Origin of the sequence: Streptomyces sp. SID8352 (genome assembly GCF_009862265.1) — a bacterium.
Lineage (GTDB): Bacteria > Actinomycetota > Actinomycetes > Streptomycetales > Streptomycetaceae > Streptomyces.
This window is the reverse complement of record NZ_WWGX01000111.1, coordinates 1-55087: the sequence shown is the minus strand read 5'-3', so window position 1 is coordinate 55087 and position 55087 is coordinate 1. Positions and strand designations below refer to the sequence as shown.

Here is a 55087-nt window from a genome sequence, read left to right as displayed (position 1 = left end):
GTCCCGGAGCGAGCCGTCGAGCACCGACAGTTCGGTCCCGGGACGGATCTCGCCCGCGATCTTGATGTCCAGGCCCCACTGCTCGGTCCAGAAGAACGGCCGGGGCCGGTGGACGGGTGCCTCGTCGCCGCGGACCAGCGCCGCGGCGGCGGAGCGGGCCTGGTCGAGCGCGTTGGCCCAGTGCGGCGTCCGGCGCGGTCCGGCCGGCCCGTGGGGGCGGGCGGCGAGGTCACCGGCGGCGACGATGTCCGGGCGCACCCGGCAGCGGCTGTCCACGGTGACCCCGGCCGGTGTGGCGAGCCCGGTGCCGTCGAGCCATTCGACGTTGGGCCGGCAGCCGACCGCCGTGATCACGACATCGGCCTCGTGCACGGCGCCGGAGCCGGTGCGCACACCGGTGATCTCCCGGTCGCCGAGCAGTTCCACGCCGTCCTCGTCACGGACGAGGCGGACGCCCTCGGCGGTGGCGGCGGCGGCCATACGGGCCGCCAGGTCCCGGCCGAACTGGCGGACGAGGTGCGGGTCGCGGTCGACGACGGTGACCTCGACGCCGAGCGAGCGCGCGGAGGAGGCGATCTCCATGCCGAGGAAGCCGCCGCCGACGATGACCGCGGAGCGGGCGGTGGCGAGGCGGTCGCGCAGGGCCAGGGCGTCGTCGAGATCGCGGACCACGCGTTCGCCCAGGGAGGTGCCCAGGCGCCGGGCCCGCGCCCCGGTGGCGAGGACGAGCCCGTCGTAGGGCACCTCCTCGCCGTCGGCGAGGAGCACCCGCCGCCGGGCGGTGTCGAGGCTGGCCGCCCGCGCGCCGGTGCGCAGCGTGACACCCGCGGGCAGGGCGGACATGAACACCGACTCCGCCCCTTCCGTGCCCTTCAGGACCGCCTTCGACAGCGGGGGCCGCACATAGGGCGCGTACGCCTCCTCGCTGAGGACGGTGATCGGTCCGTCGTGCCCCTCCTGGCGCAGCGCGTCGCAGGCGGTCGTGGCGGCCACCGAGCCGCCGACGACGACGATCTCCCGCCGACCGCTACGCATCGGCCATCCCCAGCGCGGCGACCGGGCAGACGCGCACGGCGGCCTCGGCGGCCTCGGTCAGGGCGGGCGGGACCTCCTCCAGGAGGATCTCCAGTTCGCCCTCGTCGTCCAGGCGCATCAGGGTCGGCGCCGCCTGCTCGCAGAACCCGTAGCCCTCGCAACGGGCCCGTTCCACTGAGATCTTCATGCGACTTCCTCTTTCGTACTCGGGTGTGGTGCCGGCGGGCGGGGTCAGACGGGGTAGGTGCCCGGAGTGGCGCGGGCCGTGACCCACTGCCACTGGGTGAACTCGTCGAGGTTCCAGTGGCCGCCGTACCGGCCGCCGTTGCCGGAGTCCCCGGTGCCGCCCATGGGCACGTGCGGGGCGTCGTTGATGGTCTGGCCGTTGATGTGCACCATGCCGGTGCGCAGCCGCTCGGCCAGGGCGAGGCCGCGCCCCAGGGAGCCGGTGTGGATCGCCGCCGACAGCCCGTAGCGGGTGGCGTTGGCGAGTTCGACCGCCTCGTCGTCGTCGGAGAAGCGGGTGACGGGCAGGACCGGGCCGAAGATCTCGTCGTGGAAGGCGCGGGCCTCGGGGGTGACGCGGTCCAGGACGGTCGGGGTGTAGAAGGGTCCGTCCTGGGTGCCCCCGGCGCGGAGCACCGATCCGGCGGCGACCGACGCGGTGACGATCTCGTGCACCCGGTCGGCCTGGCGCTCGCTGATCAGCGGTCCGACCCGCACCTCCGGACGGGTGGGGTCGCCGACGGTGAGCGAGCGGACGTGCGCGGTCAGCCGCTCGACGTAGGCGTCGGCGAGCGACTCGTGGACGAGGTGGCGGCCGGTCGCCATGCAGATCTGCCCCTGGTGCAGGAGCGAGCCCCAGGCCGCGTTGTTGACGGCGGCGTCCAGGTCGGCGTCGTCGAGGACGATGTACGCGTTGTTGCCGCCGAGTTCGAGGACGACGCGCTTGAGCATGCCCCCGGCGATCTCGCCGACCCGGCGCCCGGCCGCGGACGATCCGGTGAACGAGATCACCGCGGTGTGCGGGGAGCGGACGACGGCCTCACCGGTGTCGGCGCCCCCGGGCAGCACGTGGAGGAGGCCGTCGGGCAGTCCCGCCTCCTGGAAGATCCGGGCGAGCAGCACCCCGCCGCTGACCGGGGACTCCGGGGCGGGCTTGAGGAGCACCGCGTTGCCCAGGGCCAGCGCGGGGGCGACGGCGCGGATCGCCAGCATGAGCGGGGCGTTCCACGGCGAGATGACGCCGACGGTGCCGACCGGGACCCGGCGCGCCATCGACAGCACTCCGGGCGTCTCGTGCGGGAGCAGGTCCCCGCAGGGCACGTCGACCAGGGCGGCCGAGGCGGTCAGCTCGCCGACGGCCTTGACGATCTCCTGGGCGGCCTTGGGCCGTGTGCATCCCGTCTCGCGGATCATGAAGTCGGTGATGTCGTCCCGGTGGGCCTCCAGTGCCGCGACCGCGCGGTGCATCACCGCCGCCCGCTCCCTGAACGAGGTGGCGGCCCAGCCGGGCTGCGCCGCGGCGGCCGCGGCCCCCGCGTCCGCGACGTCGTCGGCGGTGGCGGTACCGATGGTTCCCAGCCGGGTGCCGGTCGCCGCCTCCGAGACGGCGGCCGGTGTGCCGGATCCCTTCCGCCAGCCGGACGAGTACAGTCGACCGGTCCAGATCTCAGGATCGAGGATGCTCACGTGGGGTCTCCCTTTCGACGGGCGTCGCACCGTCCTCGCCGGACGCCTTGGCCGAAAAGGTATGTGGGACAACCGTGATAAGGCTCACTCCGGTGTACTAATGTGCGCCCAGGATTTCCGACACCGTGTCGGATTGGCGGTAGACGGTTGAACCTTGATGATGTAGTCCAGAACCTGGCCGAACAGCTCGACCGTTCGCTCGTGCTGTACGACGCCGAGCTGAACCTCGTGGCGTTCAGCGCCCATGACGACGACGTCGACGACGTGCGCCGGACGGTGATTCTCAGCCGCCGCGGCAGCGCGCGGGCGCGCGAGATGATCCATCGCGCGGGCGCGCACCGCGCCCACGGCACCGTGGTGATCCCGCCCGACGAGAAGACCGGCGCGCCGGCCCGGGTGATCTTCCCGGTGCGGCGCGGCGACCGCCTCGTCGGGTACATCGCCTACATCCACACCGGCACGCCCGACGAGGCGGCGGCATGGTCCCGCGACGCGCTCGACGTGGCCGCCGACGACCTCAAGGAGCTGCTGTACGAGCGCGAGCTGGGCCGCAAGCGCGATCTGGTGCGCGTCAACGAGCAACTGACACGTGTCCTGTCCGGCGACGCCGACGCGCGTACCGAGGCGGCGAACGTGCTCCGCGGCACGCGCATGATCGGCGCGTCGAGGACCTTCACGGTCCTCGTCCTCACCGTCGGCCCACCGGACGGGGAGCCGTCCATCGAGGACCGGCTGGCCCTCGACGACTGCATGGCCGAGCTGCTGCGCAAGTCGCCGTCCAGGGTCGCGGGGACGGTTCTGGCCACGCACGCCGTCGCGATCACGCCGCGCCGGGTCAACCAGGAGCGCATCGCCGAGCACCTGGGCGGGGAGGAGTTCGCCCGGCTGCGCGCCGGTGTCGGCGACCCCCGGGAGGATCTCGTCGACGTGGTCGGGTCCTACCGGGAGGCCCTGGTGGCGGCCCGGGCGGCCTGGCTGGACAAGCCGACCTACGGCCCGGTCGCGAAATGGTCGGACCTCGGGCTCGACCGGCTGCTGGTCCAGCTCCCCCTCGACTCCCTGACGCGCCGGGACCTGCCGCCCCCGCTGCAGAAGCTGCTGGCCGTCGACGGGGGGCCCGATCTCGTCGCCACGCTGGAGAGCTACCTCGACAACGCCTGTGACGCGCAGGCGACCGCCCGGGACCTCGTGATCCACCGGAGCACGCTGTACTACCGGCTGGACCGCGTCCGCGAGATCGTCGACATCGACCTGGGAAGCGGCAGCGTACGCCGGGAGCTGCACACGGCGCTGCGCGTCGCGACCCTGGCGGGACTGCGGGGCGCCCGCTGACGCCACGCCCGCGGAGGGCGCCCGGCACCGTCACGGGGCCGGGCGTCCTCTTCGGCACGTGCGCGTCCCCGGCCGGGGCGGCGATCGCCGGTGGGCGCGGTCGGAGCCGGGCGGCGGCTCCGACCGGGTCACGGGGCCGGTGCCCGGCGGCGGCTCCGACCGGGCGGAGCGCCCGTTGCCCGTCCTGGTGTGGGCACCGCCGCGTTCCGGCGGCATCGGCACGCGCCCGGGCGGGAGGACGGAAGGCGTCGGAGGACGGGAGGGAACGGAGGACGCGGAGGAGGCCGAGGGGAGCAAGGACGCGGAGGGAGGGGGAAACAGGGGCGGGCCGGTCGGCGGATTTCTTTCCGCCGACCGGCCCGCCCGTGGGAGCCGTGTCGCCCGATCCTCCGAACGCCCGCTCCCCCCCTGTGGGTGCCCGGTCGGTACGGGGCGCGCCCCGCATCGCGGGGCCCTCCCCCCGCATCCCCGGTTCATGACGCCGCACCGCCCTGGGCGCGCCCCTGGGTGAGGCGTGCCCAGGGCGGTGCGGCACACTGCCGGGGAACCGTGCCGCAGGTCCCGGTCCGGCCGTCCGGACTCGGGGCAGTCGGCCGTCCGACAGCGCCGGCGCCGGGGCGCCGGGGCCGCCGGTGCCCGCCGGGTCACCGACGGCCGCCGGGTCACGTGCGACGGCGGCCGTCCTCGCGGGACCGCAGTCCGGCCCTCAGTGGTGGCAGAGGCGCGCGCCCACCGTGGTGAGGTGGTCCGTGACCAGGCCCCGCGCGCGCTCCTCCTCCCCCGCCTCGATGGCGCGGTAGATCTCCTCGTGCGCCTCGATGGTGCGGACCATGGTCTCCCTGGTGGTGCCGCTCGCGTAGTGGGCCCGCCGGGAGTGCCCGAGCGCCTGGACCGACGCGGCCAGCGCGGGGTTCTCCGACGCCGTCCCCAGCGCGTTGTGGAACCGCAGCGCCGAGTCGGTGAACGCCTCCGGGGAGTCCGTGAGGGTGCGCGACTCCGCCAGTGAGCCGCGCAGCGCGGACAGTCCGGCGTCCGAGCGGACCCGGGCGGCCAGCGCGCCCGCGGCGGGTTCGACGGCGAGCTGCGCGTCGAGGAGCCGGGTGCTGTCCAGGCCGACCAGATGGAGCTGGACCGCCATGGCGTCCGCGTACCGCTCGACGCGGTCGGCCGGCGCGGCCACGTCCAGCGTGCGGTAGTCCCCGGCCCAGTACAGCAGCGGTGCCCCGTCCCGGCCGCCCGCCGCGACGACCTCCCCGATCAGGATCTCGTGGTCGCCGCCGGGCAGCATCGCGTGCAGCTTCGCGTCGAACCAGCTCAGGCTGTCGCTCACGATCGGCGCGCCGGTGGTCATGGACTCGGTCGCCAGGCCGGGGAAGTCCCCCTCGGCCCGGCCCCGGCCGCGGGTCGAGAAGTACCGCGACACGTCCTGCTGGTGGTCGGCCAGCACGCTCACGGCGAGCCGGCCCGATTCCCGGACCTCCGCGAGGAAGGGGCTGCTGGAGTTGACCGAGACGGTCACCAGGAGCGGGTTGAGGGACAGCGAGACGAAGGACGAGCAGGTGATGCCGTAGACGTGGTCGCCGTTGCGGGTCGTGACGATCGTGACGCCCGAGGCGAAGTGGCCGGCGGCCTTCTTGAACCCGGTCCGCGGGTCGGTGGTGGTCATGGCGTCTCCCGGAACGCGTAGATGTCGAGCGTCAGTTCACCCGAACGCAGTCTGTCCATGTAGGCGTCCTCCTTCTCGACCCGCGCGCGGGCCGCCGTGACGACCTCGTCCACGCGCTCCGCCGGGAGCACGACGATGCCGTCCTGGTCGGCGACGACGAGGTCGCCGCGGCGCACGGTGCGTCCGCGCAGCGTGACCGGCGCGCCGACGGTGCCGCGCCACTCCTTGCCGGTGCCGCGGATCGCGATCGAGGACGAGAACGCCGGGAAGCCGAGCCGCTCCAGCTGGGCGGTGTCGCGCACTCCGCCGTCGATGACGAGTCCGCGCACCCCCCGGGCCAGGGCGGCGACGGACAGCACCTCGCCCCAGTAGCCGCAGCGCGATCCCCCGGCGTCGACGACCAGCACGTCCCCCGGCACGGCCGCCTCCAGCGCCCAGTGCAGCGGCAGGTTGTCGGCGGCGGCGGCGAGCACGGGCAGGGCGGTCCCGCACAGGCGGGCGCCGGGCCAGGCGGGCCGCAGCCCGGGGTCGAGGTCGCAGTCGGAGCGGGCGGCCTCGAACAGGGTGGCCGTCCCCAGTTCCAGCAGTTCCGCCTCGTCGTGGGTGAAGGGGGTGACGGTCATCGGGTTCCTCGTCGCTGCAGTTCGTGGTAGCCGTGGGCGGCCCGCGCCTCGGCGATGGTGGCGCCGGCGAGCGCGCCGGCGAGGGTGCTCTCCTCCCGCTCGTGGATCTCGACCGCGACACCGAGGACGCGGTCGAGGGCGGCCGCGGGGATCACGACGACGCCGTCCTGGTCGCCGACCAGCAGATCGCCGGGGCGGACCTGCACCCCGCCGACGGCCACCGGGTCACCGGTCCCGGCGACCTCGACCCGGTCCTTGCCGGTGCGCATGTACCGCCCGCGGCTGTAGACCGGGTAGCCGAGGCCGAGCGCGCGGTGCACGTCGCGGCAGACGCCGTCGACGACGGTGCCCGCCACGCCCTTCGCGTGGGCGACGGCCGTGAGGATGTCGCCCCACACCGTGCAGTCGGTGCGGCCCTGGTTGTCCAGGACGACGACGGAGCCGGGCGGCACGTCGTCGAGGTAGTCCCCGACGGTCCCGGGCGGGTCCCCCGCCGGCCGGTAGCGCACGGTGAAGGCGCGTCCGACCATGCGCTGCCCCGGTCCGAGCGGGGCGAGCCCGTGGAGGCCGCCGGGCAGTCCGAGCCGGTCCAGCGCGTCGGAGAGGGTCGCGGTCGACAGGTGGGCGAGCCGCGGTTCGACGGCGGTGTCGTTGTCGGGTGCCGCGTCGGTGCGGCTGCCGGTCCCGGTCACGGGATCTCCTCTGCGGTGACGGTGGGGAACTGGGAGTCGTGCATGACGTCCACGATCGAGCGGCCCGCGCGCACCGCCCCGGACATCGCGGCCTCCCGGGCGGCGATGCGTTCGGCGAGGGCGATCACGCGTCCGGCGTGCGCGGCGGGGACGAAGACCACACCGTTGCGGTCGGCGGCCACGAGGTCTCCGGCGGAGACCCGGACGCCGCGGATCCGGACGGGCACGTCCATGTCCTCCTGGACGATCCGGCCCCGGGCGCTGACCGGGACGGCCGCCCCGGCGAACAGCGGCAGTCCGAGGTCCGCGCATTCGGGCACGTCGCGGCAGGCGCCGTCGACGACGACCCCCGCGATCCCGGCGGCCACGGCGGCCTCGGCGAGCAGTCCGCCCCAGCAGGAGACGTCGGTGCGCCCGTGGTTGTCGATCACGATGACGTCGTCGGGGCGGGCCGCGGCGACGGCGGGGCTGGCGATGTGGGTGGCGGGTCCGTCCGACGTCCTGGGGGCGGCCCGGACGGTGCGGACCCGTCCGGCGACGGTGCCGGAGGACGGCCACATCGGGGCGAGGCCGGTGGTGGCGCCGGGCAGGCCCAGGGTGTCGAGGGCGTCGGAGACGGCGCACACGTCCAGGGCGCGCAGCCGCGCGACCGCGTCGGGCGGGAGGGGGGCGGTGTCGAGCGGATCAGTCATCGGCGCGGCTCCAGGTCACGAAGCCCATGGCGTTTCCGGTGCCGGCCTCGGTGCGGTAGCAGGGGCGGTAGTCGGTGGAGGTGACGCTCAGCCCGGTCTCGGCGGCGATGCCGGCCACCGTGATCCAGTTGCGCAGTTCGGAGGTGCCCGAGCGCATCAGGGCCGGGTCGAGCGAGGTGAGGTACCGCTCGTCGCCGGCCCGCAGGGCGGTGAGGAAGTCGCGGTCGAGTTCCTCGTCCACCACGAAGTGCGACAGCCCGCCCGAAGCGACGACTCCGACCCGCAGGTCCTCGGGGAAGTCCGCCACCGCTCGGCCGAGTGCCCGGCCGAACTCGTAACTGCGGGCGGCCGAGGGCGGATTGGGCTCGTAGAAGGTGTTGACGAAGACCGGGACGAACGGGATCGGACAGGTCTCGCCGAGGATCCGCTGGTAGATGAAGCCCCATCCGTGCGGGATGCCGTGGTTGGCGTACCGGCCCGGCGGCAGCGTCCGTGACGCGGCCACGTCGAAGCCCTGCTCACCGCCGCGTTCGATGAGGTGCCGGGCGAGGCCGGGGTGGCACGCCCGCACGACGGTCTCCGCGGGCACGTCGCCGAGCGCGGCCTCGGCCAGGCCCGGTGCCATGGCGGCGAGCTGCTCCTCGGTGAAGGGCACATGGGCGACGTCGTCGCCCCAGTAGACCGCGAAGGCGGGCAGCAGTTCGTCGCCGTAGACCTCCTTGTGGTCGCTGCTGACGATCAGCAGCACGTCGACGTCGGCGTCGGCCACGTGCCGGCCGAGCCGGTCCATCGCGGCCTGCGAGGCGTCCCAGTTGGCCTGCATCGCCTCGGGCGTGCAGTGCTCCGAGAAGTCCTCGCGCACCGCCCTCAGGGACGCGAAGTCATGGGCGCGGCCCCGGAATTCGAGGGCGGGGTTGCGCCGGTCGGCCAAGCCGCGCTCGGCCCATCCGGACGGCGGTGTCTTGAGCTGGGGGCCGTGCGAACAGCCGATCCCGGTGACCACGGTCGCCATGGCGCGGCCCTCACGCGGTCCGGGCCGGGGCGCCGGCGCCGGCGCCGATGGGGAACACCGCGCGGGCGTTGCCCTCGAACAGGGCGGTGCGGTCGGCGTCGGTGAGCCAGTCGATCTCGTCGACCAGCAGGTGGATGTCGTCGAACCAGCGGCCGTTGTCCGGGTTGATCTGGGAGCCGGTGCCGGGCTTCTCGGTGCCGAAGAGGCAGCGGTCGACACCGACGGTGCGGATCAGCAGTTCGATCGCGTCCCGGGTGTACAGGCAGGTGTCGAAGTACAGCCTGCGGAGCTTGTCCAGGTAGGGCGTCGCCCCGGAGCGCACACCGGACGGCAGGAAGCGGCCCACCTGGTAGGGGATCGCGCCGCCGCCGTGGGAGACCACGATCCGCAGCTCCGGGAAGTCCTGGAGCACCGAGGAGTTGAGCAGGCTCCAGATGGCGACCGTCTCCTCCTGGATGAAGTGGAGGCTGTACGGCTCGCGCGCCGGGGGCCGGCATCCGGCGGCGTGGATGAGCGCCGGGACGTCGAGTTCGCACAGCGCCTCGTAGAGGGGGTACCAGTAGCGGTCGCCGAGCGCGGGCGGGGTGGCCGTGCCCTCGAACGGGTCCGGATTGAGCAGGGCGCCGACGAAGCCGAGTTCGGTCACGGTGCGCCGGAGTTCGCCGACCCAGCGGGCCGGTTCGAGCTCCGGGCTCTGCGGCAGCCCGGCCACACCGAGGAACCGGCCGGGGAAGAGCTGGGTGGAACGGTGGATGAGGTCGTTGGTCTCCTCGGTGAACCACTGCACCAGCTTGCCCTGTTCGCTGTGCATCATCTGGTAGGGCCGCGGCGAGATGAGCTGGACGTCGACCCCGGCGCCGTCGATGTGGTCCAGGTGCGAGACGTTGCCGAAGCTGGGGTGGGGTTCGGTGTGCGCGGCACGGAGCTGGTCGTCGCTGATGCGCGGGGCGCCCCGGCCATGAGCCCCCCGGTGGGACAGGAGTCCCGACTTCCAGGCGTACAGTTCGGCGGGCGCGCTGAGGTGTCCGTGGACGTCGATGATCATGGGTGATGGTCCTCTTCTGGGTGGTCGGGGGGTCAGCCGAGCGGGGAGGCGATCACCCGGCGGATGCGGGCGTCGGTCTCGGAGCGGTCGTAGCCGCGCAGCAGCCGGGCGCGGCCCGCGCCGGGGTCGCCGCGGTGCAGGTACTCGTACAGCTCCTGGCGCGCCCCGAACCCGTCGCCGACCAGTTCCCAAGCGAGCCGGAACAGGCGCGCCTTCTGGTCGGCGGCCATGCCGCGGCCGTGCATGTACCGGTCGATGAAGGGACGCAGCTCGGGGCTGGCCAGGTCGGCCTCGGAGGGCTGCATGATGAGCCCGGACGCCCCGATGCGGCGGACGATGGCGACGACCCGCGCCGACACCTCCGCGGACCAGAAGCCGAGGCCGTAGGAGGGCGCGGGCGCGAGCAGACCGGTCGGGGTGCGCACCGCCGTCGCCTCGGCGCCCGCGATGCCGAGCCGCAGCGTCTCCGCGTAGGACACGAGTTCGCCCAGGTCCTCCTGGATGCCGCGGAAGCCGTCGACCCCGATGCTGTCGGCCAGCATGGCCGCCACCGAGACGAAGGTGCGCAGCCGCTCGTGGAAGCGGATGTGGGTGCTCTGCATCGACCAGGCGTTGATCCGCGACAGGCCCTTCAGCGCCAGCAGGCCGTCGCCGAGCAGGAACACCCGCTCCCAGGGGATCTCGACGTCGTCGAAGAAGAGCATGGCGTCCTGCTCGTCGTAGCCGCGCGCGAGCGGGTGCGCGTGTCCGGCTCCGGAGCTGCCGAGGGGTTCGCGGCACAGGGTCTTCAGCCCGGGGGTGTTCATCGGCAGCGCGAACCAGATGACGAAGTCCTCGGCGCCGCGCTGAGCGGAGACGCCGTTGAGGTAGACCAGCACCTCGTGGGCGAAGGGCGCCAGAGTGGCCAGTTGCTTCGCGCCGCGGATGACGACGCCCCGGTCGTTCTCCTCGATCACCCGCAGGGCGAGGTCGGGGTCGTCCAGGGGGCTGGCGCTGCGGTCGATCTGGGGGTCGCCGAGGGCGTGGGTGAGCACGAGGTCGTGCTCGGTGGCGTAGCGGTGGTAGGCGATCGCGTTGGCGCCGAAGCCGGGGCGGTTCGTCTCCAGTTCGGCGTGGTAGTCGCGCAGGCCGACGACGACGTTGGCCATGAAGTCGGGGGCGCGGCCGTGCTGGCCCAGGCTCTCGGCCATCCACCACCGGGAGGCGGCGAACTTGGCCCGCAGGTCCTCCGGGGTGGTCGGGAGGCTGTAGGAGCGGCTGACGAGGTTGCCGGTCTCCTCCGAGGTGGTCAGCGCCACCTCGCGGGCGGCCGGGTCCGACCGGCGCAGGTCCAGCAGATGGGCGATCCGGTCGACCGCGCCGCGCAGTTCGGGGTGGGCGGCGACGTCGCGGACCCGTTCCCCGCCCAGCCACACCTCGCGGCCGTCGTCGAGACTCGCCCGGAAGTCGTCGCCGGTCACGGCGCCCTTGGCGTCACTCACATCCATCATGTCCCTCGCGTATCCCTCATGTGCGGTCGGCTGGTTCCGCCGAGACGGCGCCTTCGTGGGGCTGATCGGCTGGTACGCATGGACGCTACGGAGGCACCGCGGCCCGCCGCATGGGCGTGGTGAGGGAACCGGGGGCCGCCGGATGCGACACGGTGTCGGGTCGGGCACCCGGCGGGGCCGGTGAGCGCAGGGGCCGTCGCCGACCGGGCACGGCCGCCGACGGCACGGTTCCACCGGTTCGACACCGGTCCGACAGGTTCGGTCACCGTGCCGTCCTGACGGCCACGGAGCCCCGCCCGGACCTCCGGCCCCCCGGCCTGAACGCGGACGAGAGGACCACCCTGCCGGTCTTCCTCGACTACCTGCGAGGTCCGTCCTCGCGAAGGCGGACGGCGTCCCGGAGCCCGCGGTGCGCAGCGCCGGTGTGCCGTCCGGGACCAGCCCGCTCCGGCTCCTCGGGCGTCTGGCGGTCGTCGAGCTGAACCGGTTCGTCCGGGCCTGCGCCGGGGAGGGCCCCGAGCGCTGGGACGACGACGGCGCGGTGTCCGCCGAGGACACCGCGCCGGACGTGGCGAACGCCTACCGCAGGGGGGATCGCCAGGGCGAACCAGATCGTCCGGGCCCGCACCGACCTGGACCGCCCCGGCGCCCGCTCACTGCGCGCGACCCCGCCGCCGTCGATGCGCTGGGCGCTGGTCCACATCGTCGAGGAGACCGCCCGGCACGCCGGCCACGCGGGCATCCTGCGTCAACGGTTCGACGGCTCGACCGGCCGGCAGCCGCGCGCGGGGCACGCGGAGCGGCACCGGGCAGCACCGGGCGACCGCCGCGCCGGGATACCGGTGGTCGGCGCGGGACCCGGGGAGGGAGGCCGGGGCCCGGGGGACAGAGCCCGAGGAGCGGGCCCGGCCGGGGTGGCGTCCCGGCCGGGCCCGCTCAACTACCCCTTCCCCACGGGGTTTTGCCGAGGGGGAGGTCTCCGCCCCTCACCCGATGCGCATGCACGGCGGGCGACACCGCACAGGCGCGACGGCCGACGCGCGAGGGCGGGCTGCCCGCGGCCGACGAGACCGCGGGGCAGCCCGCCCCGGATGCCGAGGGCACCCGCCGCGACCGGCGCCGACCGGCACCGCTCGGCCGGCAGGGGGCCGTATCCCCTGGGATCACCCACGCTCGGCGGGCGGCCGTGGGCTCAGGACCGCCCGGACCCGCCGAGGTACCGGGGCGGGCCGTGCCCGGTCAGGGCGCCGGGTCCGGCGCCCTGGTGAAGACGGCCCCGGCACCCTCGTGAACCGGGCCGGTCACCGTGACGGGGCGATCGCCGTGCGCCAGTACCTCACGGCAGCCGAGCCCGATGAACGGGTCGTCGGCCGACCCGATCCGCCGCATGTCGGCCGCGGCGAACCCGTAGACCACCCGTTCGACACCGGCGAGGTAGAGCGCGGTGGCGCACATCGGGCAGGGCTCGCCGCTGGCGTACAGCGTGGCCCCCCGCACGGCGGCCGGTCCCCGCGCGGTACCCGCGGCGCGGAGGGCGTGCGACTCGGCGTGGGCCGTGATGTCGCCGGTGGTCCGCACGGTGTTGCGCCCCTCCGCGAGCACCGAGCCGTCCGCGGCGACGAGGACGGCGCCGAAGGGACGGTTCCCCTCGGTCCCGGCCCGTCGGCCCAGCTCGATCGCGCGGGCGAGACGGGTGGCGTCGGTGCCGTCGGTCCCCGTACCGGGCCGGAGCCCTGGTCGTGTCATTCCTGTCTCCTTGTCGTCGTCATGGCCTGCTCCGGGAGCCCGCACCACGGGCCTGCCCCGGGAGGCCCCACCACGGGCCTCTTCCTGGAGGCCCCACGGGCCTGTTCCACGGTGGGCCGCCGGCCCGGCCCCGCCTCGCCGGGCGCGGCGAGCACCCGGCCGGAGGCCGCCCCCGTACCGGCGGGCCGGGCGCACCGTTCACGCCGGTGCCGCGTGTTGCCACGCGCGGGCGATGGCGCGGTGGCTCGCGAGCCGGGCGGGCAGCCCCGGCGCGCACAGCTCTCCGTCGCGCACCACCGGCACTCCCCCGACGAGGGTGTGCCGGACCCGTGGCGGCCCGCAGCGCGGCCATGCCTCGACCAGATCGGTGTGCGCCCCGGCGAACATCACCTCGTCCAGTTCCCAGACGGCGATGTCGGCGCACATGCCCGGTCCGAGGGCGCCGATCTCCCCCTCCCGGCCCAGGCAGCGGGCGGCGCCCACGGTGGCCAGGGCCAGCGCCTGCCGTCCGCTCATCGCCGGGGCCCCGCCGGTCGCCCGGGCCAGGAGCATCGCTGTCCTCGCCTCCAGCCAGGGCGAGGCGGAGTCGGCCGAGGCGGAGCCGTCGGTGCCGAGCCCGACCGTCACCCCGGCGGCCCGCAGGGCGGACAGCGGGGCGATCCCGGCGCCCAGGAGCGCGTTGGAGCTGGGGCAGTGGGCGACTCCGATGCCGGCCGCCGCGAGGTCGCGCACCCCCTCCTCCCCGGGGTGGACGGCGTGCGCCACCCAGGCCCGTCCGCCCCAGCCGGAGTCGGCGAGCAGCCGTCCGGGCGGGCGGCCGAACCACGCCCGGCACTCCTCCGCTTCGCCCGGTTCCTCGAAGAGGTGGGTGTGGAGCCGGGCGTCGTGGCGTCCGGCGAGCCGGGCCAGGTCCTCCAGGAGCGCGGGCGTGGTGGCGGCCAGGGCCGTGGGCCCCATCGCCACCCGGGTCATCGCTCCGGCCGACCGGTCGTGGAAGGCGTCCAGCAGGCGCGCGCTGTCGGCGAGGACGTCGTCGGGCCGCTCCGCCCAGGAGGGCACCTCGTCGCGGTCCGCGCCCGGCCGGGCCACGACGCTGCCCCGGACCGGGTGGAAGCGCAGCCCGACCTCGCGGGCGGCCGCCACCTGGGCGTCGACCAGCCGTGGCCGCGGATGGAGGTAGAGGTGGTCGGCGGTGGTGGTGCAGCCGTTGCGGGCCAGTTCGGCGAGGCCCACCCAGGTGGAGACGTGGGCCGCCTCCTCGTCGAGTCTCCGCCAGAGGGGGCGCAGGACGCCGAGCCAGCCGGACAGGCCCTCGGCCGCGGCGGGCGCGAAGGCCCTGGTGAGGTTCTGGAACAGATGGTGGTGGGCGTTGACCAGACCCGGGGTGACCAGGGTGCCCGAGGCGTCGAGGACGCGGCGGGCCGGTGGTTCGGATCCCGGGGGGCCGACGGCGGCGACCATGCCGCCGTCGGCCGCCACCCAGCCGCCCGGAATGTCCTCCCCCGCCATGGTCACGACCAGCTCGGCGCCCCTGACCAGCAGGTCGACGGTGCCCGGTGCCCGATCGCGGACCTCGGTACGGGGTGCCTCGGCGGGGCCCGGCGGACAGTTCGCGCGGCGGTCGCCGGGGAGGGTGCTCACGCGGGGACCACGGGCAGCGCCGACCAGTCGTCGCGGTGCGACAGCGGCTCCACCCCGTCCTCGGTGACCAGGAGCATGTCCTCGATGTGCAGGATCTCCCCGGCCGGTCCGTAGGTGTCGGGTTCGATGTTGATGACCATGCCGGGGACGAGGACGGTCTCGTCGCGCGCGTGCAGGGAGGGCCGTTCGGTGCCGCTCACCCCGATGCCGTGCCCGATGCCGATGTGGCCGTAGTTGAACAGCCGGATGCCGAGGCGTTCGGTCTGCTCCCGGCAGTACAGGTAGACCTCGCCGCAGGTCCGGCCCGGCCTGATGAAGTCCATCACCCGACGGTTGAGGGTGTACTGGGCGGCGTAGGCGGTCTTCTGCGCCTCGGTGGGGGTGCCGATGACGGCCATCCGGCCCGCGTCGGTGTAGAGCAGGCCCTGGTAACGGGACTTGACGTCGAGTCTGAGGTAGTCCCCCTCGCGGATGAGGCGGTCGGTGGGCGGCCCGATCCGGGCGGCGCCCTCGCCCGTGCCGACCAGGGGGTCGATGTTCCCGAACCCGTGGCCGCGCATCGCCTCGGTGAGCCGGTCGGCCGCCTCGCGCTCGCTCTCGCCCACCCGTACGCCCTCGATGCAGGCGGCGAGGGCCAGTTCGGTGAGCCTGGCGGCCCGGGTCATGATCTCGATCGATCCCTCGTCCTTGACCATCCGCAGCGTGCGCAGCACCGCGTCACCGGGCAGCAGCCGGGCCCCGGGCAGCAGCGCGGAGAGGCGCTGGAAGAAGACCACGGGCATCCGGTCCGACTCGTAGCCGATCGCGGCGGAGCCGAGACCGCGCCGCAGCAGGTCGGCGGCGACCGTGTCGACGATGCCGGAGGGGAACCGGGCGCCCTGCTCGTCGTAGCCGACGATGTCGGTGATGGTGGTCATGGACGCCACCGTGGGGACGGTCTCCTCGCTGGTGTAGACGACGGGCCGGCCCTCGCGCGGCCACCACACGAGGTTGGGCCGGTCGAGCATGCTGGCCGAGCGGAGCGGCGCGCCGGCCGCGAACTGGACGTTCTCCAGGCCGAGCAGCAGGACTCCGTCGAGGCCGGCGGCGGCGAGTTCGCCGGGCATCCGCTCCGACAGGTCCTTGGTGGTCGTGGTGTTCACAGGTGGTCCTTTCCCAGCGCTGCCGACTCCTCGGAGTAGTGGCAGGCCGTCCAGTGGTCGGGGCGTACTTCCCTGAGTGCGGGGAGTTCGGTGGCGCACCGCTCCCGGCCGGCGCCGACGGGGCAGCGTGCGGCGAGGGGGCAGCCGGCGGAGGCCGCGGCGTTGCCCTCCGCGGTGCGGAGCATGATCTTCTGCCGTCCGGCGGAGCCCGGATCGGGCACGGGCACGGCGGAGAGCAGTACGTGGGTGTAGGGGTGGGCGGGGTGGTGGAACAGGTCGGCGGCGGGGCCGATCTCCATGACCCGGCCTCCGTAGAGGACCATGATCCGGTCGCTGAAGTGCTCGGCGACGGCGAGGTCGTGGACGATGAAGAGATAGGTGATGTCCTGCTCTTCGCGGAGTTCGCCGAGGAGGTTGAGCACCTGGGCGCGGACCGAGACGTCCAGCGCGGAGACGGGCTCGTCGAGCAGGACGAGTTCGGGGCGGGCGACGACCGCCCGGGCCACGGCGACGCGCTGCTGCTGCCCGCCGGAGAGCATGTGCGGCTTGCGGTCGGCGAACCGGGGGCCGAGGCCGACCCGGTCCAGGGCCTCCGCGGCCCGGCGGGTGCGCTCGGCGGGGTCGGCGACCCCGTGCACCCGCAGGGGTTCCTCGACGATGGCCCGGATGGTCATGCGCGGGTCGAGCGAGCTGGCGGGGTCCTGGAAGACCATGCCGAGTCTCCGGCGGGCCAGGCGGACCTCGCGGTCGCGGGCGGTGGCGAGGTCGACGCCGCCGAAGTCCACCGTGCCCCGGGTGGGCGCGGTGAGCCGCACGACGCACCGGCCGGTGGTGGACTTCCCGCAGCCGGATTCGCCGACGATGCCCAGGGTCTCGCCGCGGGCCACGTCGAAGTCGATGCCGCGCAGGACGGGGGTGGCGCCGGGCCGGTTCCCGAACGGGCCGCGTCGGGCGCCGTAGGTCTTCTCCAGGCCCTGGACGCGCAGCAGCGGGTCGGTGAGCGCGGGGCGCAGGCCCGGCCGGGCGGGGGGAACCGGGCGGGCCGGTCCGTCCGGGTGCGGTCCGGTCCCGGGCACGGCGCCCGTTCTGGGGGTGTTCCGGTGGCCGGCGGTGGCCGCCGGGTCCCTGCGGCCGGTGCTCATGACGGCTCCTTCCCGGTCGGCGCGGTGTGGTCGACCGGCAGATGGCAGGCCACGGTGACGTCACCGAGGCCGGTGGGCACGCCGCGGCTCTCCGGGGTCCCGCCGAGGCAGTCGGCCTCGTCGTGTCCGGTGGCGCAGCGCGGCGCGAAGGGGCAGCCCGCCGGGAGCGCCGCCAGGTCGGGCGGGGAGCCGGGGATCATGGGCAGTGCCCCGGAGCGGAGCCGGTCCCGGCGGACGACGGAGTCGAGCAGGGCGGCGGTGTAGCGGTGGCGCGGGCGGGTCAGCACCTCGGCCGCGGGGCCGCGTTCGACGATCCGTCCCGCGTACATGACCTGCACGGTGTCGCACAGTTCGGCGACCACCCCCAGATCGTGGGTGATCATGATGATGGCGGTGCCCCGTTCGTCGGACAGGCGGCACAGCAGTTTCAGGATCGATGCCTGGGTGGTGACGTCGAGGGCGGTGGTGGGTTCGTCGGCGATGAGCACCCGGGGCCCGTTGGCGAGCGCCATCGCGATCATCGCGCGCTGCCGCATGCCTCCGGAGAACTGGTGCGGATGGTCGTCCGCGCGGCGCCGCGCGTCCGGGATCTCCACGTCGCCGAGGAGGTCGACGGCCAGGGACCGGGCCTGGCGCGGGGTGACGTCCTGGTGCAGCCGGATCGCCTCGACGATCTGCTGGCCGATGGTGCGCAGCGGGTCGAAGCCGGTCATGGGGTCCTGGAAGACCATGGCGATGTCGCGTCCGCGGACGGCGCGCCACTGTCGTTCGGACAGTTCGTGGAGGGCGGTGCCGTCCAGGGTCACGGTTCCGCCGGTGACCCGGCCGGGCGGGTCGATCAGCCGCATCAGCGAGCGGGCGAGGGCGGACTTGCCCGAGCCGGACTCGCCCACGACGCCGAGCCGCTCCCCGCGGCGCAGGTCGAAGCCGACGTCGTGCACGGCGGTCACAGTGCCCTGGGGGCCCGCGAACCGGGTGCGTATCCCGCGGACGCCGAGGACCACCTCGCGGTCGGCGACCCGGGCGCCGGGCGAGGCCCGGTGCCGGGCGGTGTCGGTGGACCCGGGGGCGGGGTCCGGGGCGGACGGCCGGCCGTCGGCCGGTCTGCGGAGGGTGTTCATCGGGCCGCGCTCCTGATCCGGGGGTCGATGACGCCGTAGAGGAGGTCGACGACCGTGTTGAGGACGACATAGGCGATGGCGCTGAGGAAGACGAAGGCCTGCACCACGGCGAAGTCCTTGCGGAGGATGGAGTCCACCACGAGGCTGCCGACGCCGGGCCAGCCGAAGACCTTCTCGGTGAGCACGCTGCCCGCGAGCATCTCCGCCAGCACCAGCCCGGCCGCGGTGATGGTGGGCAGTGCCGCGTTGGGGAAGGCGTGCCGGACGAAGGAAGCGCGGCGGCTCACGCCCTTGGCCCGCAGGACCACCATGTACTGGCCGCGCAGGGACTCCAGCAGGTTGCCGCGCAGCAGCCGGATGAGGAAGGCGCACGGGACCAGGGCGAGGACGACACCGGGCAGGATCAGGTGCTGCACGGCGTTCCACGCGGTGGCCGGCTCGCCCGCGAGCAGGGCGTCGACGGTGTGGAGGCCGGTGGTGGACGGGGGCGGTTCGAATCCGGGGGAGAGTCTGCCCTCGGGTCCGGGGAGCAGGGGGAGGGCCTGGGAGAAGAGGACGAGCAGGATCAGCCCCAGCCAGAACTGCGGGGTCCCCAGTCCGATCGAGGACACCCCGCGCACCAGCCGGTCCACCCAGGCACGCCGGGAGTAGGTGGCGAGGACCGCGAGGCACACCGCCGTGGTGACGGCGATGGCGAAGGCGAACAGGCCCAGTTCGAGCGAGGCGGGGAGCCTGCTGGTGATCTCGTGCCGGGCAGGCTGCCCCACCGAGTACGCGAAGCCCCAGTCCCCCTGGAAGAAGGAGGCGAGGAACTTGACGTACTGGACGGGTATCGGCTGGTCGAGTCCCATGGCGGTCTCCTGGGCCCGGACCGTCTCCTCGGACGCCAGCTCCCCGGCGGCGAGCCGGGCGGGGTCGCCGGGGAGGACCCGCATCAGCAGGAACGCCAGCAGGGACGCGCCGAGCGCGGTGGCCAGTCCCCAGCCGGCCTTGGTCAACAAGGTACGCACTGTGCCTCCTTCAGATCCGGTCGTAGGAGCCGCGGGGGTCGAGGATGTCCCGGGCACGGTCGGCCAGGACGGAGCCCGCGGTGACGGCGACGAGCAGCCCGAGTCCGGGGAAGACCCCGATCCACCACTGGCCGGACAGCGCGTACTGGAGTCCGTCGGTGATCATCGAGCCCCATTCGGGGGTGGGCGGGGGCGGGCCGAGCCCGATGAAGCCGAGCGCGGCCAGGGTGAGCACCGACCAGCCGAAGGCGGCGGCGGCCTGGATGACCAGGGTCGGTACCACCTGGGGGACGACGTGGCGCAGGGTCACCCAGGTGCGGGAGGCCCCGAGGAGCTGGGCGCTCTCCACGTACGGCATGGACCGGATGCGGATGACCTCGCTGCGCAGCACCCGGGCGAACCACGGCACGGAGGCGATGACCAGTCCGAGGACCCCCGAGAGGGTGCCCGCGCCCAGGCCGACCGCCACGGCCATGGCGAGCATCAGCGGGGGGAAGGCGAGCAGGGTGTTGATCAGCCAGTTGAAAAGGCTGTCCGCGCGTCCCCGGGCCAGGCCCGCCACCACCCCGAGGGTCCCGCCGAGCACGGCGCCGACGGCGGTGACGGCGAGCCCGACGAACAGGGAGATGCGGGCTCCGGCCAGGAACCGTGCGAAGACGTCCCGGCCGAGGGAGTCGGTGCCCATGGGATGGGCCGCCGACGGTGCGGCGAGCACGCTGCCCAGGTCCACCCTGGTCGGGTCGTGGCCCCAGAGCAGCGGGCCGAGCAGCGCGGCGAGCAGGAAGAGCAGGAGGGTTCCGCCGGCCGCGGTGAGTGTGGGCTGGCGGCGCGGGGCGCGCAGCGCCCGGTGGAGGGCGCGGCCCTTCGCGGTCCTCTCCCGGCCCGGTGGCGCCGGGGTGGCGGGGGCCTCGCTCCGGTGCCGTTCGATGACGGGCACCGCGGAGTTCGGGGTGCTTGGTTCCATGGTCGGGCTCCTCGTCAGCGGGACACGGCCCAGTCGGTGAAGTCCATGAACTTGGCGTACGAGTAGTGCGTGACCGATGTGCCCAGGACGGCGACGTGCTGGAGGGCGTACAGCGGGATCCGCGGCGATTGGGCGCGCCAGTCGCTGTTGATCTCGGCGTAGAGCTTCCGGGCGGTCCCGGGGTCGGGTGCGGCCTGGGCCCGGGCGAGCTTCGCGTCGAGGCCGGGGATGCAGACCTTCGCGTTGTTGAAGGGGCTGTCGCAGGAGGCGGTGAGGGCGAGCTGGTAGCCGGCCGTGGGCACGCCGGGGCCTTCGAGGACCAGCGCCGAGGTGTAGTCGCCCTTGGTGAAGCGGGGGGTGAAGTCGCTGGGCGCCAGCTTCTCGATCTCCACCTTCACGCCGATCTCCTGCCACACGCCCTGGAGGAGGGTGGCCAGTTGCTCGGCGCTCGGCGCGGAGGAGTTGATCATCATCGGGACGGTCACCGGGGTCTTCACGCCCGATTCGGCCAGCAGTCTCCTGGCCTCGGCCACATCGGTCCGCAGGGGCTTCGAGCCGGGCGCGTCGTAGCCGGCGACGCCGGGCAGGACGGAGCCGTAGTACAGCTCGCCGAAGCCGAAGCCGACGGACTCCAGCATCTTCTCGTAGGGGACGGCCAGGGTGAGCGCGGCCCGGAACTTGACGTTGTCGAGAGGTGCCGCGTCGTTCCTCAGGGCGACCTGGGCGAACAGCGGGGCGCGGTGCGCCTTGAGCCGCAGGCCCTTCTCCGTCTCCAGGCTCTTGACGCTCTGCGGGGGCAGTCCGAGGGTGACGTCGGCCTCGCCGGACTTGGCGCGCAGGGCGAGCGTGGGCGCCGAGGTGACGTAGTTGATCCGGATGGTGGGGGTAGCGGGCCTGTCGCCCCAGTAGCCGGGGTTGGCGGTGAGCACCGCCGTGGAGTTGGGCTGGTAGGTGGTCAGGGAGTACGGGCCGGAGCCGGCGGTGTTCCCGGCCATCCAGGTGCTGAGGGTGCCCTTCTTCACTCCCCCGTTGGCCTCGACGACCGCGGGGTTGACGATGCTGCCCGCCGGGGTCGCCAGTCCCGCCAGGAAGTCGGCGTTGGGGGCGCGCAGGCGGAAGACGACGGTGTTCGCGTCGGGGGTCTCCACCTTGGTGATCAGGGGCGGGGCGCTCATGCCCGCCTGGAGGTAGAAGGTGGCGCAGGTGCCCATGGTCAGCACCCGTTCGACGGAGTACTTCACCGCCGCGGAGTCCATCGCGCCGCCGTCGGGGAACTTCGCGCCCTCGTGCAGCTTGAAGGTGTAGGTGCGACCGGAGTCGGTGACGGTCCAGCTCTTGGCGAAGGACGGCTCGATCTTCGTCGGGTCGTACTCGCTGGTGCCGTCGGGCCCCGGCTTGGTGGCGTACCGGGTGAGGCCCGAGTACAGGTTGTGGATGAGGCTGAGGTCGTCCTGGTTGCAGGCCGCGGCGGGGTCGAGGGTGGTGTTGCCGGTCGCCCAGTTGACGGTGAGGGTGTCGGACGTCCGCTTCTCACCACCGCCGCCGCTGCCGCCGCTGCCGGAGCCGCCGGCGGTGCACGCCGTGGCCGCGAGGCCGAGAGCCGCGAGAAGGACGACCGCCCGTCTGCGCCGCATTGTCATGGAGAACACCAGAGAAACCTTTCTTCAAAGGAATGTGGATGCCCGTGGCCTCCACCTCAGTTCGACCGCGCCCCGCGCGGTCCGAGAAACCGCAGGGCGTTCCCGCCCAGCACCAGGCCCCGCTCGTCGGCCGTGAGCGTCTTCGAGCCGCGCACCACGGCACCCACCGGTCGTTCTCCGAGCGGGTAGGGGTAGTCGCTGCCGAGCATCACCCGCTCGGCGCCGAGCGTGTCGATCAGCAGCCTCAGCGGACGTTCGTCGAAGACGACGCTGTCCACGAAGAACCGGCCGACATAGGAGGACGGCGGCATCCGGGAGGTGCCGACCACGTCGTTCCTGCGGTGCCAGGCGTTGTCCATCCGGCCCAGCCAGAAGGCGAACGACCCCCCGCCGTGGGCGAAGCAGATCCGCAGGCTCTCGGGCACCCGGTCGAAGACCCCGCCGAGCACCATCGCGAGGAGGGAGAGATGGGTCTCCGCGGGCATCCCGGCGAGCCACTGGGCCATCCACCGTTCCAGCCGCGGCCCGGTGGGCAGGTCCCAGGGGTGCACGAACACCGGGGCGCCGACCCGGGCGCAGTGCTGGAGGAAGGTGACGATCCCCTCGTCGTCGAGGTCGCGGTCGCCGACGTGGTTGCCGATCTCCACCCCGCGGTGGCCGGCGGCCAGGCAGCGGTCCAGTTCCCGGCAGGCCGCGTCCGGGTCCTGGAGGGGCACCTGACAGAACGGCAGCAGCCGGTCCGGGGCCTGGGCGCAGATGTCCAGCGCGAGGTCGTTGAAGACCCGGGCGACCGCGAGCGCCTGGTCCGCGGGCCGTTCGTAGCCGAAGAACACCGGTGTCGGGGAGACCACTTGGACGTCGACGCCGTCGGCGTCCATGTCGGCCAGCCTGGTCGGGACGTCCCAGCACTCCGCGCCGATCCGGCGGAACTCCCGGGAACCCAGCATGATCATGGCCTCGCGGCCCGGCCCGCCGCGCAGCCACGGCCAGTCCCGGCCACCGCCCGCCACCTCGGCGAGGTCGGGCCAGTGTCCCGGCACGTGGTGCGTGTGCACGTCGATCACCGTCATGTCGCCGCACCGCCCCGGCCGGGGTGGAGGGCGCCGCACTCGCGGCAGGTCCGGGCCCGCTCGTCCGCGTAGAAGTCCTCGAAGACCGGGGGCAGGTCGGTGACGATGTCGCTCACCTGGAGTTCCGCCTCGTGGACGAGTGCGCTGCACTCCCGGCAGTACCACTGGAAGCACTCGATGGTGCCCTCCTCGCGTACCCGCTCCAGCACCAGTCCTATGGAGCCGGGTTCGGGCCGCTGGGGCGAGTGCGGGATGTTGCGCGGCAGCAGCCACATCTCGCCCTCGCGGATGTGCACGGTCCGGGGGCCGTCCGGGGCCATCAGATGCACGTGCATGTCGCCCTTGATCTGGTAGAACCACTCCTCGAACGGGTCGACGTGGTAGTCGGTGCGCTCATTGGGCCCGCCCACCACCTGCACGATCAGGTCCTCGGAGCCCTCGAACACCACCTTGTTGTTCACCGGGGGCAGCAGCTCCTCGGCGTGCTCCTTCAGCCAGCGCGTGAAGTGGGCCGTCGTGGGAATGTCCATCAGGGGTTCTCCTTCGGTGCGGGGTCCGCGGGCACATGGGCGACCGCCTGGATCTCGATGAGCAGATGGGGGTGCGGCAACTGGTGCACGGCGACGGTGGTACGGGTCGGCCCCGACTCGTCGAAGAAGGCCCCGTACACCTCGTTGTATCCGCCGAAGTCGTTCATGTTGACCAGGTACGACGTCACCTGGACGAGGTCCGAGAGGTCCGCGCCGGCCGCCGCGAGCAGATCGGCGATGTTGGTGATCACGGCCCGGGTCTGCTCCCGGATGTCCAGCCGCGTCGTGCCCATCGCGTCGCTCTCCGCGCCCACGATCGAGTTGTCCGGACGGCGGCTGCTCGTCCCGGAGATGAAGAGGAGGTCCCCGGCCCGGCGGACATGGGGGAACCGGCCGCGCGGGACCGCCTTGCCCTCGACGGTCACCGCCGCCCGCAGTGCCTCAGCCACGGCCGCCCCCCGAGATCAGCGAGGCGGAGCCCAGGCCGTCGACGCTCACCCGTACGGTGCTGCCGGCCGGCAGCGGCGCCGCCGCCGTCGCCGCGCCCGCGAGGACCAGCGTGCCCGCGGGCACGGGGATCCCGTAGCGCGCGGCCAGCACCGCGGCGGCGGCCAGGGCGTCCAGCGGGTTGCCCAGGATGGCCGCCGTCGACCCGGTCCGGACCTCGGTCCCGTCGATGTCGAGCCGTACGCCGAGGTCGGCCAGCCCGTCCGGCACCTCCGTCCACTCCCCCACGGTGAACGCCGCGCTCGACGCGTTGTCGGCCACCACGTCCACGAGGCTGAACCGGAAGTCCCGGTACCGGGAGTCGATCACCTCCAGCGCCGGGGCCACCGCCGTGACCCGCGGTTCCTCGCCCGGCCGCAGGTCCGCGCCGAGCAGGAAGGCGACCTCCGGCTCCACCCGCGGGTGGATCAGCCCGCCCATGTCCAGGCCGCCCCCGTCGTCGACCCGCATCGCGTCGGTGAGCCGTCCGACGATCAGCTCGTCGACGCCCATCTGCGCCATCTTGGCGTGGCTGGTGAAGCCGAGCTTGATCCCCACGGGACGCTCGCCGCGCGCGCACCGCAGCGCGAGCAGCGCCTCCTGCGCCCGGTAGGCCCCGGCCAGGTCGAAGGCCCCTTCCTCGAACTGCGGTACGGCCCCGGCCCTCCGCTGGGCCTCGTCCAGCACCGCCGCCACGTCGTCGGGGTGCGTGGCCCCGCCGATCCCTCCTGTCGTGCCCGCTCGCGCGGTCGCGCCGTTCCGTGGGGTGTCTTGCGTCCGTTGCACTGTGCTTCGTCCTCCAGATGTCCATTGGGTGCGGCGACGCGTCCGGGCGCGCCCACGCCAGGGGCGTGGGCGGCCGGTCTCCGCCGTCGTCGCGCGTCCGGGCGTGCCCCCGGTGGGGGGCGGTGCCGGGACGGTCGTGCGCCCGGGACCCCCGCCCGGACCGCGTGTCCGCGTGTCCGCGGTGGCGAGGTGTCCCGGGTCTGCGGCTACAGCTCCACGCAGACGTTGGTGGGCTCCGTGTAGAAGTGGAGCGAGTGGGTGCCACCCTCACGGCCGATGCCGGAGAGGCCGAACCCGCCGAAGGGTGAGCGCAGATCGCGCAGGTACCAGCAGTTGACCCAGGCGATCCCCGCGCGCATCCGCTGGGCGACGCGGTGGCCCCGGCGCAGGTCCTCCGTCCAGACCGCGGCGGCCAGGCCGTACCGCGTGTCGTTGGCCCTGCGCACCACCTCCTCCTCGGTGTCGAAGGGCAGTACGGCGCAGACCGGGCCGAAGATCTCCTCGCGCACCGCCCGGTGGCCGTCGTCGAGCCCGGTGACGACGGTCGGTTCGATCCAGGCGCCCCCGTCCAGGTCCCCGCCCAACTCCGGCACCCCGCCGCCCGCCACCAGCCGGCCGTCGGCGCGGGCGGCGGCGTAGAAGCCGAGTACCTTCTCGCGGTGCTTGCGCGAGATGAGCGGGCCGAGGTTCGTGGCAGGGTCGTCGGGGCGGCCGGGGCGCAGCGCCCCGGCGCGTTCCGCCAGTCCCTGAACCACCGTGTCGAACACCGACCGCTGGACGTAGACCCGTTCGGTGCACAGGCAGACCTGGCCGGTGTTGGCGAAGACCGACTCGGCGAGCCCGGCGACGGCACGGTCGAGGTCGGCGTCCTCGAAGACGATCGCCGCGTTCTTCCCGCCGAGTTCGAACGAGACGGGGGTGACCCCCGGCGCGACCGCCCGCATGATCGCCGAACCGGTGGACGACTCCCCCGTGAACGTGACCGCGTCGACGCCGGGGTGCGTGGTCAGGAACTCGCCCGCGGACTCCGGCCCGAAGCCGTGGACAACGTTGTACGCGCCGTTGGGCAGCCCGGCCCCGGCCATCACCTCGGCGAGCAGGGCGGCGGTCGACGGAGTCTCCTCGGAGGGCTTGACGACCACGGCGTTGCCACAGGCCAGGGCGGGCGCCACCTTCCAGGTGAGCAGGAGCAGCGGAAGGTTCCAGGGCACGATCACCGCCACCACCCCCACCGGCTTCCGGAAGGCGTAGTTCAGCGCCCTTCGCCCCGTCGGCGTCTCCGTGTGGAACGCGTCGAGCCCCACGGTCGCCGCCATGTCGGCGAACTGGCGGAAGTTCGCGACGGCGCGTGACACGTCCAACTCCCGTGCCAAGCGCTCCGGTTTACCGGTGTCCGCCACCTCGGCCGCGACGAAGTCCTCGAAGCGCTCCTCGATCCCCTCGGCGATCCTGCGCAGCAGGGCGACGCGGTCGGGCGTGCTCATCCGTGCCCACGGTCCGTCGTCCACCGCCCGGCGCGCGGCCCTGACGGCGGCGTCCACCTCCTCCCGCCCCGCCTCGTGCACTTGGGCAACCACGCCGCCGTCCACGGGGCTGATCTTCTCGAAAACGGCGGAACCTTCCACAAAGGCCCCGTCGACAAAACCCCGGACACTTCTGGGATGCATGATTCGCCCCCTCTGTCACCTATATCAGGGTGTTCATACCGAACCGACCATTCTGGTCCGATGTCCGAGGACAGTATGGCTGGATCTTAGAAAAAACAAGACCTAAGATGACGGCAGTGCACTTGTGTGCATGTCATGCGTCATCCGAGCGAATCGAGGATCCATGCAGTCCACGGGCATCGCGAAGCCGGTCACCGTGCACGAGGCCGTCCTGCACGAGCTGCGCAAATGGCTCTTCTCCGGACGGCTGACGCCGGGTCAGCCCCTGCGCCAGGAAGCCATCGCCGAGGAGCTGGGCGTCAGCGTGGTGCCCGTGCGCGAGGCGCTGAAGACCCTGGAGACCGAGGGCCAGGTCACCTACCGTCCCCGGCGGGGCTTCTCCGTCACCTACCTGGGCATGGACGAGCTGATCGAGCTGTGCGACATCAGGTGCAACCTGGAGAGCCTGGCGGTGACGCGCGGGCTGCCGAACCTCACCGAGGAGGACCTGGTCACGATGGACCGGCTCCTGGACGAGATGGCCGCCAGCGCCGAGAGCGGCCAGGTGATCGAACTGGGCCGGCTGGACCGGCGCTTCCACTTCCTGGTCTTCGAGCGCGCCGGGATGCCGCAGCTCCTCCGCCTGATCACCCAGCTCTGGGACAAGTCGGACCCGTACCGCGCCATGTTCTTCTCCGACGACAACCTGCGGCGCTACGACAGGAAGGCCCACGACGAGATCCTCGCCGCCACCCGCCGCCGCGACGCGGTCGAACTGTGCGCGCTGCTCGACGAACACCGGCGCAGCGCGCTGAACAAGCTCGGGCACCTGCTGCAGAAGCCGGGGAAGTAACCCCGTGCGCGGAGCCCCGGCGTGCCGGGGCCATCAGGGCTCGTCAGGGCTCGGCAGGGGGCCGACGGCGGCGCCGGCCGCCCGGCGGTCGGCCGCGCGGGGCGGGGGCGGGCGCCGTACCGGGGCCTCCCCGTCCTGCGGTCGGCGCTCCTGGCACTGCCCGGAGCCGTCGTGCTCACCACGGCCTGCGTCGTGGCCCCGAGGGCCGTCGACCGCTTCGGCAGGCGCGCCGCGCTGCTCGTGTGCCACTTCTCCATCGCCGCCGGTCTCCTCCTGCCGCTCCTCACCACCGCCACCGGCGGGACCGGCCGGCACATCGCCTCCACCGTGGTCGCGGGCCTCGGCTACGGCATCTCCTTCGCCGTCGTCGCCGACACCGCCGTCGCCGCGGTCCCTGCCGAGCGGGTCGGCTCCGCCGGGGCGATCGCCGAGACCAGCAACGAGATCGGCAACGCCCTCGGCATCGCGCTGCTCGGTTCGCTCGCCGCCCCGGTGTTCCGGCTCGGGGTCCCCGGCCTCGCCCCCACACTCGACGAGGCGCTCCAACTCCCCGGCCTCACGCCGTCGGTCGTCACCGACGCCAGGTCGGCCTTCGTCACCGGCCTGCACGTCGTCGCGGCGACGGCAGGACTCCTGCGCCTCGTCCTCGGCCTGCTCACACGCCGCCGGCTGCCACGGGAGGACGTCGGGGGCGGGGCCGGGAGGGAACTCGGGGCGCGGGCGACGGCGAAGCCGTGATCCGGGCTTCCCTCCGGGAGTGTTGTCCTGGTGACGCCACAAGGAGCACCGCGGAGAGCGGTCCCGCCATGCCCTCCCCCACCGCCGGACAGTCGAGCCCCACGCCGTGAAGGGCCGCGCCAACGGGCACCGGCCGACGACCGCACAGAGCACTCGTCCCTCAACTGAACTCACCGGCATGGTCGATGGCCCATCGCGCGAACGTGCGGGCCGGGCGGCCGGTCAGCCGCTCGACGTGATCGGTGACGCGCTTCGACCCCGGTCGGCGCGCCGAGGCGGCGATCAGCGCCTCCACCAACCGCTCGGGACGGCCGTCCGCGAGCATGCGGGACCGGGCGGGAGCGGGCGGGACCGGCGGGAAGCGCCGTGAAGCTCAGTCTGCGCCCGAGGGCGTCACCGAGCCGGGCGACCTGATCGGCCCGGCCGAGCACCTCGGGCCCGGTCAACAGGTAAGGGGCGGGGGCCCGTTGGGCGTGGTGCGGAGCGAGCAGTACGGCCGCGGCCGCGTCGGCGACATCGCTTTCGTCGACGACGGCCGTGCGCGCGGTGTCCACGCCGGCGATCACGTCGCCCACACGCAACTGAGCTGTCCAGCCACGGACGTTGGAGGCCAGCGTGTCACTGCGCAGGACCACGGGCCGCAGTCCGGCGTCGCGCAACAGGACTTCCATGTCGGCGTGCACCTGGACGATGGGATCGCTCTGGCGGGCGGCGTCGTCGTCCATCGCCGTCGAGGACACGTAGACGACACGGGGGCGCGGCCGCGACGAGTTCCGCGACCACGGGGTGGGCGGGAGCGGAGTCGAGCAGGGGCCAGAGGAGAAGGACGGTGTCGATGTCCCGGAGCGCGGCGCGGAACACCGCGGGTTCCGTGAGGTCGCCGACCACCGATTCGGCATCGTCCGGGAGGCCCGGCGTCCGGCGGTGCACCAGGCGGCGCACACGCGCCACGTACCCGGAGGCGGTCGACGACCGCACGGCCGAGGTTGCCGGCCGCACCGGTGACCAATACCGAGGCACCACGACGGGCGCCCGTGGCATCGAGGCCCATGTGTTGCGGCATTGGGAGGAGACGGGGGCGCTCACCGTGCCCCGCGACGGCCACGGCTACCGCGTCTACGACGACAGCGCCCTGGAGCAGGCACGCACCGTGCTGAAGCTGCGCCGCGTCGGGCTGTGCCTACCGGAGGTGAGGGCCGCGATGACGCCGAGGAAACAGGATGCGCAGGCGGTGGTGAGGGCGAAGATCACCGCACTCGAGGGCGAACTCGCCCGCACACGCCAGGCCATCACCTTCCTCCTGCACACCGTCGAGTGCCGGCACCGCTACCTCGACGACTGCCCGGACTGCGCACACTTCGTCCGTGAGCCCTGATCGGGCCTTCTTCGAGGCTCCCCGCCCAGCGCCGACCGGGCCCCGCAGGCGTCCTGCCGGCCGCCGCCCGGCCTCGGTGGCGAGGGCGCCGACGGCCGGCTCCGCGGACCGTGGTGGTGACGGGGTCACGACGGGCCGGGTGAGCCGGAGGGCCGCAGGTCCGGGACCGGCGGCAGCGATGCGGGGGCTCCCGTCCCGGATGGGGCTCGGAATGCCTCGATCACGTAGGCGGCGAAGCGGCGGGAGGCTGCCGGCCGGGCGGCGGGAGGGGCGTCCAGGACGCCTTGGTGGGCCATGAGCATGAGGACCAGGTCGTCGACGACGAAATCGGGGCGGAGCCGGCCGGAGGCACGGGCTCGGCGGGCCAGTTCGGTGACCGCCGGTACGGTTCCTCCGCGGTCGGCGGTGAGGTCGGCGGCTTCGGGGAAGGCCGTCATGGCGGTATCGGCGAAGTCGCGGCTGTGTGCGTGGAGTTCACAGATCCGCTGGATCAGGCTCTGGAAGCCGTGCCAGGGGTCCGGGTCGGCGAGGGCGTCACGGACGGCGGTGTGGCAGGCCCGGCGCTGCTGGGTGAGGGCTTCGGCGATCAGGGCCCGCTTGGTGGGGAAGTGCCGGTACAGCGTAGCGGGGGCCACGCCCGCGTGCCGGGCGACTTCGCGGACGGGGGCGCCCAGGCCGTCCTCTCCGAACACCGCGCGGGCGGCGTCCAGGATCCGGGCCCGGTTGTCGTGGGCGTCGCGGCGGGCGGATCGAGGCAGTCGGCGGGTCATTCTCTCTCGTTTCGGTCGGGCGGACCGAGCGGTCCGGTACGGTCCGATCGCGGCATCGTCGTCCCGCCACCGGTTCAGGGAGACATCATGAAGGCTGTCGTCATCAGGACGTTCGGTGATCCCGGCGGGCTGGAGGTCGCCGACCTGCCCGTGCCCCTTCCGGCGCCGGGCCAGGTGCAGATCGCCGTGGAGGCGATCGGGGTGGGCGGGGTGGATGCCGTCATCCGCCGCGGGACCCTCCCCTCCCACGGTTTCAGGGCAGGCCACCTTCTGGGCAGTGAGGTCACCGGAACTGTCTCCGCCCTGGGAGAGGGCGTGGACGGCTCATGGGTCGGGCGGCGTGTGTGGGCGTCCACCGGCCTGTCCGGCGGGTATGCCGCGTACGCCGTCGCCCCGGTCGATGAGGTGCTGCCGCTGCCTCATGGCCTCGGCAACGCGGAGGCGGTGGCCCTCGGCGGCTCCGGCGTCGTGGCCCACTTCGCTCTGGAGCGGGCCCGCTTCGCGCCGGGCGACGAGGTCCTTGTCCGGGGGGCCGCGGGCAGCATCGGGATCACGGCCGTCCAGCTCGCGGCCGGCGGAGGGGCGGGCGCGGTGGCGGTCACCACGTCCTCGGCGGAGCGCGGTGCCCGGCTGAAGGAGCTCGGCGCGACCCATGTCCTGGGCCGGGCGGGCGAGGGGGGACCGGACGCGCCGGAGGGCTTCGATGTCGTGATCGACGTGGTCGCCGGTGCGCGGCTTCCGGTCTTCGTGGACAGGCTGAACCCCAACGGGCGTTACATGGCCGTCGGCGTGGTCGGCGGGCCGCCGCCGGTGGACTTCGGCATGCGGTTGATGGCCGGCTTCCGCAGGTCGCTGTCGTTCGCCACCTTCAGCTCCGACACGGTGCCCGGGCCCGACCGGCAGGCCGTACGGGCCTCCCAGTTCGCCGATGCCGCGGCTGGGAGGCTGCGCGCGGTCGTGCACCGGGTGCTTCCGCTGGAGGAAGCGGCGTCGGCCCACCGCGCGATGGACGCGGGAGAGGTGTTCGGGAGGATCGTCCTCACGCCCTGAGCCCGGCGTCCACAGCATGGTGCGGATCAGCTTCGCGGGCAGATGCCGCGCACGGTCAGGGCGAGCAGCCGTTGCGCCTCGGCGGCAGGGTCCTGGTGCTGCTCCGTGGCGAGCGTGAGGCCGGTGACCAGCGTAATCAGGTCGGCCGTGGTTACCTCGGGCGCCACCGCGCCGGACCGGGCGGCACGGTGCAGCAGCGGGTCCACGGCGCCGCCGAGCCGGGCCGAGCAGGCGTTCACGTGATCGGCCTCGTCCGCCGCGTCCTTGAGCAGGGCATCGGCCATGCCGCGTGCGGAGGTTGCGTACCGGGTGAGGGCGCTCAGCCAGTCAAGCAGTGCGGACCGTGGGTCGTCGGCGCTGGTGAGTTCCGCGGCGAGGGCGCACAGTGCGTCGATCCGGTTGCTGAACACCGCTTCCAGAAGGGCCCTCCGGGTGGGGAAGTGCCGGCGGACGGTGGCCGATCCGACTCCGGCGGTACGGGCGATCTGCTCCAGGGAGGCGTCGGCACCGTGCGCGGCGACCTCGGCTTCCGCTATGGCAAGGATCAGGGCGTAGTTGCGCCGGGCGTCCGCGCGCTGGCCGGTCATGGGGCGTCTCCGTGCTTGCTAAGTGGCGGGGCCCTCCGTATCGTACCCGGGGGTAAACGGCGGGCCCCGCCATTTACCTTCGGTACTCGGCGGAGGAGCTTCATGACCACGCAGTCCGTTGTTCCCGTTCTGGTCGCCGGCGCCACCGGCCGCCAGGGCGGTGCCACCGCGCGCGCCCTGATCGCCGCGGGGATTCCCGTCCGGGCGCTGGTCCGCGACCCGGCCACCGACCGGGCGAAGGCGGTCGAGGCGCTGGGCGCCGAGCTCATCACCGGTGACCTGGACGACCCCGGCTCGGTACGCCGCGCCGCCGAAGGAGCGCGCGCGGTGTTCTCCGTCCAGATGCCCGACATGGACGGCCGCGGCTTCGACGGCGAGGTCGCGCAGGCCGTCAACCTGATCGAAGGAGCCCGAGCCGCGGGAGTCCCGCAGTTCGTCCACACCTCTGTCTCCGGTGCGGGGCAGCATGTCAGCTGGGTCAAGGACCAGTGGGCGTGGATGGAGCCGTACTACAGCGCCAAGGCCGGGATCCAGGACCGGGTCCGTGAGGCGGGCTTCACGCACTGGACGCTCATCAAGCCGGGCTTCTTCATGGAGAACTTCCTCCCCTCAGCCCGGATCATGTTCCCCCGCGGCGTCGAGGGCGGGCTGGTGACCCTGCTCAAGCCCGCGACCCGGCTCTCCCTCGTCGCCGTCGCCGACATCGGCACGGCGGCGGCCGCGGCCATCGCCGAGCCGGAACGGCTCGACCGGGTCGAACTCGAACTGGCCGGCGACTTCCTGTCCATGACGGACATCGCCGCGATCCTCTCCCGCGCCCTGGGCGTCGAGTTGGCGGCACCCGACATGACCGGCGAGGAGGCGACCGTCGCCGGGATGCCCGACATGGGCTTCGCGCAGGCCTGCATCAACGAGGAACCCCAGCCGGCCCGCCCCGGTTTCGCGAAGGATCTGGGCCTGCCCCTCACCACCTTCGAGAGGTGGGCGCGGGACCAGCTCCGGGGCGACGGGCAACAGGGGACCTCTTCAGGCGACCTGTCCGCCGCCGACGCTCCGCACGAGGGGACCCGGGAGAGCGGGTGAGCCTCGGCCGCACCGTGATGCCCCACCTCTTCGACGGCCGCTCCGGGACGGCCTCGGCGCCGCCGAAGCACGCCTGCACACCGGCCCAGGCCCAGGTAATGGACACCGACCGATTCACCGTCGACGTGTCCCGTGGCACCGAAGAGTGAGCGCGTGCCGTCGAAGTTCCCCCCGTGCCGCAAGGCCTGAGGTCGATCGCGGGCTCAGCGCAGCACATCGATCGCGTAGAGGGTGCCGACGGCGGTGGCGAGGGTGCCGAGGAGGAGGCGGAGGAAGGTCTCGGACAGACGTGGTTGGAGGCGGGCGCCGAGGTAGCCGCCGATGAGGCCGCCGAGGCCGCAGGCCGGGCCGAGCAGCCAGTCGGGGGCGATGCTGCCTGGATGGGCCAGGGAGAGCAGGGCGTAGGTGGAGGCGCCGACCAGGGATGTGGCGAAGGTGGAGGCGAGAGCGGCGGGGGCGACCTTGGCGACGGGGACGCCCCGTCCGACGAGGATGGGGCCGAGGATCGAGCCGCCGCCGATCCCGTAGATGCCGCCGACGACACCGACCGCGAGCGCCAGACCGGTCACCGTCCGGGGGCGGGGCTCGGGGCGTCGGTCCGCAGGGGGTGCGGGTCGCAGGGTTCGGGTGATGAGCCAGATGCCGAGAGGCAGCATCAGCGCGGCGACCAGGAGGCGGAAGACATGGGGACCGGGCAGGACGAACACCCGGACGGCCGCTCCGAGGACGACGCCGGGCAGCGTGCCCAGCACGAGGCGGCGTGCGAGCGGTCCGGCAAGAGCGCCGTCGCGCCGGTAGCGCAGCAGGGCGCCGGGTCCCGCCACCACGTTGTAGAGCAGGTTGGTGGGGGTGACGGCGGGGTTGGGCACGGCGAAAACGCTGAGCTGCACCGGCAGCAGGAACAGCGCCCCTGACACTCCGACCGGCGCGGTCACCGCGGCGATCAACATCCCGACCGCGAGGCCGGCCACCCCCGACTCCCACGCCATCCGCTCCCCCGCCCGTCGCGACCTGCTCGAAGAGCAACGACCGCCGAAGTCGGCGTCGTCACCGGCGATGTCACCCTCGCCACCACCTGCGCCGCGACGGCGAGGCGGACCTGACGACCCAGCACACCGAAGCCGCAGAATGCCACACCTTGACCGGGAGCCCCGTGCCCTTCCCCGCCGACGGTCCGACCGCCCTGCACGCACCCGTCCTGGACCTGGTGCGCCAGGGAGGCGGAGCGGAAGCCTCCCGCTGATTCACAGACAGCCGAGGCATATCCGTCCTCCCACTTCCCCGCCCGGGCAGGCAGGGCCCGTTCACTGACTCAGCGATCTCGCGGGAGAACGCAGCAAGGTCCACCCGTTCCCGTTGCCCTCACGTCCGCCTCGAAGTCATTCCCGTAGACGCCGTGACTGAATGCCTACCCGTCGACATCCGGCATCACTGTCAGTGGCGGCTGCGATGCTGCAGGCATGACCCCTTGGAACCTGCTCGTCCTCGACGAGGCCCTGCGGGGCAGTTGGGCCGCCGACACCTGTTCCCCCGACGACTTCGCCCGCGCCGGCTGGCAGCCCGCCAACCCGGCGTGGGGGCACTGTGACATCACCGCCCTGATCGTGCACGACATCTTCGGCGGTGATCTCATGGTCGGCGAGGTCCATCATGCGGGGGAACAGCACGGATTCCACTGGTGGAACCGCTTGCCGAGCGGTGCGGAACTCGACCTGACACACGAGCAGTTCCAGGACGGCCAGACCATTACCGAGGGATGCGCCGTCAAGCGCCCGCCAGGACCTCTGCCCCGGCGCCGAGAGGAGTACCTTCGCCTGCGTGAGCGCGTCGTCAAACGCCTCGGCCATCTTCCCGAACCTGCCGCCTGACCACCATGGAACCCTCCACGTCACAGGCCGCGCGCGGAGCACCCCCGGCCGCCGCCGCGCAAGCCCGGACACCGTCGCCCCCGTGCCCCGATCGCCCACGGCACCCCGATCGCGCCGGGTGGCCCCTCGGCCGAACGAAGCCCGTCGCGGGCGATCGAGTCCACGCCCGGGTGCACGGTCAGCTCTGCGGCGAACAGCGTCGGGGCGCCCCCGGCGGCGGCCCGCGCATCGGCGAGTTCCCCGACGTGCAGGTGGGCGGTGCCGGTGATCATCTCGCTTCCCGGACCGCCGGGGCCTCCGTGGACGACCAGTGGCCCATGGCCGCCCTCCGGCGGAGGCAGGGCGGCGCGGGCCTCCTCAGTCCGCGAGGCTGCGCGGCCTCGGCGACCCGCTGGGCCCAGGCGGACAGAAACTCGCCCAGAACCCTCCGCGAACTCAGGAACCGGCCGTCGGCGCCGGTGTCAGCGGCTCTCCGTTGAGCTGGGTCTCGCCCTTGAGCGACCACCACAGTTCCCCGTCGGTCGTGAGGAAGGGGGCCCACGTTCCCCCCACCGCCCCGCCCTTCTCCAGGACGTCGGCGACCTCGGTCAGGTACGCCGCCAGCGACGGCCAGCCGTCGGCGAAGACGCCGCAGTGGTCGTGGTAGGCCATGCCGAGGCGGCCCTGGTCGGGGCCCGGGCGCATGTCGATGATCTGGGCGTCGCCGTCGCTCTGGGCCCAGGGAATCCACTGGGGGTGCCACCAGGGCTCCTCGCCCTCGGGCTCCGGCTCGTCCTCGTCGGCGCGGGTGTACTCGTCGATCTCGACGCACATCTGCCAGTGGTCGACGATCCCGGCGACGGGCTCGGGCGGCCTCAGGGGCAGGCAGTTGTCCCAGTGGCGCAGGCCGTTGTGACAGGCGAGGGAGGCGAGGAGGTCCGCCGGGAAACCAACCCCCATCTCGGCCTGGGCCGCCTCGACCGCCGCCGGGTCGGCGGGCGGCGCCAGCACCTCGTAGGAGTCCGGGGCGTGGGCGCGCATCCACGCGTCGATGCGCGCCCAGGCGTCCCGCACCGCCCCGGCGCGCGCCTCGTCCCCGACGGTCCCCGTCGTTCCGTGATCGCTCATGCGTCCGATCCCACCACACGTCACCGACTCGGCGGAATCGCGTTCCCCCACGCCCGCCCAGCCGCGTCCACCGCCGGCGGCAGACCGGACGACGCGAGAGCCGCGAGACCGTCCACGCGGTCACCAGCCTCGACGCTCACCAGACCACTTCCGCCGACCTGGCCACCGCGATCCGCGGCCACCGGACAGTGGAAGCCCTGCACCACATGCGCGACGTGACCTTCACCGATGACGCCTCCACCGTTCGTACCGGGACCGCGCCCCGCGCCATGGCGACCCTCCGCAACCTCGCCATCGGCCCGCTGAAAACCATCGGAGCGACCAACATCGCCAAGACCACCCGGGCAATCCGTGACCAGCCCGAACGAGCCCTCCCACTCCCGGGCATCACCAGCAACCCCGACACTCAGGTCACTAGCGGGTGGGGACGCTCGCACGGGCGAGGACGGACAACTCGAACGGTCGGAGCGTGTCGGAACGTTCCCACTCCGCAGCGTCGATCGTCTCGCGTTGCCGGGCGTACTCGGTCGGCTGGAGCCGGTGCTCGAGCAGGAGGGCGTCCATCTGCTCGACGCTGAGGAAGGTTCGCCAGGGCTCGCCCTGCTCGGCCGCCGCCGCCATGACGCCCTCCGCGTACGACTGCCCCGCCTCGTCGCGGAGTCCGGCCGGGAGGATGTGCTCCACGATGAGCTCTGTGCCGGGTGCGAAGCCGCCGATAACGGCCAGGGTCTGCCTGATCGCCTCCGAGGTCAGGTACATCGTGACCCCGAGCCAGCTGACCAGCGCGGGTCGGCCCGGATCAAAGCCGGCCCGCGCGAGGTGACCGGTGAGTGACCGGGCGGACTCCTTCTCGAAGTCGACCGGAACGAAGGAGGCGGACGGTGGCACCGTTGTCCCCGTCTCAACCAGTAGCGCCCGCTTCCAGTCTTGGGTCGTCGGCTTGTCCACCTCGAACACCCTCACGTCGTCGGCCAGTTCCGACCGGAATGCGAAGGAGTCCAGTCCCGCGCCGAGGATCACGTACTGGTCGACGCCCCGGTCGGCCAGCTCGGCGAGTCGGTCCTCCGTGTAGCGGCTGCGGGTCACGGCCGTCGTCCGTGCGCCGGACAGGACTGGGTGCCCACCGTAGGACCGGTGGTAGCCGAGCAGTTCCTCAGCACGATCCCCCAGGAAGGTCTGCGCCAGGGGGTCGACGAAGATCGAGGGAGTCCCATCGACGAGGAGGTGTGCCGCACGGGCCGCGGCCGACATGAGAGCTGTCCGGCTGGGTTGTCCTTTGTTCATCATGACGCCGAACACTAGCCCAGGAATTAAGCATTATAGCACAAATATAAAACTTTTGGAACGGGTTCCGGGTTCGTTTTTGGTAACGACGGCTGTCCTCGCGAACCCCACCAACCCGCGGGTCGACTTCGAGAAGCGGCGACATCCCGCGTGTCCCATCCCCCGCGGGAATGCCCAACGGCCAAACAGCGCCGGACCAATTACGGGTCGACCTGCGGGGCAGAGCCACTGGCGCACGTCAGAGACGTTCCTGCGGACCTGCCGGGCTGGGCCGCTGCCCTTGGCCGACTCCGGACCATTCCCGGGCACCCCGAGGAGCCCTGCGGACCGCGGGAATCCGGCCACCGCCGACGCGCTCGCCTCGCGGCCAGCCGATCGCCACCCAGGGAACAGACCCCTACGGACGGCCACCCCACCGTCATTCCACCGAAAAGAACACGCCATGAAAGATATCGGCCAACTGGCCGACCTTTCTTTCGAAGAGGCCCTTCGGCGGCGCCCGTTCTGCCACTGATCGCGGAGGTCAGTCCTGCGCCCCGCCCGAGGCGTCGAATAGTTTCCCATGCCGTCGGTCTCCACGGCCGACCGATGGGCGATCCCCACCCGCATCAGGAAGTCGACAATGCCTCACGAACCCCCCCGCGACCCTCGATTAAGCCTCCATGAACGGCGTGTTGCACGCCCCGGCCATGGCCGAACAGGTGCATTACGCTGGCCGAAGGTACTGCCGCAGAAGGTCGGACGTCACAGCGTAAAGCCTATCCCCCGAGGAATCCTGTGAAGTTGTACGAGCAACCGGACGGACTTGTGACCGTCGTCGGAGCCGGTGCCATGGGAGCCGGGATATCCCAGGTCGCGCTCCTCGCCGGCCACCGGGTGCTCCTGCTGACCCGCCGCGCGGAGAACTCCCGCCGAGGCCGGGAGGAAATCGAGAGCCGCATCCTCCGGCTGGTCGACAAGGGGCGGCTGGACAAGGAGCAAGCGCTCGCCGCCCTGGACCGGCTCACCACCTCGGAAGAATTACCGGAAGTGGCATCGGCCGGCCTCGTCATAGAGTCCGTGCAGGAGGACATGGCGGCCAAGTCCGCACTTCTGGCGGACATCGAGAAGCATGTGGGCGAGGAAGCCGTCATCGTCACCAACACTTCCTCCCTGTCCGTGACCGCTCTCGCCGCCGGCCTGCGAAACCCGGCCCGGTTCGCGGGACTGCACTTCTTCAATCCGGCTCCCCTGATGGCGCTGGTCGAAGTGGTCTCCGCGCCGTCCACGGCCGAGCGCACCACCCGTTTCCTGCACAGGACCGCGGAACGCTGGGGAAAGACCCCGGTGCTCTCCGCCGACCTGCCCGGATTCATCGTCAACCGGGTGGCACGCCCCTTCTACGGGGAGGCGCTGCGCACCCGGGAACAGCGGGCGGCGTCACCGGCCACCATCGACGCGGTCCTCACGGGCTCGGGGGGCTTCGCCATGGGCCCCTGCGCGCTGATGGACCTCATCGGCCACGACGTCAACGAAGCGGTCACCCGGGGAGTGTGGAGCGCCTTCCACCACGACGCGCGCTTCGCCCCCTCCCTCGTCCAGCGCAAGCTGGTGGAGGCCGGGTACCTCGGCCGCAAGGCGGGCCGAGGGTTCTACGACCACGCGTCCGGCGCCGCCCGGCCCGCTCCCGACACCCGCGCCCCGGTGTCCGCACCGCCGCCGCGTCTGGTGCGTCTGCACGGTGACGCCGGGCCCGCCGGAGGACTCGTGGACGTGCTCGTCGCGGCCGGGATCGCCGTCGAGCGGGTGGCGGCCGCCGCCGGCAGCGCGCTGGACGGGATGTTCGAACTGCCCGACGGGACACTGCTGCGTCTGACCGACGGGCGTACGGCCGACCGGCACGCCCGGCGTACGGATCGTCCGGTCGCCCTCTTCGACCTGAGCCCGGACTTCGCCACCTCCTCCCGTACCGCCCTGGCGGTGAGCGGGCGAGCCTCCGAGGCCTCGCGGGACGCCGCGGTGGGCCTGTTCCAGTTGCTGGGCAAGGACGTCAGCACGGTGGACGACATCCCGGGGCTGCTGGTGTTCCGCACCGTCGCCATGCTCGTCAACATCGCGCTGGACGCGGTGGCCGACGGCCTGGCGAGCGCCGCCGACATCGACACCGCCATGCGCCTGGGCACCAACTACCCGCTGGGGCCGGTCGCCTGGGGCGAGCGGATCGGGCTGCCCTCGGTCCTCGCCCTGCTGGAGAACCTCGACGACGAACACCGGGACGGGCACTACCGCCCCTCCCCCGCACTGCGCCGCGGCGCGCTGCGCGCCGGCCCGCTCGCGGCCTGACCCCTCATGCCGGAAAGGGACACACCACCGATGCAGGCTCTGTCACACCTCGCCCGGGACGTCGCGTCGGCCAAGGAGCAGGGGCGCTACCGGACGTACCTGAATCTGGAGCGCCGCGCCGAGACGGCCCCGCGGGCCGTGCTCCACGCCGCCGACGGTCCGCGCGAGATCACCGTCTGGTGCTCCAACGACTACCTCTCGCTGAGCCACCACCCGACGGTCACCGACGCGGTCGCCGACGCGGTGCGCGGCGTGGGCCTGGGCACCGGCGGCGCGCGCAGCATCTCGGGCACCAGCACCTTCCACGAGGAACTGGAGGCCGAGCTCGTCTCGCTCTACCGCAAGGAGCGGGCGCTGCTGTTCAGCACCGGCTTCGCGGCCAACGACGCCACCCTGTCGGTGCTGGGGCGGCGCATACCCGATCTGGTGATCTTCTCCGACGAGCTGAACCACGCGTCGATCATCCAGGGCGTCCGCAACAGCGGCGCGCAGAAGAGGATCTTCCGCCACAACGACACGGGTCACCTGCGCAAGCTGCTGGAGGAGACGGACCCGGAGGCGCCCAAGCTGATCGCCTTCGAGTCCCTGTACTCCATGGAGGGCGACTTCTCCCCGATCCGGGAGATCGTGGACGTCGCCGAGGAGTTCGGCGCCCTGACCTACCTGGACGAGATCCACTCGGTCGGCATCTACGGCGAGGAGGGCTCCGGCCACGCGGAGGAGCAGGGCGTCCGCGACCGGATCACCGTCTTCCAGGGCGGTTTCGGCAAGGGGCTCGGCGGGGCCGGTGGTTACATCGCCGGGCCGGCCCCGGTCATCGACAGCGTGCGGACCTTCGCGGCCCCGTTCGTCTTCAGCACCTCCGCCCCGGCGCCGCTGGTGGCCGGCGCGCTGTCCGCGCTGCGTCTGGTCCGCCACGACTCCACCCAGCGGGACCTGCTGCGGGCGCGCGCGTCGGAGCTGAAGGAGGGACTGGCCGCGCGGGGCATCCCGGTCATCTCGCGGGACAGCCATGTGGTCCCGGTGCTCGTCGGCGACCCGCACCGCAACAAGCAGGTCAGCGCGCTGCTCCTGGGCGACCACGGCATCTACGTCCAGCCGGTGAACGCGCCGACCGTGCCCGAGGGCACCGAGCGGCTGCGCGTCACGCCCACCTCCCGTCATACGGCCGAGGACGTCCGGGCGTTCATCGAGGCGCTCGACACCGTGTGGTCGACGGCCGGTCTTCCCCGCAGCCGCTGATCGCACCGGCCGACGGCCGTCGCCCCGGCATGAGTTCCGAAACGGTTCTCGTGCCGGGGCCGCGGCCGATCCTGAACACAAGATCTCAAGGATTCCCGTGAAAAACGCCACCCCGCCCGTGCTCTGGCTGCTCGCGGTGGGCGCCTTCGCCATCGGCACGGACGCGTTCGTGATCGCCGGTGTGCTGCCGGAGATCGCGGACGGCCTCCATGTCTCCCCCGGTGCCGCCGGTCAGCTGATCACCGTGTTCTCCCTGACGTACGCGCTGTCCGCCCCGGTCAGCGCCACGATCACCGGCCGGCTCTCCCGCCGGACCGTACTGGCCTGCGGGCTGGGGGTGTTCATCGTCGGCAACGTGATCTCCGCCCTGGGCCACTCCTACGGATGGGTCGCGGCGGGCCGGTTCGTCGCCGCGCTCGGCGCCGCCTCGTACACGCCCCAGGCTTCAGCCGCCGCCGCGTCCCTGGTCCCCGAGGAGCGCAGGGGCCGGGCACTGGGCATCGTCATCGGCGGCCTGACCATGGCCACCGCGCTGGGGGTGCCGATCGGCACCTGGATCGGCGGGCTGGCGGGCTGGCGGGCCACGCTGTGGGCGGTCGCCGCGCTGGGCGCGGTCGCGCTGCCGGGGGTCCTGATGCTGCCCAGGCTGGAGCCCGCGGGCAGGCACCCGCTGGCCGAACGGCTCGCGGGCCTGCGCAACCCGGCCGTCCTGATCACCCTGTCGGTCACCCTCCTCGCCGTCACCTCCGAGCACGTGGTCTACACGTACATCGGCCCGGTGCTCCAGGACGCCACCCACGGCGGACGGGCGCTGTCGGTGCTGCTGTTCGTCTTCGGCGTCGGCGCCGTCGCGGGCAACGCCATCGCCGGGATCGCCACCGACCGGCTGGGAAACCGGGCGGTGCTCCTGCTCGCCGTCGGCGGCATGGCGGTGGACCTGGCCCTGCTGCCGCTGTGGTCCGGGTCCCTGATCGGGGCCGGTGTCGCACTGTTCGTCTGGGGCGCCACGGGATGGATGTACCTCGTGCCCCAGCAGCACCGGCTGCTTTCGTTCAGCGAGGCGAGCGGCCCCTTCACCGTGGCGCTCAACAGCTCCGCCCTGTATCTGGGCATCGCCATCGGCGGTGCGGTCGGCGGCCTCCTCGTCAACACCTGGGGCCCCGGGTCGACCGCCGTGCCCGCCTTCGTCCTCGCGGCCGTCGCCGTCGCCGTCGCGGCCCTCACCTACGGACGTCCGACCCCCACCGGTCCGGCGCGGGAGACACACAGTGATCCCGCGCGGCAAGGAGTTTCCGACGATGCCTGACCGACCTGCCGACGACCCCGTCGTCATCACCGGGATGGGCACCATGCTGCCCGGTACCGGATCGCCCGCGGAATTCTGGCGGCACGTCTCGGGCGGGCGCTCCCAGATCGGGGCCCTCACCCGGTTCGACGGTCCCGCCGAGGGGCTGCCCGTGCACGCGGCGGCCGAGATACGCGACTTCGACCACACCGCCCGCCTGCCCGGCCTCGACCCCTCCCACGCCCGCAAGTACAGCCGGGAGATCCTGATCGCGATGTCCGCGCTCGTCCAGGCCCGCGACGACGCGGGCCTGGGCCAGGGGGATGTCGATCCTCGGCGGCTCAGCGTGGTCTTCTCCTCGTCGCGCGGCCCGCTCTCCTGGTGGCAGCCGGTGCTGCGCGGCGAGGACCCGACGGCGTACGACGACAAGGGCGCCATGTTCCGCGGGCTGCCCGGCACCCCGGCCAGCCTGGCCGCCATCCACACCGGGGCGCGGGGCCTCGTCACGACGGTCAGCAACGCCTGCGTCGGCGGCCACCAGGCCATCGGCCTGGCCCTGCGGGAGCTGCGGACGGGCGGCAGCGACGCCGTCCTGGTCGGCGGCCACGAGTTCCCCATCCTGCCCGAGGTGGCGCATTGCTACCGGGCGCTGGGCAGCGGTGTGCTCTCCACGGAGTCCGAGGACCCGTCCCGCGCGGTGCGCCCCTACAGCGCCGACCGCGAGGGGTTCGCCCTCGGCGAGGGCTCCGTGGTGCTGTGTCTGGAACGGGAGTCGACCGCGCTGCGGCGCGGGGCCCGGGTGTACGCCCGTGTCCTCGCCCACGCCTCGATGAACGAGGCCGGCCACCCCACCACCATGGATCTGACCGGCAAGGTCACCGCCGGTCTGGTGGTGGAGGCCCTGGAGGAGGCCGGGCGTCGCCCGGACGAGGTGGGCTACTTCTGCGCCCACGGGACCGCGACCCGTTACAACGACCTCGCCGAGAGCCGGGCCCTGCGCGCGCTGTATCCCGGCCGCGGCCTCGGGGCGTTGCCCCCGATCAGCTCCAACAAGCCGATCTACGGGCACACCTTCGGCCTGGCCGGGATCATCAACGCCGCCTCCACCGCTTTGATGCTGCACCACCAGCGGCTGGCGCCGACTGCCAATCTGACGACGCCCGACCCGGAGTGCGACCACGACCACGTGGCGGAGGGCGCCCGCGACACCTCGTTCGATCTCGCGGTGTCCATGTCGTTCGCCTTCGGGAGCCAGACGTCGGTGCTGGCGATGGGGGCGGCGGCCTGAGATCCGCGCCCCGGCCACCCCGGCGTGCCCCGTTGGCGGAACGTCCCGCCGGCGGTGCCCGTCGGGCAGGCGGCGACCACCACGTTCGTCGTGCGGGCGCCCGGCGCCCGGTCGAAGGTGCCGCCGCAGGTGATCAGGCGCGGCTCGGGGCGGCCGGGTCGCGCGACAGCCCGGGGATCACGAGTGGAGTCCCGGTCACCGGGTCCGGGACGATCAGGTTCGGCAGTCCGAGGACTTCCTCGATCAGAACCGTGTCCACGATGTCCGCCGGCGGGCCCTCCGCATGGACGCGGCCGTCCCTCATGGCCACGAGGTGGTCGGCGAACCGGCATGCCTGGTTGATGTCATGGAGCACCGCGATGACGGTGCGACCGCTGTCGCGCAGCGTGGCGAGCAGCGACAGCAGTTGGTACTGATGGGCGAGGTCCAGGTACGTCGTCGGCTCGTCGAGCAGCAGATACGGCGTCTCCTGCGCCAGCGCCATCGCGATCCAGACCCGCTGGCGCTGGCCCCCGGAGAGCCGCGCGACCGGGCGGTCCGCCAGCTCGGTCACCCCGGCCGCCGCCATCGCCTCCCGTACGGCCCGGGCGTCGGCGGCCGTCGTGACGGAGAACGCCGAACGGTGCGGGAAGCGTCCACGCGCGACGAGCTGCCGTACCAGCAGGCTCTCCGGGGCCGTGAGTTCCTGCGGAAGGAAGCCGATCTGCCGGGCGAGCGCCTTCGGCTGGTACGTCTCCATCGCGCGACCGTCGAGGAACACCGCGCCGGCTGACGGCTTGAGCAGCCGGACGAAGGCGCGGAGGAGGGTCGACTTCCCGGAGGCGTTGGCGCCGACGATGGCGGTGAACGCGCCGTCCGGGATGTCCAGGGTGAGGTGGGTGGAGATCGTCCGGTCGCCGTAGGCGAGGGTGATGTCACGCGCCGTCAGCCGCGCTCCGGCGGCAGGTGTCCCGGTGCCGGTCGAGGCTGCCGTTCGGGGCGCCGTCGGGGATTCGGCCGGGACATCGGATTCGGTCGGGGCAGGGGATTCGGTCGGGACGTCGGACTCGGTCACGGGCGGTTGACTTCCTTGATGAGCAGCCAGAGGAGGTAGAGACCGCCGATCGCGGTCGTCACCGCGCCGACCGGCAGTGCGATCGGGGCGATCAGGGTCTGTGCGATCAGATCGGCGGCCAGGAGCAGCACCGCGCCGGTCAGCGCCGCCGGTGCCAGCGGCACTCCGGGCGCTCTGGTGAGGCGTCGTCCGATCTGCGGCGCGGCGAGCGCGATGAACGCGATCGGACCGGCGACCGCGGTCACGGTGGCGGTGCAGCAGACCCCCGCCGCGATCGTCAGGAGCCGGTGACGGTTCAGGCTGACTCCCGTGGTGACCGCGAGGTCGTCGCCGAGCCCGGTCTGGTGCATGGCGCGGGACACGGTGGCGAGCAGGGTCGCGAGCGCCGCGGCGATGGCCAGCGGGAGGGTCAGGTCGTCCCAGCCGATCCCGTTGAGGGAGCCCGCGCCCCAGCCGGACACGGCGAGGGCGACGTCCAGCTCGGCCCGGAGCACGATCCAGGCGTTGAGGGCGGTGAGCATCGCGTTCACACCGATGCCGATCACGATGAGCCGCAGGCCGCTGAGTCCGGACCGCAGTGACAGCAGCAGGATGACCGTCGCCGTGAGCAGCCCGCCCGCGACCGAGCCGAGGGCGAGCTGGGCGGAGGTTCCACCGAGGACCGTGATCGAGACCAGCGCGCCGGTGTACGCCCCGGTGTCGAGGCCGATCACGTCCGGGCTGCCGAGCGCGTTACGGGTGAGATTCTGGAAGACGGCTCCCGCGCAGCCCAGCAGCGCGCCGAAGACACCGGCGGCGGTGGTGCGGGGCAGCCGCCATTCGCGGACGACGATCACCGATTCCCCCTGCCCGGCGAGCGCGCTCAGTGCCTCTGCCGGGGTGCTCCAGGTGTCGCCCCGGCAGAGTCCGGCCACGAAGAGCACCAGCAGCACCCCGAGGAGCGCGCTCGCGCCCAGGACCGTACGCCGTTCGAGGCCGAACGGCGTACGGGACTCCTCGTGCGCGGAAGGGGCGGGGGTGTCGGGGGAAAGGGCCGTCAAGGGAGGGTTCGTGCGTGTCACAGTGCCTCCGCCCCATGGCGGTGGGCGCTCCAGATGAGCACCGGAGCGCCGACGAACGCGGTCACGACGGACACGGGCACCTCACCGGTCGTGAGCAGCACCCGTGCCGCGATGTCCGAAACCAGCAGCAGGACCGGCCCCAGGACCATGGAATACGCCATCAGCCACGGCACCGATCCGCCGGCCGGCCGCCGGACCAGGTGCGGGACCATCAGGCCAAGAAAGGCGATCGGTCCGGCCACGGCCGTCGCCGCGCCCGCGAGCAGGGTGATGACGGCGAGTACGGCGAGCCGGGAGCGCACGACATGGATGCCGAGCGCGTGGGCCACGTCCTCCCCGAGCGACAGGGCGTTCAGCGGCCGGGTGAGCGCCATCGCGCAGACCAGGGCCACGACGATCGTCACTGCCGGCAGCGTGAGCGGGAGCTGTTCGCGGCCCGCCAGCGAGCCGACGGCCCAGAACCGGAAGTGGTCGAAGGCGTCCGGCAGCGTCAGCCGCAGCCCCAGGGAGATCCCCGCGAGTACGGAGCTGAGAGCGACGCCCGCGAGGACCAGCCGCAGCGGAGCCGTCCGGCCGACGGCCTGGACCACGAGAGCGGCGAGCAGCGAACCGATGAGCGCGAGCCCCAGTTGTGCGGCCTGGGAGCCCGCGAGCCCGAACACGGTGCCGAGCGTGATGGCGAACCCGGCTCCGGCGGTCACTCCGAGGATGCCCGGCTCGGCCAGCGGGTTACGGGTCAGTGTCTGCATCAGCGCGCCCGCGGCGGCGAGGGCCGCGCCCGCGCAGATCCCCAGGATCGTCCTGGGCACCCGGATGCCGCGGACGATCAGATGGTCGTCCGTGCCGGCATACCCGGTGAAGGCCCGCCACACCTCGCCGGGCGGGACCGTGTGGGATCCCATGCTCACACTCGCGACCGCGACGACGACGAGCAGACCGAGAGCGGCGAGCAGGAACGCGGTTCTGGGCAGGGCCACGGCTTCTCCCAGGGGCGGCCTGTCCCGCGGGGGCGCCTCTTCGCCCTGCGGGGACGCCCCTGTCCGGGTGCCGTCGGACATCCTCGTTCCACCGGCTCGGTCCGTGCTCCCGGAGACCGGTGAAGACGCGGGCCCGTACGGTTCCGGCTCACCGACAGGGCCCGTGTCCCCCGGTGCTCCCGTGGACGAGCGCGTGTACACCCGTCCCGGTGGATCAGTCATCAAGGCCGGCGACACCGCGCTTCCAGTACCCGGTGAACAGCGCGTCGAGGCGGCCCCTGGCCCAGGCGCGCAGCGGTTTGATGTCATCCGCCTCGCCTGCGGCGAACAGGAACACGCCCGTCGGGGGAAGGTCGAGGGCTTCGACCGTGGCCGCGAGACGGGAGCGGTTCCTCTCCCGTACGAGCCGGGTGAACTCCACCCCGGCGCGCGGGGCGAGCGGATAGGCGTGCTCATCCGCGTGCTCGGTCTCGATCACGAAGTGGGCCGAGACCCCGCTCGGGGACTCCTCCAGCCAGCGCGCGGCGGCTGGGAGCGCGGTGGCGTCGACCGCGAAGACATAGTGGTCGTAGGTGTGCGGGAACGCCTTCGCTCCCGGTGGTCCGGCGATCGAGACCTGATCGCCCGGTTCGGCGGCGAGGGCCCACTCGGACGCGGTTCCGCCCGGATGGAGCACGAAGTCCAGGTCCAGTTCGCCGGACTCGGCGTCAAACCGCCGGACGGTGTACTTCCGGGCGGTGGGCAGCGGGCGCGGCCAGTCGAGCATCAGCCGGTCGTTGGCGACCGGGAGCCGGAGGGTGCCGTCCGGATCGGGGAAGACGATCATGACGTGATCGTCGGCCTGGTAGCTGTGAAACCCGTTGAGAGAGGGGCCGCCGAGGGTGAGCCGCACCATGCGGGGGCTCACCTGCTCCTTGCGGAGCAGCGGCACGGTGCGTATGCCGATCGGATAGCCGATCCGCACGGTGCCGCTGCCCGACCGGTGGTGCGCGGCGACCCGCTCGCGCGGATTGAGGCGTTCGATGCTCATCGGTCGAGCAGCGGCGCGAGCGCCTTGTCGGTGGCTTCGAGCGTCTTGACCGCCGAGGCGTAGGTGGCGGCTTCCGTGAAGGCCAGCGGGAAGACCTTCCCGGCCTTGACCGCGGGCAGGTTCTTCCACAGTTCGGAGTCGAGCACGTACTGCACGGGCTCGCTCACCGAGCCGTCGTCCTCCACGGTGTAGGTGATGACGTCCGCGTCGCCGAGGCTCGCGGGAAGCTCCTCGATGGAGGGGAACTCGCTGACGTCGAGCGCGCCGCCTCCCTTCTCCTTCACCCGGCCGTAGTACGTCACTCCGATGTCCTGGGCGATGTTGGTGCCCCAGGACTGGGCGAACTCACGGTGGAAGGTCCCCTTGGCGACATCGCCGTAGGCCCCGACATGGCCGAAGTCCACTCCCTTGAGGGCCCCGGCGTACTTCGCGGCCAGCTCGGCCGCCTTCTTCTCGTACGCGGCGCGGCCCTGCTCGAAGTGGTCGAGCCTGCCCGCGGCGTCTGCCTGCCGCTTGGAGAGTTCACGCCAGGCGGAGGGGACGGTGGGGCCGATGGCAACGACGGGGGCGATGGACTCCAGACGCTTGACGTCGATGTCGGCCATGACCGGCTTGGGCACGCCGATGACGATGAGGTCCGGCTTGGTGCTCGCGATGGCCTCGTAGTTCGTCTCCGCCGCGAGGGCGCCCGCGACCTTCTTCAGGCCCTTGTAGGTGGCGAGGTCGTCCTTGTCCATCATCGCCAGGCCCCGGTCCCACGTGGAGATGCCGACCAGATCGGCACCGGCCTCGATCAGGACCGGGACGGCGTAGCCGGTGGCGACGACCCGCTTGGGGTCGACCGGGATCTCGACACTGCCGTTGTCGGCGGCGAACACACGGGTCTTGACCGCGTCACCGGACTTCCCGCCGGAGCCCGAGCCGGACGTGCCGCAGCCGGCCAGCAGGGCGATCGAGAGCGTCGCCGCTCCGGCGATGAGAGCGCGTGACGGACCGCGCGAGGGGCGAGAGGACATGAGGGCGTTCCTTAGGGCTGCACAAGTGGTGCGGATATCGGCGAATCACCCGGAAACCCCGGGCTGCCCAGTTAGGTTAGCCTTACTTAAAATCCTTTTGATGTCGATGAGAGGTCACCTCATGTCGATCACAGGACCCAGCGGTACGGATCCTGCCCGCTGCGACGAGTACGCCTACGGCCTCGGCGACCCCGCCGGCATCCTCGTGCTGCGGTACCGCTCCGCCGGGGCCCTGGAGTTCGGCACGAGCCGCCAGGACTTCCTCCATCAGCTCTACTGGTCGCCGGACGGCGTGCTGTCGACCGCGTACGGTCGGCACAGCGGCTTCGTGGGACCGCAGGAGGCGTTGTGGTCCGAGCGCGCCGTCGCCCACGAGGTGCGGGCCGCCGACCGGCAGACCGTGTACCGGATCTGTCTGCGCCAGGTGCCCGAAGCACTGGCCGAACTGCGCATCGGCCCCGTGACCGTCGGAGGGGAGGCGGCCCGGCTCATTGAGACGATCGCCTCCCCCGGCTTCGGGGAGAGCGAGGCGCTCATCGCGCGGCAGCGGATCCTGGCGGACCTTCATCCCTCCCCTGAGGACGTCGCCGATCCGCGCGCCCTCGGTCTCGGCCACGCGCTGGCCGTCACGCGGCTGATGTCCCACGATCCCGGCGACGCCACCCGGCTCGACGAGTGGGCCGCACGGCTCCACATCAGCGTGAAGAGCCTGCAGAGGGACTTCCTGCGCGAGTTCGGCACCTCGTACACCCACTGGCGCACCGGGCTCCGGCTGCGGGCTGCCCGCGTGCTGCTGGGCAGCGAACCGGTCGCCACGGTCGCCCGCCGCGTCGGATACGCGAGCCCGTCGGCCTTCGTCGTGGCGTTCACGAAGGAGTACGGGCAGACGCCCGGCCGGTACGTCCGCGCCCTGCGGGACGACGGACGCTGATCCCCTGTCGCCGTGCTGCCCGGCGCCATCCGCGTGCTCCCCGGACCGTATCCACGGTGGGCCTCGCCGCGCGGGTCGCCCGCCCCGGCTGTTCCCGCGCCCCGCTCGGCGCGGCCCCTCGCCGGTGATCGAGGGATTCGGCGCCGTGGCCGGGTCGCGGTGGCCGGGCACCTCCGCCCTGGCTCGGCGAGAGCCCGGGGGGGCGCCCGTCAGGGCGGGGTGTGCGGCTCGCCGGCCGCCGCGAGGAGGCGGCGGGCGCGCTCCAGCACAGGCCTGTCGATCATCTGTCCGTCGATGGTGGTGACGGCCTCCTCGGCGCCGAGGACGGCGCGGGCCCAGTCGAGTTCCTGCGGCGAAGGCCCGAACTGCTCTCCGGTGAGCGCCAGTTGGGAGGGATGGATGCAGAGCTTCGCGGTGAACCCCAGCCGCCGGGCGTGGGCGATGTCCACGCGGAGCACGTCGATGTCCCGTACGGCGGTGCTGACACCGTCGATCGGAGGGGCGATTCCGGCGGCCGCGGAGGCGACGACGACGCGGGAGCGGGAGTAGGCCAGGGCGGCGTGATCGTCGTGGGCGACGCCGAGCTGCGCGGCGAGGTCCACGTTCCCGAAGGCGGCGCGGACGACTCCGGTGGTGGCGCACACTTCGCGGGCCCGTTCCACGCCGAGAGCCGTCTCGATCAGGGCGATCAGATCGCAGCGCCCTGCCGCACGGGCGGCAACCCCGGCTAGCTCAGCGGGGTTCTCGGCCTTCGGCACCATGACGGGGCAACCGTGTTCCACGGCCGTGTCCAGGTCGGCTTCCGACCAGGGTGTCCCCCGTGCGTTGATCCGTACGACAGCCTGGTTGCCCTGCGCGAGCCAGGCGCTGGCGTGTTCGCGGGCGGTCTCCTTGTCGTCCGGGGCGACGGCGTCCTCAAGGTCGATGATGACCAGGTCGGCCCCGGAGGCCGACGCCTTGTCGAAGCGGTCGGGCCGGCTGCCCGGCACGAAGAGCAGGTTCCTGGCGGTGGCGATGCGATCGCGGGCGGCGGTCAAGCGAAGATCACCTCGGAGGTGGCGTGCTGCGCCCGGCGGTGGGTGGCAACGCTCAGTCGGGCGCCGTCGCCGGTCGGGGTGCCGTGGAGCGCGAAGTGCTCGCCGGTGAAGACCGGGTGCCGGAGCCGGTAGGAGTGGGCGCGGATCTGGCGTGTCGGCGCGTGCAGGCGGGGCAGTTCGAGCATCAGCAGCGCGAGCAGCGGGCCGTGGACGACGGGGGCCGGGTAGCCCTCCTCCTCGCGGCAGTACGGGGCGTCGTAGTGGATGCGGTGCGTGTTCGCGGTCAGAGCGCTGAAGCGGAACAACAGGCGCGTGTCGGGGTGGTACGGAAGCCGCCACTGCGCGCCGGACTCGGGGATGCCGGTTTCGTCGAGCACCTCGGGATGCCGGCCCTTGCTGCGCCCGGAGCGGTAGACGATGTCCTGTTCCTCGACGAGGCGGATGCGCCCGTCCTGCCGGAACTCGCGCCGCTCGGTGACGAAGAGCATCTCCCCGGTGCGGCCGTGCTTGACGGTCACCGCGCTCAGGCTGCTGACGCGCTCGGTGGGTCTGCCGAGGCGGAGCGGTTCGGTGATCTCGCATCGGCCACCGGCCCACATGCGCTGCCGGGCCGGCACGGGCGGGAGGAAGTGTCCGTGCAGCGGGTGGCCGTCGGGGCCGAGTTCACTCCGGGCCGGCCAGTTGAGGAAGTACAGCCAGTGCCACAGCGGTGGAAGCGGGTCGCCCGCCCCGGCGACGGGCTCGGGGAGGTCCAGTACCGCGGAGAGCGCCGCAACCGGCCCCGTGTGCAGCGTGTCCTCGTCCATCACCGGAGAGGGATCCCACGTCTCCACATACGAGCCGAGCGTCGGATTCCCGGGACGGGCGGGGGAAGGAGGTGGCATCGGGAGCCTCCGGGCGTGAGTGGGGACGATTCCTGCAGCGGGTGGTCAGGGCCTGCGCGGAGCACGGAGCCTCGGCAGGCCGGCCCCTTCATCATGATCCCTGATGTTCACGATGAGGAAATAGAAAATTGTGATCCGAGTATGACCTGTCCGCATGACGGCACCGGCCTCCACACCGGAGGTCCGGAGTCCGCCCTCACGGCCGCCGGGAGTCGTCGGGGCCGTCCCCCGCGGACAGTTCGGCCGATGGCCACTTCCCCAGCTCCACGGCGGACTCGATCTGCCGCACCAGTTCCTGCGCGACGACCTTCACGGCCGGCGGTGTGCGCTGGAACCTGGGCGCGCACAGCACGATGGAGCGACGCACCTCGGGCTCGCTCAACGGCGCGGCACTGACCGTGCCGCGCCTGGCGTCCTCCGCGATCCCCAGACCCGGCAGTACCGTCCAGCCGTGCCCCGCGCGCACAAGGCGCTTCTGCACCCGCATCGAGTTGGTCTCCGCGATGACGTTCAAGTCGGCTCCGGCGCGCGCGGCCGCCGCGTCGATCAGGTTGCGCAGGGCGTGTCCCGGCGTCGGCATCACCAGGGGGTTCTGCCCCACCTGCGCGAAGGGGACCGGGCGGTCGTCGCGCAGACCGGCGGAGGCCGGGGCCACGGCCCACAGCCGCTCCCGGACCAGCGGACGGGCGTTGAGGGAGGGTGTGCTGGCCAGGTTGTAGAGGAGCGTCAGGTCCAGGTCCCCGTCGTCCAGCCATTGCTGGAGATGCCCCGAGTAGGCCGTCAGCAGTCGGAGCCTGACGTCGGGGTGACGGCGGGCGACCGCCGACACGAGCGGCTCGGCCAGAAGATCGGTCGTGCTCGACAGGAGTCCGAGGGTGACGATGCCCGTCACCCTGCCGGGGGTGGGCTGCACCTCGGCCCGGGCCCGCTCCAACTCCGCCAGGGCCCGCCGTGCGCGGTCCACCATGACTGATCCGGCCTCGGTCAGGCGCATTCCCTGACCCGTCCGCTCGAAGAGGGACGTGCCGAGTTCCTCCTCCAAGGTGCGGATCTGCCGGGTGACAGCGGGCTGGACCAGGTGCAGCAGTTCCGCTGCCCGCGTCACGCTGCCGACCTCAGCCACCGTGACGATCGCCCTGAGCTGCTTGATGTCCATGTCGTCCTCGCCGTCGCCGTCTCTTCGGCCGCCATCCGGAGCACGTATACGGCCATCAACAAATTCTATTTCTCATAGCTCACCATTACGTCTCATGATTGTGCCACGTTCTGCACTTCCCAGGAGTGACTCAATGGCCGAGCGCCGTGAAGACCTGCCGTTCGCCGGCATCACCGTCGTCAGCATCGAGCAGGCGGTGGCAGCTCCGTTCGCCACCCGCCAGCTCGCCGACCTGGGCGCCCGGGTGATCAAAGTGGAGCGCCCCGGCGGCGGCGACTTCGCCCGCCGCTATGACACGACCGTCCACGGCCAGTCGAGCTATTTCGTGTGGCTCAACCGTTCCAAGGAATCCGTGACGCTCGACCTGAAGTCGGAGGCCGGCCGGGCGATTCTGGAACAACTGCTGGGCGAGGCCGACGTGTTCGTCCAGAACCTCGCCCCCGGCGCCGCCGCCCGCATGGGCCTGAGCCCGGACGCCCTCGGCGAACGCTTCCCCTCCTTGATCCCCTGCACCATCTCCGGCTACGGAACCACGGGCCCCTGGGCCGATCGGAAGGCGTACGACCTGCTGGTGCAGTGCCAAACGGGCCTCGTGTCACTGACGGGCAACGAACACGGCGCCGCACGCGTCGGCGTGTCGATCGCCGACATCTCGGCCGGGATGTACGCCTACTCGGGCATCCTCACCGCTCTGTTCAAGCGGGCGACCACGGGAGAGGCCCGAGCCGTGGAGGTGTCCCTGTTCGAGGCACTGGCCGAGTGGGTCAGCCAGCCTGCCCACTACACCCGTCACGGAGGCACACAGCCGCCCCGCATCGGCACCCAGCACGCGACCATCGCCCCGTACGGCGCCTACCCCGCGGCGGACGGCAGGGCCGTGCTGTTCACGGTGCAGAACGAGCGGGAGTGGGCCGCCCTGTGCGAGCGGTTCCTCCGGCGGCCCGATCTCATCGAGGACAAGCGCTTCGCCACCATGTCCGACCGGGTGGCCCACCGGGACCAGCTGAACGGGATCATCGGCGAACGCTTCAGCCGGCTCGACAGCGGCGAGGCGATGACGCTCCTGGACGGTGCGGGTATCGCCAACTCCGGCGTCAACGACATCGACGACTTCCTGGCCCATCCCGTGCTCGAAGGGCGCGGCCGCTGGCAGGACGTACGGATTCCCGGAGGGACGACGATCCCCGCGCTCGTGCCCCCGGCCGATCTGGCCGGAATCCCCCCGCGTATGGGCCCTGTGCCCTCCGAGGGGGAACACACGGAGAGCATCCTCGGCGAGCTGGGATACGGCACGGCCGAGATCGAGCGCCTGCGTACCGACGGCGTCATCTGAAACCCCCGCGGCTCCCCGTGGCACCACGTCCGCCACACCGACACCGACTCCCACTCCCACTCACTACTTTCCAGGAGCAAGAAGGCATGGGCACTCTGGACATCCTCTCCGAGGACGAACAGTTCATCGTCAAGACCGTCCAGGAGTTCGTCGACAAGGAGGTGAAACCGGTCGTCCAGGAACTGGAGCACGGCAACGTCTACCCCGAGGACCTGATCGAGCGGATGAAGCGGCTCGGCATCTACGGCCTCGCCGTCCCTGAGGAGTACGGCGGCACCCCGGTCTCCGTGCCCTGTTACGTCCTGGTCACCGAGGAACTGGCGCGCGGCTGGATGAGCCTCGCCGGCGCGATGGGCGGCCACACGGTGGTCGCCAAGCTCCTCGCGCTCTTCGGCACCGAGGAGCAGAAGAGCCGCTGGCTGCCGAAGCTGGCCACGGGTGAGGTCCGCGCGACCATGGCGCTCACCGAGCCGGCCGGCGGCTCGGATCTCCAGGCCATGCGCACGGTCGCCCGCAGGAGCACCGATGGCGACGGCTACGTGGTCAACGGATCGAAGACCTGGATCACCAACTCCCGGCGCTCCGGCCTGATCGCCCTGCTGTGCAAGACCGACCCGGATGCCAGCCCCACCCACCGGGGCATCTCGATCCTGCTCGTTGAACACGGACCCGGCCTCACCGTCTCCCGCGACCTGCCCAAGCTCGGCTACAAGGGCGTGGAGAGCTGTGAACTGGCCTTCGACGGCTACAGGGCGCCGGCCGACGCCCTGCTCGGCGCGGTCGAGGGCAAGGGCTTCAGCCAGATGATGAAGGGACTGGAGACCGGACGTCTTCAGGTCGCCGCCCGTGCTCTCGGCGTCGGCCGCGCCGCGCTGGAGGACTCACTCGCCTACGCCCAGGAGCGGGAGTCGTTCGGCAAGCCCATCTGGCAGCACCAGTCCGTCGGAAACTACCTCGCGGACATGGCCACCTCGCTCACGGCCGCCCGTCAGCTGACCCTGTACGCCGCCCGGGAGGCGGAGGCTGGCCGCCGGGTCGACATGGAAGCGGGGATGGCGAAGCTGTTCGCCTCCGAGACCGCCATGCAGATCGCGCTCAACGCCGTCCGGATCCACGGCGGTTACGGCTATTCGACGGAGTTCGACGTCGAACGCTATTTCCGTGACGCCCCGTTGATGATCGTCGGTGAGGGCACCAACGAGATCCAGCGGAACGTCATCGCAAGCCAGCTCGTCAAGCGTGGAGGTGTGGACGCGTGAAGATCCTCGTCACCGTGAAGTACGTGCCCGACGCGACTGGCGAGCGGGGCTTCGCCGATGACCTGACCGTCGACCGCGACGATGTGGACGGTCTGCTCTCGGAGCTGGACGAGTANGCGGTCGAGCAGGCCCTCCAGATCGCGGAAGCCCGTCGGGAGGCGGGTGACGATGTGGAGATCACCGTCCTCACGATGGGCCCGGAGGACGCGAGGGACGCCCTGCGCAAGGCGCTGTCGATGGGCGCGGACAAGGCGGTCCATGTCGAGGACGACGACCTGCACGGCACCGACGCCC

Annotated in this window: 53 protein-coding genes and 3 pseudogenes (1 of these 56 cut by a window edge); 17 read left to right on the top strand and 39 right to left on the bottom strand. The window is 72.7% G+C overall.

Annotated features, from left to right (window positions below):
- The 3 genes in view from GTY84_RS31995 to GTY84_RS31985 are tightly spaced (at most 44 nt apart) and all read right to left on the bottom strand, a layout consistent with a single transcriptional unit that may run on beyond the window.
- Positions 1-1035, bottom strand: partial view of an FAD-dependent oxidoreductase gene (locus tag GTY84_RS31995; RefSeq protein WP_161229921.1) — the 5' portion only. It extends 123 nt beyond the left edge of the window; 1035 of the gene's 1158 nt are visible here — the first part of the coding sequence; its start codon is at positions 1033-1035; its stop codon lies off the left edge, out of view.
- On the bottom strand, positions 1028-1222 hold the full coding sequence (locus GTY84_RS31990; RefSeq protein WP_161229920.1) for a ferredoxin: 195 nt from the start codon (positions 1220-1222) through the stop codon (positions 1028-1030). Before GTY84_RS31990 ends, GTY84_RS31995 begins: the two co-directional genes overlap by 8 nt.
- A 44-nt stretch (positions 1223-1266) precedes the next feature.
- Positions 1267-2727 (bottom strand): aldehyde dehydrogenase family protein, encoded by a 1461-nt coding sequence (locus tag GTY84_RS31985; RefSeq protein ID WP_161229919.1) that lies wholly within the window; start codon positions 2725-2727, stop codon positions 1267-1269.
- A 147-nt stretch (positions 2728-2874) separates the two neighbouring features.
- Here GTY84_RS31985 and GTY84_RS31980 point away from each other — a divergent pair, with 147 nt between their 5' ends.
- Positions 2875-4059, top strand: coding sequence for a helix-turn-helix domain-containing protein (locus tag GTY84_RS31980; protein WP_161229918.1), 1185 nt, complete (start codon positions 2875-2877; stop codon positions 4057-4059).
- 706 nt (positions 4060-4765) lie between these two features.
- Here GTY84_RS31980 and GTY84_RS31975 read toward each other — a convergent pair.
- The 7 genes from GTY84_RS31975 to GTY84_RS31945 are packed head-to-tail and all read right to left on the bottom strand — an operon-like array spanning position 4766 to position 11279.
- Positions 4766-5725, bottom strand: a complete 960-nt coding sequence (locus GTY84_RS31975) for a flavin reductase (RefSeq protein ID WP_161229917.1) — start codon at positions 5723-5725, stop codon at positions 4766-4768.
- The gene (locus GTY84_RS31970) at positions 5722-6348 is read right to left on the bottom strand and encodes a 4-carboxy-4-hydroxy-2-oxoadipate aldolase/oxaloacetate decarboxylase (RefSeq protein WP_161229916.1); all 627 of its coding nucleotides are present in this window, start codon (positions 6346-6348) and stop codon (positions 5722-5724) included. Before GTY84_RS31970 ends, GTY84_RS31975 begins: the two co-directional genes overlap by 4 nt.
- Entirely contained in the window at positions 6345-7040 is a 696-nt protein-coding gene (locus GTY84_RS31965; RefSeq protein WP_161229915.1) for an RraA family protein, read from the bottom strand. Before GTY84_RS31965 ends, GTY84_RS31970 begins: the two co-directional genes overlap by 4 nt.
- Positions 7037-7732 (bottom strand): 4-carboxy-4-hydroxy-2-oxoadipate aldolase/oxaloacetate decarboxylase, encoded by a 696-nt coding sequence (locus GTY84_RS31960; protein ID WP_161229914.1) that lies wholly within the window; start codon positions 7730-7732, stop codon positions 7037-7039. Before GTY84_RS31960 ends, GTY84_RS31965 begins: the two co-directional genes overlap by 4 nt.
- Entirely contained in the window at positions 7725-8744 is a 1020-nt protein-coding gene (locus GTY84_RS31955; RefSeq protein ID WP_161229913.1) for a hypothetical protein, read from the bottom strand. The genes GTY84_RS31960 and GTY84_RS31955 overlap by 8 nt, the downstream gene beginning before the upstream one ends.
- A 10-nt stretch (positions 8745-8754) precedes the next feature.
- Positions 8755-9789: an amidohydrolase family protein gene (locus GTY84_RS31950; RefSeq protein WP_161229912.1), complete on the bottom strand. Its 1035-nt coding sequence runs from the start codon at positions 9787-9789 to the stop codon at positions 8755-8757.
- Positions 9790-9821: 32 nt separating this feature from the next.
- The gene (locus GTY84_RS31945) at positions 9822-11279 is read right to left on the bottom strand and encodes a 4-hydroxyphenylacetate 3-hydroxylase N-terminal domain-containing protein (RefSeq protein ID WP_237532893.1); all 1458 of its coding nucleotides are present in this window, start codon (positions 11277-11279) and stop codon (positions 9822-9824) included.
- A 593-nt stretch (positions 11280-11872) separates the two neighbouring features.
- Here GTY84_RS31945 and GTY84_RS34445 point away from each other — a divergent pair.
- Positions 11873-12547, top strand: a complete 675-nt coding sequence (locus tag GTY84_RS34445; RefSeq protein WP_345943599.1) for a DUF664 domain-containing protein — start codon at positions 11873-11875, stop codon at positions 12545-12547.
- Here the strand turns inward: GTY84_RS34445 and GTY84_RS31935 are convergent.
- From GTY84_RS31935 to GTY84_RS31875, 13 genes are all read right to left on the bottom strand, one after another.
- Positions 12519-13025: a nucleoside deaminase gene (locus GTY84_RS31935; protein WP_161229911.1), complete on the bottom strand. Its 507-nt coding sequence runs from the start codon at positions 13023-13025 to the stop codon at positions 12519-12521. The two genes, GTY84_RS34445 and GTY84_RS31935, sit on opposite strands and share 29 nt — an antisense overlap.
- Before the next feature lie 198 nt (positions 13026-13223).
- Positions 13224-14666: an amidohydrolase family protein gene (locus GTY84_RS31930; RefSeq protein ID WP_345943598.1), complete on the bottom strand. Its 1443-nt coding sequence runs from the start codon at positions 14664-14666 to the stop codon at positions 13224-13226.
- Positions 14663-15808: a Xaa-Pro peptidase family protein gene (locus GTY84_RS31925; RefSeq protein WP_161229910.1), complete on the bottom strand. Its 1146-nt coding sequence runs from the start codon at positions 15806-15808 to the stop codon at positions 14663-14665. The genes GTY84_RS31930 and GTY84_RS31925 overlap by 4 nt, the downstream gene beginning before the upstream one ends.
- Positions 15805-16950, bottom strand: coding sequence for an oligopeptide/dipeptide ABC transporter ATP-binding protein (locus GTY84_RS31920; RefSeq protein WP_161229909.1), 1146 nt, complete (start codon positions 16948-16950; stop codon positions 15805-15807). Before GTY84_RS31920 ends, GTY84_RS31925 begins: the two co-directional genes overlap by 4 nt.
- Complete coding sequence (locus tag GTY84_RS31915) at positions 16947-18071, bottom strand: ABC transporter ATP-binding protein (protein ID WP_161229908.1); 1125 nt, start codon at positions 18069-18071, stop codon at positions 16947-16949. The genes GTY84_RS31920 and GTY84_RS31915 overlap by 4 nt, the downstream gene beginning before the upstream one ends.
- A complete protein-coding gene (locus GTY84_RS31910) occupies positions 18068-19081 on the bottom strand; it encodes an ABC transporter permease (RefSeq protein WP_202552505.1) in 1014 nt (337 codons plus the stop codon). Before GTY84_RS31910 ends, GTY84_RS31915 begins: the two co-directional genes overlap by 4 nt.
- 10 nt (positions 19082-19091) lie before the next feature.
- The gene (locus GTY84_RS31905) at positions 19092-20045 is read right to left on the bottom strand and encodes an ABC transporter permease (RefSeq protein WP_161229907.1); all 954 of its coding nucleotides are present in this window, start codon (positions 20043-20045) and stop codon (positions 19092-19094) included.
- Positions 20046-20059: 14 nt separating this feature from the next.
- Entirely contained in the window at positions 20060-21685 is a 1626-nt protein-coding gene (locus GTY84_RS31900) for an ABC transporter substrate-binding protein (protein ID WP_237532908.1), read from the bottom strand.
- 56 nt (positions 21686-21741) lie between these two features.
- A complete protein-coding gene (locus GTY84_RS31895) occupies positions 21742-22755 on the bottom strand; it encodes an amidohydrolase family protein (protein WP_161229905.1) in 1014 nt (337 codons plus the stop codon).
- Positions 22752-23285 carry a 3-hydroxyanthranilate 3,4-dioxygenase gene (locus GTY84_RS31890; protein WP_161229904.1) on the bottom strand — a complete coding sequence of 178 codons (534 nt, stop codon included), beginning with the start codon at positions 23283-23285 and terminating at the stop codon, positions 22752-22754. Before GTY84_RS31890 ends, GTY84_RS31895 begins: the two co-directional genes overlap by 4 nt.
- Complete coding sequence (locus GTY84_RS31885; protein WP_265296030.1) at positions 23285-23710, bottom strand: RidA family protein; 426 nt, start codon at positions 23708-23710, stop codon at positions 23285-23287. The genes GTY84_RS31890 and GTY84_RS31885 overlap by 1 nt, the downstream gene beginning before the upstream one ends.
- Positions 23711-23726: 16 nt before the next feature.
- Positions 23727-24557, bottom strand: coding sequence for a fumarylacetoacetate hydrolase family protein (locus tag GTY84_RS31880; protein ID WP_345943597.1), 831 nt, complete (start codon positions 24555-24557; stop codon positions 23727-23729).
- A 206-nt stretch (positions 24558-24763) separates the two neighbouring features.
- On the bottom strand, positions 24764-26224 hold the full coding sequence (locus GTY84_RS31875) for a 2-hydroxymuconic semialdehyde dehydrogenase (RefSeq protein WP_161229903.1): 1461 nt from the start codon (positions 26222-26224) through the stop codon (positions 24764-24766).
- A gap of 163 nt (positions 26225-26387) precedes the next feature.
- Here GTY84_RS31875 and GTY84_RS31870 point away from each other — a divergent pair, with 163 nt between their 5' ends.
- On the top strand, positions 26388-27056 hold the full coding sequence (locus GTY84_RS31870; protein WP_161229902.1) for a GntR family transcriptional regulator: 669 nt from the start codon (positions 26388-26390) through the stop codon (positions 27054-27056).
- Positions 27057-27182: 126 nt separating this feature from the next.
- A pseudogene (locus tag GTY84_RS31865) lies at positions 27183-27794 on the top strand (MFS transporter); the annotation flags it as partial.
- Between the two features lie 170 nt (positions 27795-27964).
- Here GTY84_RS31865 and GTY84_RS34440 read toward each other — a convergent pair.
- A complete protein-coding gene (locus tag GTY84_RS34440) occupies positions 27965-28519 on the bottom strand; it encodes a hypothetical protein (RefSeq protein WP_237532892.1) in 555 nt (184 codons plus the stop codon).
- Positions 28520-28833: 314 nt separating this feature from the next.
- Between GTY84_RS34440 and GTY84_RS35090 the strand changes: the two genes are divergently transcribed.
- Positions 28834-29169 (top strand): MerR family transcriptional regulator, encoded by a 336-nt coding sequence (locus GTY84_RS35090; protein ID WP_161229935.1) that lies wholly within the window; start codon positions 28834-28836, stop codon positions 29167-29169.
- A 125-nt stretch (positions 29170-29294) separates the two neighbouring features.
- On the opposite strand, the gene GTY84_RS31850 is transcribed toward GTY84_RS35090, so the two are convergent.
- Entirely contained in the window at positions 29295-29939 is a 645-nt protein-coding gene (locus GTY84_RS31850; protein ID WP_161229901.1) for a TetR/AcrR family transcriptional regulator, read from the bottom strand.
- Positions 29940-30026: 87 nt separating this feature from the next.
- On the opposite strand from GTY84_RS31850, the gene GTY84_RS31845 reads away from it, so the two are divergent.
- The gene (locus GTY84_RS31845) at positions 30027-30989 is read left to right on the top strand and encodes a zinc-binding dehydrogenase (protein ID WP_161229900.1); all 963 of its coding nucleotides are present in this window, start codon (positions 30027-30029) and stop codon (positions 30987-30989) included.
- A gap of 26 nt (positions 30990-31015) precedes the next feature.
- Here GTY84_RS31845 and GTY84_RS31840 read toward each other — a convergent pair whose 3' ends face one another.
- Positions 31016-31576: a TetR/AcrR family transcriptional regulator gene (locus GTY84_RS31840; protein ID WP_161229899.1), complete on the bottom strand. Its 561-nt coding sequence runs from the start codon at positions 31574-31576 to the stop codon at positions 31016-31018.
- A 102-nt stretch (positions 31577-31678) separates the two neighbouring features.
- On the opposite strand from GTY84_RS31840, the gene GTY84_RS31835 reads away from it, so the two are divergent.
- Both GTY84_RS31835 and GTY84_RS31830 read left to right on the top strand, forming a co-directional pair.
- The gene (locus GTY84_RS31835; RefSeq protein WP_161229898.1) at positions 31679-32659 is read left to right on the top strand and encodes an NmrA/HSCARG family protein; all 981 of its coding nucleotides are present in this window, start codon (positions 31679-31681) and stop codon (positions 32657-32659) included.
- A complete protein-coding gene (locus GTY84_RS31830) occupies positions 32656-32808 on the top strand; it encodes a hypothetical protein (protein ID WP_161229897.1) in 153 nt (50 codons plus the stop codon). The genes GTY84_RS31835 and GTY84_RS31830 overlap by 4 nt, the downstream gene beginning before the upstream one ends.
- Before the next feature lie 54 nt (positions 32809-32862).
- On the opposite strand, the gene GTY84_RS31825 is transcribed toward GTY84_RS31830, so the two are convergent.
- Positions 32863-33648 (bottom strand): sulfite exporter TauE/SafE family protein, encoded by a 786-nt coding sequence (locus GTY84_RS31825; RefSeq protein ID WP_161229896.1) that lies wholly within the window; start codon positions 33646-33648, stop codon positions 32863-32865.
- A gap of 471 nt (positions 33649-34119) precedes the next feature.
- Between GTY84_RS31825 and GTY84_RS31820 the strand changes: the two genes are divergently transcribed.
- Positions 34120-34527, top strand: coding sequence for a hypothetical protein (locus tag GTY84_RS31820; protein WP_161229895.1), 408 nt, complete (start codon positions 34120-34122; stop codon positions 34525-34527).
- Positions 34528-34547: 20 nt separating this feature from the next.
- Here the strand turns inward: GTY84_RS31820 and GTY84_RS31815 are convergent, their stop codons facing one another.
- The 3 genes from GTY84_RS31815 to GTY84_RS31805 all read right to left on the bottom strand — a co-directional run bounded on the left by GTY84_RS31815 (position 34548) and on the right by GTY84_RS31805 (position 36921).
- A complete protein-coding gene (locus GTY84_RS31815; protein WP_161229894.1) occupies positions 34548-34799 on the bottom strand; it encodes a hypothetical protein in 252 nt (83 codons plus the stop codon).
- A gap of 163 nt (positions 34800-34962) precedes the next feature.
- On the bottom strand, positions 34963-35634 hold the full coding sequence (locus tag GTY84_RS31810; RefSeq protein WP_161229893.1) for an SMI1/KNR4 family protein: 672 nt from the start codon (positions 35632-35634) through the stop codon (positions 34963-34965).
- Positions 35635-36048: 414 nt separating this feature from the next.
- Positions 36049-36921 carry an SAM-dependent methyltransferase gene (locus GTY84_RS31805; protein WP_237532891.1) on the bottom strand — a complete coding sequence of 291 codons (873 nt, stop codon included), beginning with the start codon at positions 36919-36921 and terminating at the stop codon, positions 36049-36051.
- A 780-nt stretch (positions 36922-37701) separates the two neighbouring features.
- Here GTY84_RS31805 and GTY84_RS31800 point away from each other — a divergent pair.
- From GTY84_RS31800 to GTY84_RS31785, 4 genes are all read left to right on the top strand, one after another.
- Positions 37702-39240, top strand: a complete 1539-nt coding sequence (locus GTY84_RS31800) for a 3-hydroxyacyl-CoA dehydrogenase (RefSeq protein WP_237532882.1) — start codon at positions 37702-37704, stop codon at positions 39238-39240.
- 30 nt (positions 39241-39270) lie between these two features.
- On the top strand, positions 39271-40482 hold the full coding sequence (gene hemA / locus GTY84_RS31795) for a 5-aminolevulinate synthase (protein WP_161229892.1): 1212 nt from the start codon (positions 39271-39273) through the stop codon (positions 40480-40482).
- Between the two features lie 97 nt (positions 40483-40579).
- Positions 40580-41788 carry an MFS transporter gene (locus GTY84_RS31790; protein WP_161229891.1) on the top strand — a complete coding sequence of 403 codons (1209 nt, stop codon included), beginning with the start codon at positions 40580-40582 and terminating at the stop codon, positions 41786-41788.
- Entirely contained in the window at positions 41781-43055 is a 1275-nt protein-coding gene (locus GTY84_RS31785; RefSeq protein ID WP_161229890.1) for a beta-ketoacyl-[acyl-carrier-protein] synthase family protein, read from the top strand. The genes GTY84_RS31790 and GTY84_RS31785 overlap by 8 nt, the downstream gene beginning before the upstream one ends.
- 53 nt (positions 43056-43108) lie before the next feature.
- Here the strand turns inward: GTY84_RS31785 and GTY84_RS34435 are convergent.
- The 6 genes and pseudogenes from GTY84_RS34435 to GTY84_RS31760 all read right to left on the bottom strand — a co-directional run.
- Positions 43109-43213, bottom strand: a pseudogene (locus tag GTY84_RS34435) (class F sortase); the annotation flags it as partial.
- Positions 43189-43983 carry an ABC transporter ATP-binding protein gene (locus GTY84_RS31780; RefSeq protein WP_161229932.1) on the bottom strand — a complete coding sequence of 265 codons (795 nt, stop codon included), beginning with the start codon at positions 43981-43983 and terminating at the stop codon, positions 43189-43191. The gene GTY84_RS31780 and the pseudogene GTY84_RS34435, both read right to left, overlap by 25 nt.
- Positions 43984-44105: 122 nt before the next feature.
- Positions 44106-45065, bottom strand: coding sequence for an iron chelate uptake ABC transporter family permease subunit (locus GTY84_RS31775; RefSeq protein ID WP_161229931.1), 960 nt, complete (start codon positions 45063-45065; stop codon positions 44106-44108).
- Positions 45066-45166: 101 nt separating this feature from the next.
- Positions 45167-46147: an iron chelate uptake ABC transporter family permease subunit gene (locus GTY84_RS31770; protein WP_345943596.1), complete on the bottom strand. Its 981-nt coding sequence runs from the start codon at positions 46145-46147 to the stop codon at positions 45167-45169.
- 214 nt (positions 46148-46361) lie between these two features.
- Entirely contained in the window at positions 46362-47177 is an 816-nt protein-coding gene (locus tag GTY84_RS31765) for a siderophore-interacting protein (RefSeq protein ID WP_161229888.1), read from the bottom strand.
- Complete coding sequence (locus GTY84_RS31760) at positions 47174-48193, bottom strand: ABC transporter substrate-binding protein (RefSeq protein WP_161229887.1); 1020 nt, start codon at positions 48191-48193, stop codon at positions 47174-47176. Before GTY84_RS31760 ends, GTY84_RS31765 begins: the two co-directional genes overlap by 4 nt.
- Positions 48194-48293: 100 nt before the next feature.
- On the opposite strand from GTY84_RS31760, the gene GTY84_RS31755 reads away from it, so the two are divergent.
- A complete protein-coding gene (locus tag GTY84_RS31755; protein WP_202552503.1) occupies positions 48294-49124 on the top strand; it encodes an AraC family transcriptional regulator in 831 nt (276 codons plus the stop codon).
- Positions 49125-49333: 209 nt separating this feature from the next.
- Here the strand turns inward: GTY84_RS31755 and GTY84_RS34430 are convergent, their stop codons facing one another.
- From GTY84_RS34430 to GTY84_RS31740, 3 genes are all read right to left on the bottom strand, one after another.
- Positions 49334-50161 (bottom strand): CoA ester lyase, encoded by an 828-nt coding sequence (locus tag GTY84_RS34430; RefSeq protein ID WP_161229886.1) that lies wholly within the window; start codon positions 50159-50161, stop codon positions 49334-49336.
- The gene (locus tag GTY84_RS34425) at positions 50158-50967 is read right to left on the bottom strand and encodes a hypothetical protein (protein ID WP_237532881.1); all 810 of its coding nucleotides are present in this window, start codon (positions 50965-50967) and stop codon (positions 50158-50160) included. Before GTY84_RS34425 ends, GTY84_RS34430 begins: the two co-directional genes overlap by 4 nt.
- Positions 50968-51241: 274 nt before the next feature.
- A complete protein-coding gene (locus GTY84_RS31740) occupies positions 51242-52201 on the bottom strand; it encodes a LysR family transcriptional regulator (RefSeq protein WP_161229884.1) in 960 nt (319 codons plus the stop codon).
- A 133-nt stretch (positions 52202-52334) separates the two neighbouring features.
- Between GTY84_RS31740 and GTY84_RS31735 the strand changes: the two genes are divergently transcribed.
- The 3 genes and pseudogenes from GTY84_RS31735 to GTY84_RS31725 form a co-directional block, all read left to right on the top strand.
- On the top strand, positions 52335-53534 hold the full coding sequence (locus GTY84_RS31735; RefSeq protein WP_161229883.1) for a CaiB/BaiF CoA-transferase family protein: 1200 nt from the start codon (positions 52335-52337) through the stop codon (positions 53532-53534).
- A gap of 86 nt (positions 53535-53620) precedes the next feature.
- Positions 53621-54793, top strand: coding sequence for an acyl-CoA dehydrogenase family protein (locus tag GTY84_RS31730; protein WP_161229882.1), 1173 nt, complete (start codon positions 53621-53623; stop codon positions 54791-54793).
- A 14-nt stretch (positions 54794-54807) separates the two neighbouring features.
- Positions 54808-55087 (top strand): annotated as a pseudogene (locus GTY84_RS31725) (electron transfer flavoprotein subunit beta); the annotation flags it as partial.

Bases quoted from the DNA above. Each gene is read 5' to 3' on its own strand.
- GTY84_RS31895 (WP_161229905.1), bottom strand. From the start codon at position 22,755: ATGACGGTGATCGACGTGCACACGCACCACGTGCCGGGACACTGGCCC.
- GTY84_RS31900 (WP_237532908.1), bottom strand. From the start codon at position 21,685: ATGACAATGCGGCGCAGACGGGCGGTCGTCCTTCTCGCGGCTCTCGGC.
- GTY84_RS31765 (WP_161229888.1), bottom strand. From the start codon at position 47,177: ATGAGCATCGAACGCCTCAATCCGCGCGAGCGGGTCGCCGCGCACCAC.
- GTY84_RS31845 (WP_161229900.1), top strand. From the start codon at position 30,027: ATGAAGGCTGTCGTCATCAGGACGTTCGGTGATCCCGGCGGGCTGGAG.
- GTY84_RS31990 (WP_161229920.1), bottom strand. From the start codon at position 1,222: ATGAAGATCTCAGTGGAACGGGCCCGTTGCGAGGGCTACGGGTTCTGC.
- GTY84_RS31850 (WP_161229901.1), bottom strand. From the start codon at position 29,939: ATGACCCGCCGACTGCCTCGATCCGCCCGCCGCGACGCCCACGACAAC.
- GTY84_RS31835 (WP_161229898.1), top strand. From the start codon at position 31,679: ATGACCACGCAGTCCGTTGTTCCCGTTCTGGTCGCCGGCGCCACCGGC.
- GTY84_RS31870 (WP_161229902.1), top strand. From the start codon at position 26,388: ATGCAGTCCACGGGCATCGCGAAGCCGGTCACCGTGCACGAGGCCGTC.
- GTY84_RS31815 (WP_161229894.1), bottom strand. From the start codon at position 34,799: ATGATCACCGGCACCGCCCACCTGCACGTCGGGGAACTCGCCGATGCG.
- GTY84_RS31875 (WP_161229903.1), bottom strand. From the start codon at position 26,224: ATGCATCCCAGAAGTGTCCGGGGTTTTGTCGACGGGGCCTTTGTGGAA.
- GTY84_RS31820 (WP_161229895.1), top strand. From the start codon at position 34,120: ATGACCCCTTGGAACCTGCTCGTCCTCGACGAGGCCCTGCGGGGCAGT.
- GTY84_RS31785 (WP_161229890.1), top strand. From the start codon at position 41,781: ATGCCTGACCGACCTGCCGACGACCCCGTCGTCATCACCGGGATGGGC.
- GTY84_RS31915 (WP_161229908.1), bottom strand. From the start codon at position 18,071: ATGAACACCCTCCGCAGACCGGCCGACGGCCGGCCGTCCGCCCCGGAC.
- GTY84_RS31955 (WP_161229913.1), bottom strand. From the start codon at position 8,744: ATGGCGACCGTGGTCACCGGGATCGGCTGTTCGCACGGCCCCCAGCTC.
- GTY84_RS31810 (WP_161229893.1), bottom strand. From the start codon at position 35,634: ATGAGCGATCACGGAACGACGGGGACCGTCGGGGACGAGGCGCGCGCC.
- GTY84_RS31975 (WP_161229917.1), bottom strand. From the start codon at position 5,725: ATGACCACCACCGACCCGCGGACCGGGTTCAAGAAGGCCGCCGGCCAC.
- GTY84_RS34425 (WP_237532881.1), bottom strand. From the start codon at position 50,967: ATGGACGAGGACACGCTGCACACGGGGCCGGTTGCGGCGCTCTCCGCG.
- GTY84_RS31960 (WP_161229914.1), bottom strand. From the start codon at position 7,732: ATGACTGATCCGCTCGACACCGCCCCCCTCCCGCCCGACGCGGTCGCG.
- GTY84_RS31825 (WP_161229896.1), bottom strand. From the start codon at position 33,648: ATGGCGTGGGAGTCGGGGGTGGCCGGCCTCGCGGTCGGGATGTTGATC.
- GTY84_RS31840 (WP_161229899.1), bottom strand. From the start codon at position 31,576: ATGACCGGCCAGCGCGCGGACGCCCGGCGCAACTACGCCCTGATCCTT.
- hemA (WP_161229892.1), top strand. From the start codon at position 39,271: ATGCAGGCTCTGTCACACCTCGCCCGGGACGTCGCGTCGGCCAAGGAG.
- GTY84_RS31920 (WP_161229909.1), bottom strand. From the start codon at position 16,950: ATGAGCACCGGCCGCAGGGACCCGGCGGCCACCGCCGGCCACCGGAAC.
- GTY84_RS34440 (WP_237532892.1), bottom strand. From the start codon at position 28,519: ATGGACGACGACGCCGCCCGCCAGAGCGATCCCATCGTCCAGGTGCAC.
- GTY84_RS31735 (WP_161229883.1), top strand. From the start codon at position 52,335: ATGGCCGAGCGCCGTGAAGACCTGCCGTTCGCCGGCATCACCGTCGTC.
- GTY84_RS31760 (WP_161229887.1), bottom strand. From the start codon at position 48,193: ATGTCCTCTCGCCCCTCGCGCGGTCCGTCACGCGCTCTCATCGCCGGA.
- GTY84_RS31805 (WP_237532891.1), bottom strand. From the start codon at position 36,921: ATGATGAACAAAGGACAACCCAGCCGGACAGCTCTCATGTCGGCCGCG.
- GTY84_RS31730 (WP_161229882.1), top strand. From the start codon at position 53,621: ATGGGCACTCTGGACATCCTCTCCGAGGACGAACAGTTCATCGTCAAG.
- GTY84_RS31945 (WP_237532893.1), bottom strand. From the start codon at position 11,279: ATGATGGATGTGAGTGACGCCAAGGGCGCCGTGACCGGCGACGACTTC.
- GTY84_RS31740 (WP_161229884.1), bottom strand. From the start codon at position 52,201: ATGGACATCAAGCAGCTCAGGGCGATCGTCACGGTGGCTGAGGTCGGC.
- GTY84_RS31755 (WP_202552503.1), top strand. From the start codon at position 48,294: ATGTCGATGAGAGGTCACCTCATGTCGATCACAGGACCCAGCGGTACG.
- GTY84_RS31905 (WP_161229907.1), bottom strand. From the start codon at position 20,045: ATGGAACCAAGCACCCCGAACTCCGCGGTGCCCGTCATCGAACGGCAC.
- GTY84_RS31935 (WP_161229911.1), bottom strand. From the start codon at position 13,025: ATGACACGACCAGGGCTCCGGCCCGGTACGGGGACCGACGGCACCGAC.
- GTY84_RS31890 (WP_161229904.1), bottom strand. From the start codon at position 23,285: ATGGACATTCCCACGACGGCCCACTTCACGCGCTGGCTGAAGGAGCAC.
- GTY84_RS31950 (WP_161229912.1), bottom strand. From the start codon at position 9,789: ATGATCATCGACGTCCACGGACACCTCAGCGCGCCCGCCGAACTGTAC.
- GTY84_RS31970 (WP_161229916.1), bottom strand. From the start codon at position 6,348: ATGACCGTCACCCCCTTCACCCACGACGAGGCGGAACTGCTGGAACTG.